This is a genomic window from Pontibacter coccineus (genome assembly GCF_030546575.1).
GTDB lineage: Bacteria > Bacteroidota > Bacteroidia > Cytophagales > Hymenobacteraceae > Pontibacter > Pontibacter coccineus.
In genome coordinates, this window is the sequence record NZ_JAUOTN010000003.1 from 403,700 (window position 1) to 461,370 (window position 57,671).

General features: G+C 53.0%; 44 protein-coding genes (1 of these 44 cut by a window edge). 22 read left to right on the forward strand and 22 right to left on the reverse strand.

Features of this window, described 5'->3' with window-relative positions:
• Positions 1–449: 449 nt before the first annotated feature.
• The 3 genes from Q4E40_RS08985 to Q4E40_RS08995 all read right to left on the reverse strand — a co-directional run bounded on the left by Q4E40_RS08985 (position 450) and on the right by Q4E40_RS08995 (position 5,921).
• Positions 450–716, reverse strand: coding sequence for a NifU family protein (locus Q4E40_RS08985; protein ID WP_188502076.1), 267 nt, complete (start codon positions 714–716; stop codon positions 450–452).
• A gap of 5 nt (positions 717–721) precedes the next feature.
• Positions 722–1,825: an Mrp/NBP35 family ATP-binding protein gene (locus tag Q4E40_RS08990; RefSeq protein WP_303411545.1), complete on the reverse strand. Its 1,104-nt coding sequence runs from the start codon at positions 1,823–1,825 to the stop codon at positions 722–724.
• Between the two features lie 154 nt (positions 1,826–1,979).
• A complete protein-coding gene (locus tag Q4E40_RS08995) occupies positions 1,980–5,921 on the reverse strand; it encodes a phosphodiester glycosidase family protein (RefSeq protein ID WP_303411546.1) in 3,942 nt (1,313 codons plus the stop codon).
• A 224-nt stretch (positions 5,922–6,145) separates the two neighbouring features.
• Between Q4E40_RS08995 and dnaG the strand changes: the two genes are divergently transcribed.
• From dnaG to Q4E40_RS09010, 3 genes are all read left to right on the forward strand, one after another.
• Positions 6,146–8,074 (forward strand): DNA primase, encoded by a 1,929-nt coding sequence (gene dnaG / locus Q4E40_RS09000; RefSeq protein ID WP_303411548.1) that lies wholly within the window; start codon positions 6,146–6,148, stop codon positions 8,072–8,074.
• Positions 8,075–8,325: 251 nt separating this feature from the next.
• Complete coding sequence (locus Q4E40_RS09005) at positions 8,326–9,567, forward strand: bifunctional 3,4-dihydroxy-2-butanone-4-phosphate synthase/GTP cyclohydrolase II (protein ID WP_303411550.1); 1,242 nt, start codon at positions 8,326–8,328, stop codon at positions 9,565–9,567.
• Positions 9,568–9,781: 214 nt separating this feature from the next.
• Positions 9,782–10,453, forward strand: a complete 672-nt coding sequence (locus tag Q4E40_RS09010; RefSeq protein ID WP_303411552.1) for a hypothetical protein — start codon at positions 9,782–9,784, stop codon at positions 10,451–10,453.
• A gap of 11 nt (positions 10,454–10,464) precedes the next feature.
• On the opposite strand, the gene Q4E40_RS09015 is transcribed toward Q4E40_RS09010, so the two are convergent.
• Positions 10,465–11,235 (reverse strand): ABC transporter permease, encoded by a 771-nt coding sequence (locus Q4E40_RS09015; protein WP_303411553.1) that lies wholly within the window; start codon positions 11,233–11,235, stop codon positions 10,465–10,467.
• 7 nt (positions 11,236–11,242) lie between these two features.
• Positions 11,243–12,133 (reverse strand): ABC transporter ATP-binding protein, encoded by an 891-nt coding sequence (locus tag Q4E40_RS09020; protein ID WP_303411555.1) that lies wholly within the window; start codon positions 12,131–12,133, stop codon positions 11,243–11,245.
• Between the two features lie 377 nt (positions 12,134–12,510).
• Between Q4E40_RS09020 and Q4E40_RS09025 the strand changes: the two genes are divergently transcribed.
• The 3 genes from Q4E40_RS09025 to Q4E40_RS09035 all read left to right on the forward strand — a co-directional run bounded on the left by Q4E40_RS09025 (position 12,511) and on the right by Q4E40_RS09035 (position 15,979).
• Positions 12,511–13,098, forward strand: a complete 588-nt coding sequence (locus Q4E40_RS09025) for a DUF3267 domain-containing protein (RefSeq protein ID WP_303411557.1) — start codon at positions 12,511–12,513, stop codon at positions 13,096–13,098.
• Between the two features lie 194 nt (positions 13,099–13,292).
• Positions 13,293–14,492, forward strand: a complete 1,200-nt coding sequence (locus tag Q4E40_RS09030; RefSeq protein ID WP_303411559.1) for a dipeptidase — start codon at positions 13,293–13,295, stop codon at positions 14,490–14,492.
• Between the two features lie 263 nt (positions 14,493–14,755).
• Positions 14,756–15,979 (forward strand): site-specific integrase, encoded by a 1,224-nt coding sequence (locus Q4E40_RS09035; RefSeq protein WP_303411561.1) that lies wholly within the window; start codon positions 14,756–14,758, stop codon positions 15,977–15,979.
• A gap of 231 nt (positions 15,980–16,210) precedes the next feature.
• Here the strand turns inward: Q4E40_RS09035 and Q4E40_RS09040 are convergent, their stop codons facing one another.
• The gene (locus tag Q4E40_RS09040) at positions 16,211–17,692 is read right to left on the reverse strand and encodes a PQQ-dependent sugar dehydrogenase (RefSeq protein ID WP_303411562.1); all 1,482 of its coding nucleotides are present in this window, start codon (positions 17,690–17,692) and stop codon (positions 16,211–16,213) included.
• Between the two features lie 191 nt (positions 17,693–17,883).
• Between Q4E40_RS09040 and Q4E40_RS09045 the strand changes: the two genes are divergently transcribed.
• On the forward strand, positions 17,884–18,606 hold the full coding sequence (locus Q4E40_RS09045) for a tetratricopeptide repeat protein (RefSeq protein ID WP_303411564.1): 723 nt from the start codon (positions 17,884–17,886) through the stop codon (positions 18,604–18,606).
• 75 nt (positions 18,607–18,681) lie between these two features.
• Here the strand turns inward: Q4E40_RS09045 and Q4E40_RS09050 are convergent, their stop codons facing one another.
• From Q4E40_RS09050 to Q4E40_RS09060, 3 genes are all read right to left on the reverse strand, one after another.
• Complete coding sequence (locus Q4E40_RS09050; protein ID WP_303411566.1) at positions 18,682–20,433, reverse strand: M14 family zinc carboxypeptidase; 1,752 nt, start codon at positions 20,431–20,433, stop codon at positions 18,682–18,684.
• A 214-nt stretch (positions 20,434–20,647) separates the two neighbouring features.
• Complete coding sequence (locus Q4E40_RS09055; RefSeq protein WP_303411568.1) at positions 20,648–21,091, reverse strand: DoxX family protein; 444 nt, start codon at positions 21,089–21,091, stop codon at positions 20,648–20,650.
• Positions 21,092–21,131: 40 nt separating this feature from the next.
• Positions 21,132–21,764 carry a mechanosensitive ion channel protein MscS gene (locus tag Q4E40_RS09060; protein WP_303411570.1) on the reverse strand — a complete coding sequence of 211 codons (633 nt, stop codon included), beginning with the start codon at positions 21,762–21,764 and terminating at the stop codon, positions 21,132–21,134.
• Between the two features lie 120 nt (positions 21,765–21,884).
• Between Q4E40_RS09060 and surE the strand changes: the two genes are divergently transcribed.
• Positions 21,885–22,658 (forward strand): 5'/3'-nucleotidase SurE, encoded by a 774-nt coding sequence (gene surE / locus Q4E40_RS09065; protein ID WP_303411572.1) that lies wholly within the window; start codon positions 21,885–21,887, stop codon positions 22,656–22,658.
• Positions 22,659–22,715: 57 nt separating this feature from the next.
• On the opposite strand, the gene Q4E40_RS09070 is transcribed toward surE, so the two are convergent.
• From Q4E40_RS09070 to Q4E40_RS09090, 5 genes are all read right to left on the reverse strand, one after another.
• Positions 22,716–23,540 (reverse strand): energy transducer TonB, encoded by an 825-nt coding sequence (locus Q4E40_RS09070; protein WP_303411574.1) that lies wholly within the window; start codon positions 23,538–23,540, stop codon positions 22,716–22,718.
• A gap of 151 nt (positions 23,541–23,691) precedes the next feature.
• A complete protein-coding gene (locus Q4E40_RS09075; protein WP_303411576.1) occupies positions 23,692–24,954 on the reverse strand; it encodes a TonB family protein in 1,263 nt (420 codons plus the stop codon).
• A 102-nt stretch (positions 24,955–25,056) separates the two neighbouring features.
• The gene (locus Q4E40_RS09080; RefSeq protein ID WP_303411578.1) at positions 25,057–26,493 is read right to left on the reverse strand and encodes a M56 family metallopeptidase; all 1,437 of its coding nucleotides are present in this window, start codon (positions 26,491–26,493) and stop codon (positions 25,057–25,059) included.
• Positions 26,477–26,869 carry a BlaI/MecI/CopY family transcriptional regulator gene (locus Q4E40_RS09085; RefSeq protein WP_303411579.1) on the reverse strand — a complete coding sequence of 131 codons (393 nt, stop codon included), beginning with the start codon at positions 26,867–26,869 and terminating at the stop codon, positions 26,477–26,479. Before Q4E40_RS09085 ends, Q4E40_RS09080 begins: the two co-directional genes overlap by 17 nt.
• A 92-nt stretch (positions 26,870–26,961) precedes the next feature.
• Positions 26,962–27,162, reverse strand: a complete 201-nt coding sequence (locus Q4E40_RS09090; protein ID WP_303411580.1) for a hypothetical protein — start codon at positions 27,160–27,162, stop codon at positions 26,962–26,964.
• Between the two features lie 158 nt (positions 27,163–27,320).
• On the opposite strand from Q4E40_RS09090, the gene Q4E40_RS09095 reads away from it, so the two are divergent.
• Both Q4E40_RS09095 and Q4E40_RS09100 read left to right on the forward strand, forming a co-directional pair.
• Positions 27,321–30,272 carry a SusC/RagA family TonB-linked outer membrane protein gene (locus tag Q4E40_RS09095; RefSeq protein WP_303411581.1) on the forward strand — a complete coding sequence of 984 codons (2,952 nt, stop codon included), beginning with the start codon at positions 27,321–27,323 and terminating at the stop codon, positions 30,270–30,272.
• Between the two features lie 18 nt (positions 30,273–30,290).
• A complete protein-coding gene (locus Q4E40_RS09100) occupies positions 30,291–31,742 on the forward strand; it encodes a RagB/SusD family nutrient uptake outer membrane protein (protein ID WP_303411582.1) in 1,452 nt (483 codons plus the stop codon).
• A gap of 513 nt (positions 31,743–32,255) precedes the next feature.
• Here Q4E40_RS09100 and Q4E40_RS09105 read toward each other — a convergent pair.
• The 3 genes from Q4E40_RS09105 to Q4E40_RS09115 form a co-directional block, all read right to left on the reverse strand.
• A complete protein-coding gene (locus tag Q4E40_RS09105) occupies positions 32,256–33,653 on the reverse strand; it encodes a RagB/SusD family nutrient uptake outer membrane protein (RefSeq protein WP_303411583.1) in 1,398 nt (465 codons plus the stop codon).
• 19 nt (positions 33,654–33,672) lie between these two features.
• Positions 33,673–36,744 carry a SusC/RagA family TonB-linked outer membrane protein gene (locus Q4E40_RS09110; RefSeq protein ID WP_303411584.1) on the reverse strand — a complete coding sequence of 1,024 codons (3,072 nt, stop codon included), beginning with the start codon at positions 36,742–36,744 and terminating at the stop codon, positions 33,673–33,675.
• A gap of 247 nt (positions 36,745–36,991) precedes the next feature.
• Positions 36,992–37,585: a histidine phosphatase family protein gene (locus Q4E40_RS09115; protein ID WP_303411585.1), complete on the reverse strand. Its 594-nt coding sequence runs from the start codon at positions 37,583–37,585 to the stop codon at positions 36,992–36,994.
• 355 nt (positions 37,586–37,940) lie between these two features.
• Here Q4E40_RS09115 and Q4E40_RS09120 point away from each other — a divergent pair, with 355 nt between their 5' ends.
• The 3 genes from Q4E40_RS09120 to Q4E40_RS09130 all read left to right on the forward strand — a co-directional run bounded on the left by Q4E40_RS09120 (position 37,941) and on the right by Q4E40_RS09130 (position 40,854).
• Positions 37,941–39,050 carry a glycosyltransferase gene (locus tag Q4E40_RS09120; protein ID WP_303411587.1) on the forward strand — a complete coding sequence of 370 codons (1,110 nt, stop codon included), beginning with the start codon at positions 37,941–37,943 and terminating at the stop codon, positions 39,048–39,050.
• Positions 39,051–39,091: 41 nt separating this feature from the next.
• Positions 39,092–40,186, forward strand: coding sequence for a CgeB family protein (locus tag Q4E40_RS09125; protein WP_303411589.1), 1,095 nt, complete (start codon positions 39,092–39,094; stop codon positions 40,184–40,186).
• A 110-nt stretch (positions 40,187–40,296) separates the two neighbouring features.
• Positions 40,297–40,854 (forward strand): NUDIX hydrolase, encoded by a 558-nt coding sequence (locus tag Q4E40_RS09130; protein ID WP_303411590.1) that lies wholly within the window; start codon positions 40,297–40,299, stop codon positions 40,852–40,854.
• On the opposite strand, the gene hisC is transcribed toward Q4E40_RS09130, so the two are convergent.
• Positions 40,851–43,004 (reverse strand): histidinol-phosphate transaminase, encoded by a 2,154-nt coding sequence (gene hisC / locus Q4E40_RS09135; RefSeq protein WP_303411592.1) that lies wholly within the window; start codon positions 43,002–43,004, stop codon positions 40,851–40,853. The genes Q4E40_RS09130 and hisC overlap by 4 nt on opposite strands.
• Positions 43,005–43,211: 207 nt before the next feature.
• On the opposite strand from hisC, the gene Q4E40_RS09140 reads away from it, so the two are divergent.
• Both Q4E40_RS09140 and Q4E40_RS09145 read left to right on the forward strand, forming a co-directional pair.
• Positions 43,212–43,664 carry a MarR family winged helix-turn-helix transcriptional regulator gene (locus Q4E40_RS09140; protein WP_303411593.1) on the forward strand — a complete coding sequence of 151 codons (453 nt, stop codon included), beginning with the start codon at positions 43,212–43,214 and terminating at the stop codon, positions 43,662–43,664.
• 77 nt (positions 43,665–43,741) lie between these two features.
• Complete coding sequence (locus tag Q4E40_RS09145) at positions 43,742–44,557, forward strand: TerB family tellurite resistance protein (RefSeq protein WP_303411594.1); 816 nt, start codon at positions 43,742–43,744, stop codon at positions 44,555–44,557.
• A gap of 61 nt (positions 44,558–44,618) precedes the next feature.
• Here the strand turns inward: Q4E40_RS09145 and Q4E40_RS09150 are convergent, their stop codons facing one another.
• On the reverse strand, positions 44,619–45,218 hold the full coding sequence (locus Q4E40_RS09150; protein WP_303411595.1) for a DsbA family oxidoreductase: 600 nt from the start codon (positions 45,216–45,218) through the stop codon (positions 44,619–44,621).
• A 127-nt stretch (positions 45,219–45,345) separates the two neighbouring features.
• On the opposite strand from Q4E40_RS09150, the gene Q4E40_RS09155 reads away from it, so the two are divergent.
• Positions 45,346–46,524 carry a serine hydrolase domain-containing protein gene (locus tag Q4E40_RS09155; RefSeq protein ID WP_303411597.1) on the forward strand — a complete coding sequence of 393 codons (1,179 nt, stop codon included), beginning with the start codon at positions 45,346–45,348 and terminating at the stop codon, positions 46,522–46,524.
• Between the two features lie 4 nt (positions 46,525–46,528).
• On the opposite strand, the gene Q4E40_RS09160 is transcribed toward Q4E40_RS09155, so the two are convergent.
• The 3 genes from Q4E40_RS09160 to Q4E40_RS09170 form a co-directional block, all read right to left on the reverse strand.
• Positions 46,529–47,386, reverse strand: a complete 858-nt coding sequence (locus tag Q4E40_RS09160; protein WP_303411599.1) for a DUF4846 domain-containing protein — start codon at positions 47,384–47,386, stop codon at positions 46,529–46,531.
• A 192-nt stretch (positions 47,387–47,578) separates the two neighbouring features.
• A complete protein-coding gene (locus Q4E40_RS09165; protein WP_425475173.1) occupies positions 47,579–50,848 on the reverse strand; it encodes an amidohydrolase family protein in 3,270 nt (1,089 codons plus the stop codon).
• Positions 50,849–51,321: 473 nt separating this feature from the next.
• Complete coding sequence (locus Q4E40_RS09170) at positions 51,322–51,864, reverse strand: hypothetical protein (protein ID WP_303411602.1); 543 nt, start codon at positions 51,862–51,864, stop codon at positions 51,322–51,324.
• A 502-nt stretch (positions 51,865–52,366) separates the two neighbouring features.
• On the opposite strand from Q4E40_RS09170, the gene Q4E40_RS09175 reads away from it, so the two are divergent.
• The 6 genes from Q4E40_RS09175 to Q4E40_RS09200 all read left to right on the forward strand — a co-directional run.
• Positions 52,367–52,648 (forward strand): ATP-dependent Clp protease adaptor ClpS, encoded by a 282-nt coding sequence (locus Q4E40_RS09175; protein ID WP_303411604.1) that lies wholly within the window; start codon positions 52,367–52,369, stop codon positions 52,646–52,648.
• 11 nt (positions 52,649–52,659) lie between these two features.
• A complete protein-coding gene (gene recR, locus Q4E40_RS09180; RefSeq protein ID WP_303411606.1) occupies positions 52,660–53,268 on the forward strand; it encodes a recombination mediator RecR in 609 nt (202 codons plus the stop codon).
• A 190-nt stretch (positions 53,269–53,458) separates the two neighbouring features.
• Positions 53,459–54,667 carry a pyridoxal phosphate-dependent aminotransferase gene (locus Q4E40_RS09185; protein WP_303411607.1) on the forward strand — a complete coding sequence of 403 codons (1,209 nt, stop codon included), beginning with the start codon at positions 53,459–53,461 and terminating at the stop codon, positions 54,665–54,667.
• Positions 54,667–55,686: a bifunctional heptose 7-phosphate kinase/heptose 1-phosphate adenyltransferase gene (locus Q4E40_RS09190; RefSeq protein ID WP_303411610.1), complete on the forward strand. Its 1,020-nt coding sequence runs from the start codon at positions 54,667–54,669 to the stop codon at positions 55,684–55,686. The genes Q4E40_RS09185 and Q4E40_RS09190 overlap by 1 nt, the downstream gene beginning before the upstream one ends.
• Positions 55,667–57,466: a TrkH family potassium uptake protein gene (locus Q4E40_RS09195; RefSeq protein ID WP_303411612.1), complete on the forward strand. Its 1,800-nt coding sequence runs from the start codon at positions 55,667–55,669 to the stop codon at positions 57,464–57,466. Before Q4E40_RS09190 ends, Q4E40_RS09195 begins: the two co-directional genes overlap by 20 nt.
• A gap of 95 nt (positions 57,467–57,561) precedes the next feature.
• Positions 57,562–57,671, forward strand: partial view of a TrkH family potassium uptake protein gene (locus Q4E40_RS09200; protein ID WP_303411614.1) — the start only. 1,690 nt of this gene lie beyond the right edge of the window; the window shows 110 of its 1,800 coding nt (coding positions 1–110); its start codon is at positions 57,562–57,564; its stop codon lies beyond the right edge, outside the window.

The window sequence follows — 57,671 nt, forward strand, 5'->3', positions numbered from 1 at the left end:
AGGTTTAGCGTAAGTGCAACTTTTTGCTGCGCATAAGGCTAGTATGTAACTGGCGTAGCAGTAGCTTTTAGGTATAGCGGCGATCGTTGAAGGTATAAGGCGGACTTTGGCCGCTTTTCCAAATGCTCTCTCGGATATCCGTGTTCGAAAGTTTTGTAGAAAAGCCTTTTAGAAAATGTAATCGTCTGTAGGGACAGGTCGCGACCTGTCCGAATCGTGCATAAGTGGCGGGACGCCACCGAATAACTCACACTCGCCGGAGGCGAGCGAGAGCTTGCCTATACCTATACCTATATCTATATCTATATCTATATCTATATCTATATCTATATCTGGTCTCCCTAACCCAATAAAAAAAGCAGGTACCGATTTCTCAGCGCCTGCTTTCTAGTATAACTCTCCCTAAGGAAATATTTTATCTTATCGAAGGAAATCCTTTGTCAAAAAAATTACCCCAATGGTATCACATTTACAGCTTCCACGGCTCTGATCTCAGGTACAGCCTTTAGCACAGACTGCTCCACACCGGCTTTAAGTGTCATGGTAGACATTGGGCAGGTGCCACAGGCGCCGAGCAACTCCAACTTAAGTGTCATGTCATCGGTTACTTCGAGCACTTTCACGTTGCCGCCGTCAGCTTCCAGGTATGGCCTGATCTGGTCGAGGGCACTCTCAATGCGAAGTAAAAAATCGTTGTCAACGTTAATGGTAGCCATTTGTCTTAGCTTTTAATTTCTACTGGTTGTGTTTTGGCGACAGTCGCGTTGCGGACAGACACCTGCTGGGCAACAGCCTGGGCCAACTCTCTGAAAACACCGGAAGCCGGAGAATCGTTCTGCAAGGCCACCGGAGTTCCCGCATCGCCGCTCTCGCGGATGCTCTGAACTAGCGGCACCTGGCCTAATACCGGCACATCAAACTTTTTGGCCAGATTCTGTCCACCTTCCTGCCCAAAGATATAATACTTATTCTCAGGAAGCTCGGCAGGCGTAAAGTAAGCCATGTTCTCCACTACACCCAACACCGGCACATTGATCTGCGGCTGGCGGAACATCTGCAGGCCTTTCTGGGCATCGGCGATGGCTACTTTTTGCGGGGTCGTCACGATCACGGCGCCTGTTACCGGAAGAGTCTGTACCATAGTCAGGTGAATGTCGGATGTTCCCGGAGGAAGGTCGAGGAGCAGGTAATCGAGTTCACCCCACTCCACGTCCGTGATGAACTGCTTCAGGGCAGAGCTCGCCATCGGGCCACGCCAGATCACCGCATGATCAGGGGGCGTCAAAAAACCAATGGACATCAGTTTCACGCCATATTTCTCTACCGGGATGATGTAGTTCTTGCCGTGGTCGCCCTGCACCATGCTCGGGCGCTGGTCTTCCACACCAAACATAGTAGGTATAGACGGCCCGAAAATATCGGCATCGATCAGGCCCACTTTAGCGCCGGACTGTGCTAGGGCAATGGCCAGGTTGCTGGTAACCGTAGACTTGCCAACGCCGCCTTTACCGGAGGCCACAGCGATAATGTTTTTCACGCCCGTAAGTACCTCGCTGCTGCCTGCGCGACCAGAAGTCACACGGGAAGTCATGTTCACGGTCACTTCCGCCTCCTTGTCTACCATGGTATGAATGGCGCGGATACAGGCATTGCGGATCAAATCTTTAAGTGGGCAGGCTGGTGTCGTCAGGATCACGGTGAAACTCACGTTCTTGCCATCCACCTGCACATCCTCTATCATGTTCAGAGTCACCAGATCCTTGCCTAGGTCCGGTTCCTCTACATAACTGAGGGCTTTGAGTATATCTTCTTTTGTAATTGCCATAGTGTTAATGCTTTTGTGAAGCCTTACAAAGATACAAACAAAAAAACTTTAAACATGATTTATGTAGCACAGTCCCGGTAGACAGGCAGGCGTCAACCTGGATGAAATAACGTTCGCTTTCGGACATCTTATGATCCCGTACAATCTTTAGTGGTTACTTATTTTTTTCCATAACTTCTTTGTCTTTTGTGGCCGCTGATTTACCAGCTTCCGGTAATGGAGCTGCTTTTTCATTCGTTTCTTTGCGAAGCACATAGCGGTAAAATCCGCCCCCTTTGTCCCAGCTGCAGAAAATGAGCGCCTCTCCGTCAGGTGATACGCCTATCCCTCTGGCTTCGGCTCCGTTCAGTTCCGGCAGGGGCAGTGTCCACATGCGCTTCCGGGCATCGTCGCGGAAGTGGAAGGAGGACGGCACCACACCGCTTGATCTGACAGCTGTAAAAATGGTATTGTCTGGTCCTATGCCAATGGCGTTGCAGCCGGCCGCTATACTGGTGATGTCTTCTTCCCGGGTATAGATGATACCATCTTTGCTGCTGTATACCTGTATATACGGACTGCCCGGGTTGGGGAAGTAAAGCGTGAGCCCATCCGGTGTCATGTTAAACTCACGGGCAAGGATGCGTTCCGGTAACTGAAGTGTGCGCACCAGTTCGAATGCGGATGGGTCAGAGGTGCTCTGCCGGAGCACAAAGTTTTTATCTTCGGCAAACAGCGAGGCCAGGTAGACTTCCCCTTTGCTGTTGGCGCGCGGAGAGGTGATGGCCCTGTTGCCTGCAGGTACCTCCCAAACCGCTATACCTTGTCCGGTAGTGGCGTCTATTTTGAGGAGGTGGCGATTCCGGCCGATCAGGATGTTGCCGTCCAGGTCTACCCCGATGCCGTTGATCGTGTTCAGGTCATAGGTTTGGCCGTCGATGGTAACCTGTTGTAGCGGCGAGAAGGAAGCATCCTGCCCGTCCTTTTGCTTTACGATCAGCTTGCCGTAATAGTCGGCCAGCCAGAGTTTACCATCCTTATCCCACTGGGCACCCATTCCGGCCCCCGTTTCATGAATTTTGCCATCGAACACATAGGTTGGCGCCGGCACCTCCACAAAGTCTTCAAGCGGCTGTTCGCTCTTCATCAGCTGGAAAGGAGTGGCTTGGCCGTAAGTGAGGTGCTTGCCGTCTGATGCAATGACCCGATGATAGAAGGTGACCGGCTGGTTAACAGCAGCATGGCCAAGAACGCTATACCAGTCCTGCTCCCTTAGTTTCAGGTGTCTGACCCTGCCGGTGCTTTTGTGCCAGACGATGTTGTGGAAGTCCTGATCAGTGGCCAGTTGGTAGGTATAGCCGATAAAGTCGCTGTCCGGGTCTTTTGCGGCGCTCCAGGCTACTTCAAAGAGCGCCTCCATGTTACGCACCGCATACACGTTGCGGGCTTGATGCGAGGTAAAGACCGGGGCAGCTGGTGCCTGGTTGGAGAGTGGGTATAGCTGGGCCCTTAGGGCGCCTGCCGGCTGTTGATCGGTATGGAGCTGCACATGCAAGGCCCCTATAGCCAGTAGTTCTGCGGTATCCTCTGTCAGGTCAAATACCCCCTTGAAACGACCATTTAGGCCATTCTTTGGTTTTGCTTTGAGCGTGTAGCGCCATTCGCCGGGTTCTGTGTTCCGTCCCTGGTATACCCCAATGGCAATCCCTTCCTTAGGCAGCTTGCCTTCCAGGTCGCGGAAGGTGCCATCAATAATGAGTTTGCCGTTTTTGATATGTGCCTGTACTGCGCCTGTGCCTTTCGTGTTGAGGGCTTCTCCTGTATGTAAAGCTGACAATATGCCTTCTGCTTTGCCCCCCGTGCGGACGTCACGGTGAACGAGGTAACCGTTCACGCCGAAAATAGCCCGTGGCAGTTTCTGCTCATCAAACAAAGCCATGTCGCGGGAGTCTCTGTGCCTGATGTCGTAAGTGGTATAGGCGATCGAGTCCTGCTCCAGGAAAATGTCCATGATCGTGACGGTGTTCATCGGTGGTTCGTCCAGGGTCAGCCAGCCGCGGGCTCCTGAACCGGCGGCTCCGGCATTGAGGAGCTCTAAGCCGCCCCGCTTGCCCGGGTAGTAGGCGTGGTGGTGACCGCTGATGTAGGTATGTACCTTGTATTGCTGCAACAGCTGGCGCAGGCGCTCGGGGTTGTTGAGCACATTGCCTTTGGAGTCACGCTCCTGGGCCACGCTGTAGAGGGGCATATGGCCGATGACGAAGCGCAGCTTGGCACTTTGGGCTTCAGGCTTCTCAAACTGATCTGCCAGCCAGGCCAGGTTTTCTTCTGTTATGTCAGGTGAGGAGGCATCCCAGGAGACGAAGAAGATGCCGTGCTGCACGAATGAATAGTAATAAGGAAAGTGCGAGCGGTCGATAAACTGCAGGCCGGGGGCGTTTTCCTGCTTTGCCCAGTAGTCTGCGGTGGCTTTACGCTCCCTGGGGTAGGAGCGGCCGCCATCGTGGTTGCCAATCGTAAAGGCAAAGGGGACATTCGCTTTTCGGAGAGGCTGCGCAATGCTTCTGTTAAAGCCTGCCCACATTTTAAGCAAAGTCTCATCGCTAGTCACGCCTTGCCCTGCCACCATGTCGCCCCCGCACACCACCAGGTCAGGCTGCCAGATGCGCGGCAGGCGCTGCAGCAGGCTGTCTACCTGCCACTCGTAGGTGTCGGCACCCAGGCCGGAGTTCAGGTCGCTGATCACGGCAATGCGCAGGTCGCCCCGCTTCGGCTGCTGCGGGAACTGCTCCAGCGCCACCAGCCTCACGGCGTCGGCCACTACTTTTCCGCCTTTGCCTTTGTTGATCAGTTCCAGGTAATCACCGGGGCCCAGTAGAAAGTCCCCGAACACATGCCACCTGCCAATGGTAGCGAGCGCTTTCTGGTCAGTGTAGAGCGTGTCTGTTTTTCCGCTGTGGTGCAGCACGTAAGGGACACGGTTGGCATTTGTATTTTCGTTCACCGTCCACCAGGCAGCCAGTTGGTACCTGCCACTGGGTATGCTGTCGAAGCTGTAAGTCGCTTTAAACGTTTCAGGGCTGATCGTGGCTTGGCGGGAAGGGGTGGCGCCATAATAGTTGGCGTGGTTGGTTTTGCTCCACAGGCCGGCCTCGGTGTAGTGGCGGCTGTCGGTATCGATGTAAATGACTTCACGGTCGACGGACCTGATCGCTTCGGACAAGACCAGGGCAGAAGCGTTTTTGCGCAGGCTGTTCCGGTCCCCGTTCGGTATATCGGTCGGTATATTCACTACTTCTTCGGCCGCTACCATAGCCGAGGAGCCGCCTCCGTCCAGGTTCAGGGCATCCTGACACCCTACCTGCTGCATCAGTTGGGCCAGTTCGGGCAGGGTGACACCGGCACTGCTGCTTTGGCGGCCGTCCACCACCATCAGCACCAGGGTATGGGCATCCGGGTATCCGATGGCGGTGCGCGGGTGGCGCACCAGATGCGAACCCCCGAAGCCTTCCTCCGCGCTGGTCACGTTGAGCTGCCCGTTTTTCAACAAGACAGGCCCTCCGCCCGTTGCCTGGTTGGCCCGCCACAGCTCGCCGCCTTTAGGTATAGCCGCTGCTGTCCCAGCTGTTTTCTGCGGTGCAGGGTACTTGTATACCTTCCCAGACTCCTTTTCGCCGTAGGTCCAGGTAATCTCAGGCTTGCCGTTGACGAGCCCGAATGCGCCCCGTGTAGGGGTTTTAGTGCTCGGTGCTATGACCTCACCATCGGAAACAAGCAGGCTGACAGAGGATGTAGCCGCAAAATAGCCCGCGTTGATGGCTAGGATGGCCTCGTGCTCCTGGTAAGCTTCTTTGGTGGTCTGGCGCCTGGTGTTGCTGCCCACAGAACGCAGCTTCAGGTTCTCATCGCGTAGATCTACGGTGGCATAAACTGCCCTCACCGGCGCGCCGTCTGCCAGTTTTCCGCTGGCCTCGTACACGCGTACAGAGGGTGGCAACAGGACGTTCAAATCCTGGCGCGGCTCCCATTGCAGTGCCGGCTGCTGTGCCTTAGCAGCTGCGGAACCTAAAAAAGAAAAGGAGACAAACAGAAGTAGGCGGGTATAGCTTTTTGTCATAGGTCAGAGATGGAATTTCAATAAGTTGAGCGAATCAATGGTAGAGGTAAATCAGGGCTAATATAGAGCAATGAGCATACAATAACGAGTGAATGCGCCTGTTAATGTTGGAACAATTTGTCCGATCAGGGTAGCTGGCTACGTGAAGCTTTATTACCGGATGCCCGCTGTCTCTTCAAACAGAATATTATCTTTGTGATTCGCTTATACCTATACCCTGTCCCATGTCCCTGATCCCGAAAGAAGTAGTTGACCAGATTTTAGCCCAGGCCGATATTGCGGAAGTGGTGGGGGATTTTGTGTCGCTCAAGAAGAAGGGGCAGAACCTGTGGGCGAACTGCCCTTTCCATCACGAGAAGTCGCCGTCTTTTTCGGTGTCGCCGGCGAAGGGTATTTACAAATGCTTCGGTTGCGGTAAGGCGGGTAACTCCGTGCAGTTTATCATGGACGTGGAGGGCACGAGCTTTCCGGAGGCGCTGAAGTACCTGGCCAAAAAGTATGGCATTGAGGTACCCGAAGACGAGCCCAATCCGGAATATGCCCGGGAGCAGAGTGAGCGCGACAGCCTCTACATCGTCTCCGATTTTGCCAGCAAACACTACCAGCACCTGCTTCAGCAGCACGAGGAAGGCGCTATCGGGCAATCCTACCTCAAAGAGCGCGGGTTGAGTAACAGTACCATCAAAAAGTTTGAGCTCGGGTATAGCCTCGATGCCTGGTCTGACCTGACCGATGCCGCCCTGAAGGCAGGGTATAAGCAGAAGTACCTGGAAGCAACAGGCCTGACCATTGCAAAGGAAGACGGCAAAAAATACGACCGCTTCCGGGGACGTGTCATGTTCCCGATCCATAATATTTCGGGACGTGTCATCGGTTTCGGTGCCCGTACGCTGAAGAGCAACGACAAAAAAAGCCCGAAGTACCTCAACTCGCCTGAGTCGGAGATCTACCACAAGAGTAATGTGCTCTACGGCATGTATCAGGCCCGGCAGGCAATCCGCATGCAGGACACTTGCTATATGGTGGAGGGGTACCTGGATGTGCTTTCGTTGCACCAGGGCGGTATCGAGAATGTGGTGGCCTCCTCGGGTACCTCGCTTACCGAAGGTCAGATCAAGCTCATCGCCCGCTATACCCAGAACATCACCGTCCTTTACGATGGTGACGCGGCAGGTATAAAAGCCTCCCTGAGAGGGATAGACCTGATCCTAGAGAACGGCCTGAACGTGAACGTGGTCACTTTCCCGGCTGGAGAAGACCCTGATTCCTACATTCACAAGGTAGGCGACGAGAAGTTCAAAGCCTATGTGGCAGAACACGCGCAGGATTTTATCTCGTTCAAGACCAGCCTGTACGCCGAAGAGTCGAAGGGCAACCCGGTGAAAAAGGCGGAGGCGATTCGTGAGATCGTTACCTCTATCGCTAAGATACCCGATCCGATCAAGCGGTCGGTTTTCTTCCAGAGCTGTAGCCTGATTTTCGACATCGATGAACAGCTGTTGATATCGGAGTATAACAAGATGCACCTGCAGGAGCGCCAGCAGAAGCAGCAGCGTTCAGGTAGTCCGGAGGATCTGGCAGAAGCGGAAGCTTATGAGGCGGAGCAGCTGGAGGCTGAAAAGCCTGCCACAGAAGCCGATAGTCTCAAACGCTATGAACGCGAAATCGTGCGCATGCTGCTGAACTACCCCGACAAGGTGCTGGTGGATGGGCAGAACACCTGCCAGTACATGCTCGAGCAGCTGGAGGATGTGGAGTTCCGCACGCCGCTCTACGCCCGCCTCATTGAAGTGGTGAAAGAGAAGTTGTTGCAGGGCGTTATACCTGCGGCAGACGATTTCATCAACTATCCGGACCAGGAGATACGAACCGAGGCAACCAACTTGCTGTCGGACCCCTACGAACTCTCTCATAACTGGGAAACCCACCAGATTTACGTGCCCCACGAGTCGGATTTGCTGCCATACGGTGCTGAACGAGCCGTGCTCCGCCTGAAATGGCGCAATGTGCAACTGCTCATGAAGGCCGAAATGGAGAAGCTCCGCCTGGTGACAGACCCCACCGAGCAGGACCGGGTACTGCAGGTCATCTTCCAGCTTAAATCCTTTGAAAAGCAGATCGGCGACTTATTGGGAATCGTGGTGAATAAGTAGTAAAAGAAAGGGTATAGATGAATTTAATTATCCCCTCAAGGGGATAGTTCCTTTTAACCAGACTCGTGGTGATTTAGTGCATTTTAGTGCTCGGACCATTCGTTGGTGTTCTATTGAATACTTCTCTTCCAGATTGTGTTCTGAAATAAGAAGGCAATGCGGTATAAACTTTTTACCTTTGCAGCGCATTTCATAGTATAGACAATCACCTTGCTGATTACCGCAGGTATAGCAGGTATAGGAAGTAACACATGGAAACTAATTCACTAGAGCCAATCAAGCTCGATTCAATAGAAGATGCGATCGAGGACATCCGCCAGGGTAAGATCATTATCGTGGTGGACGACGACGACCGCGAGAACGAGGGCGACTTTATCTGCGCGGCAGAGAAGGTAACCCCGGAGATCATCAACTTTATGGCCACGCACGGCAGAGGACTTGTCTGTGCGCCGCTGACCGAAGAACGTTGCGAGGAGTTAGGTCTTGAGTTGATGGTGGGTCGTAACACGGCCCTGCATGCCACGCCGTTTACCGTGTCGGTTGACCTGATCGGGCATGGTTGTACGACCGGTATCTCGGCCTCTGACCGCGCCAAAACGATCCAGGCGCTGGTTGATCCGAACACAGACCCGCATTCACTGGGCAAGCCAGGCCACATTTTCCCGCTCAAAGCAAAGAAAGAAGGCGTGTTGCGCCGTGCTGGCCATACGGAAGCGGCCGTTGACCTGGCGCGTCTGGCAGGACTTGCTCCAGCCGGCGTGCTGATCGAGATCATGAACGAGGACGGTACAATGGCCCGCCTGCCAGACCTGGTGAAAGTGGCGGAACGCTTCAACCTGAAACTGATCTCGATCAAAGACCTGGTAGCGTATCGCCTGAAGAAGGAAAGCCTGATTGACCGCGAGATAGCAGTAGAATTGCCAACCGATTTCGGGAATTTTGACCTTTACGCCTTTACGCAGCGCAGCAATGGTGCCAAGCACCTGGCCCTGGTTAAAGGAAGCTGGAGTGAAGAAGAGCCTGTGCTGGTGCGCGTGCACTCTTCGTGCGTGACCGGTGACATCTTCGGTTCTTGCCGCTGCGACTGCGGCCCTCAGTTGCACGAGGCCATGCGCATGGTGGAGCGTGAGGGCAGAGGCGTGATCGTGTACATGAACCAGGAAGGGCGCGGCATCGGCCTGATCAACAAACTGAAAGCCTATAAGCTACAGGAGCAGGGCCGCGATACCGTGGAGGCTAACCTGGAACTGGGCTTTGGTATGGACGACCGCGACTACGGCGTAGGCGCTCAGATCCTGCGCGACCTTGGCGTGACGAAGATGCGTCTGATCACAAACAACCCGAAAAAGCGCGTAGGCCTGATCGGCTACGGGCTGGAGGTTGTGGAGAACGTGCCGATAGAAATCGCGCCTAACCCGCACAACCAGGGCTACCTGACTACGAAGCGTGACAAGTTAGGCCACGAGATCCTTAAAAATACAGTTGTGCGCTAAGCCGCTACAGTTAAAACAGAACAGCAAGCCCGTGCCATTTGGTACGGGCTTTTTTTTGCACCGGACTTCCCGCAGCCTCCAAATATAATTTTAGTCAATGGCCTAGCCGGCCTCCGGTTTATTACGTTTAGAATTGTATATAAACTTTTGTATAACAATAGGTTAGGTGGTATGTGTTGAGGGTTGTTATTTACATTATTTAATAGTTAGGCAAATGAGAAGACTGGGGACGCAATATTTGTTTTTCACGCTATTTGTGACTTTTGCCTGTGGTAGTATTCAGGGTTGGGCGCAAGCCCAGGCGGGATTTGATACAGAGCATTGGCTCTACGGAAAAGTTGTACTGGTCAGCGGCGACAGCTTGCAGGGGGCAGTGATCTACCATCCTGCCCAGGATGTTGTACAAATAGCATCAGAAGACGGTGTCATCAATTCTTTCTCAGCCGTGAATGTCAGCCATTTTATGATCAGTGGTGTGTACAACGGGAAGCCTCAGGTCTTTCGGTCGCTGCCCTGGAACAGGGGAGGGCTCGAGAGCGATTTCAGGGTGCCGGTATTCTTCGAGCAGATCAACCAGGGAGAACTCGTGCTCATGAAACGATATGTTGGGGTAACGGCCACCAAGGCAGATCAGAAGTATGCGACGGCTTCACTGCAAACGAGTTACTTTCCCCATTTTGCCACAGAAGGCGATGAATTGCAGGAAATATTATACATGCTGCTGCCTGACGGTGAGATTGTTCAGTTACGGAAGCCCAAAAAAGACCTGCTCAGACTTTGCGGCGTGCATACCGGGAAAGTAAAGCAGTATGCTAAGTCCAACAAGCTCGACTATAACAGCTCCAAGGACCTGCACAGCATTGTAGACTACTATAATACGCTTTAAAGCCCAAGGCTTTATAGATCGCGGAGGCGCACCAGCAGGATGGAGGCCAGCACGAGCAAAGCGATGTAGAATAGTGCAGGCAGCACGGCCCATCCCGGGCTGAGCACCATTGTGGGGCTGGTGAGGCCATCTATAATCTCCTGCCCCGGCGTGGGGGTGAGGCTACCAAACACTTTCATGGGCATAAAGCGGTCGATGCTGTCGTCGATCTGGTAATGTATGATCGGCTCCACGATCTTGGACCAGGCCAGGAAAGCGATGATGGCCAGACCACTCTTGCGAATCAGGAAGGCAAAGAACATGGCCATACACATGTACCCGACAGCCTGCACAAAGAAATACGAGAGGTAATCGATCTTGCCAAAAATGGCCCCTATACTTGTGTCCTTGCTGTAGATCAACCCGAAAAGCAGGCCCATCACCAACAAAAAGATAGTCCCGGTTGCGGCAAGGCCCAGTGTCACGTAAAATTTAGCCAGCACTGCCTCGGCACGGGAGCGCCCGTCTATCACCTGCTGCCGAAGCGTACGGTAGCTGTACTCATCTGTGATCAGCACAATAACCAGTATACCTAGCAGGAGGTTAAAGAAATAGGCGATATAGGAGAAGCGCATCCACAGGTTGGGGAAATCATAAAGCGACTTGCCCAGCGACTGCCCGCTCACCATCAAACTGCTGCTAAAATAGATCAACAGCACTTGCAGCAGCACATAAGTGGCCATGATCACCCAGAAAGTCGGGTATTGCAGTATCTTTCTGAGCTCGGTTCTTATCAGGTTCATGCGGGGCTTATTTTTGGGTGAGTTCAAGAAACTGTGCCTCCAGGCTTTTGCGGCGTACCAGGAGTTGCGATAACACGATGCCCTGCGCAAACATATCACGGTTGAGGTCGGTGCTGGTATAGCCTTCGGAGAGTGTGAGGCGGATGGAATTCTTATCCTGGGCAAATTGTGTGACGTAAGGCAAACGCTCCAGCAGCTGCAGCACGGGAGCCAGCTCTTCGGCGCTGATCAGCAGCTGATCCTGTGTAGAAAGAATATCTCCCACAGCGCCATTGGCCTTGAGCTTGCCGGACTGCAGCACCGCCACGTGCGTGCATACCTTCTCTACCTCGTCGAGCAGGTGACTGGCCAGCAGGATGGTTTTGCCCTGCGCGGCGATGCGTGTGATCAGGTCGCGCACTTCGGCTATACCTTGCGGGTCGAGGCCGTTGGTGGGTTCGTCGAGCATCAGCACTTCCGGGTCGTTGAGCATGGCGGCGGCCAGGGCCAGGCGCTGTTTCATGCCTAGCGAGAAACCTTTGTAGGTGGTATGACTTCTGGTGCCAAGGCCCACCATGTCCAGCATTTTGTTGATGTGCCGGTGGTCTGCCTGCTTGGTGTCAGCTACCACCTGCAGATTCGCTTCGGCAGTCAGGTAAGGGTAAAAGTTAGGGGTCTCGAGCAGAGCGCCCACCCGCTGTTTGGTTTCTTTGCTGATAGAACGCCCGAACCACAAAAAGCTGCCATTGCTTGGCCGGATCACGTCCAGCACCATGCCCAGCGTGGTGGTTTTGCCGCTGCCGTTTGGGCCGAGCAACCCATAGATGCTGCCCGCCTCCACTTGTAGCGTCAGCCGGTCGACGGCCTGCAGGCTTCCGAATTTTTTTGAGAGTTCGTCAAGGTATAGGACTGTTGCCATAGCGGGGAGTCGTTTAGACAAATATAGCCTTTTTCTGATACTGACAAGGAAAGTGACCTGCTAAGGTATAGGAAATGTGTCGATCAGGCAGGTATAGCCTCTCCGTATCCGCCGGTTACTACTGGAATCCAGAGGATATGGAGGGGGCATACCTGTCAGGTGCGGTTATGCCATTATGCAGCACTTCGCGCGCCCAGCATGATCTGATTGAGGTAGCCCTATTCCAGCAGGTCAGCATTCAATGGCCTTGCCAGCAAACAGCGAGCGGGTCGTACGTATGCTGTTTAAAATCTATGGAAATAAATTTCAGGGTTAAAAGGGGGGAAACCAATGTGATTATTTGTCTATTTTTACTGCCTATCAGTGACGGTTAGCGTATGGAAGAAGAGAAATACAGGAAAACAGAACTGAGTATGTCCGCCGCCGAGGCCAATGTGCGGGCGCTCGTTTTCATCGTGCCGATTCTGGTCATTTACGGAGCGGCTTACTGGCTCATCTGGCCCGAACAGTTCGCTGCACAGCATCTGCGACAACTCGTGCAAACACAGCGGGACTTGCTGTTGATCTCTCCTTTGATCATGTTGCTGGTCTTTGTGCTTGGGGCAGTGGTGCACGAGCTGCTACACGGTCTCACCTGGGCTGTCTTTTGCAGAAATGGACTCAAGTCGATCAGATACGGCGTGTACTGGAAAATGCTGACGCCTTACTGCCACTGCAAAGAGATACTGCCGCTCAGGTACTATGCGATAGGCGGGATGATGCCGGGCCTGGTGATGGGACTGCTGCCGGCGATCGTAGGTATAGCCACGGGCCATTTTCTGCTCTTCCTTTTCGGCCTGTTCTTCAGCATAGCCGCAGCCGGCGATCTGCTCATCCTCTGGATGCTGCGCCACCAGCACAGTTCCGACCTCGTGCAGGACCACCCGGATAAGATCGGTTGCTATGTGCTGAGCACAAAGGTATAGCTGGCAATTTAATTCCAACCGACCTGCCTGTTCTCAGAATAACCTGGCCTTCCGTCTTATACCTATACCTGCCTCCATCCAATCTGATTTCTTCGAAAACTCTAATCTGATCACGGTGAAACGGATGCTGTAGGAAAGTCACGTCTTTTTACTATATTTAAGGTATGGCTCTTTGGTACATGAAGCATAAAACTATGAATTATAAGAAACTGCTGGGCGGAAGTCTGGCTTTGGCAACCCTGCTTTGCAGCAATCTTACGGCATCGGCACAGGATTACAAGCAATTGCACGAAAAGGCCATTGTGGTCGACACCCACAACGATGTGCTGATCTCGGTACTGGAAGGTTTGCGGCTGGAGGATGACCTGCGCGGTAAAACACACTCTGATCTGGCCCGCTTTAAGGAGGGCGGGGTGGATGTGCAGGTGTTCTCTGTCTGGAGTGACGAGACCTATGGAGATGGCAAAGGCTTTAAATTCGCCAATCTCCAGATCGACTCGCTTGAGGCCATTGTAAAGCGTAACCCCGACAAGATGATGATGGCCCGCACGCCTGCAGACATAGAACAGGCCGTCGCGCAGAATAAAATGGCTACCATGATCGGGGTAGAGGGCGGCCACATGATGGAAAGCAACCTGAAGTACCTGGAGGCCTTGCACAAGCGCGGTACTATCTACATGACCCTCACCTGGAATAACTCTACGCCCTGGGCCACTTCTGCCATGGACGAGACAAGTGGCAAATTGCCCAAGAACCGCAAGCCCGGGTTGACGAAGTTTGGCAAGCAGGTAGTGCGCAAAATGAACAAGCTGGGTATGCTGGTTGACCTCAGCCACGTAGGGGAGCGCACGTTCTGGGATGCGATGGCCACCACCACCAAACCGGTGCTGGTCTCGCACAGTTGTGTGCACCATTTCAACCCGCACTCCCGCAACCTGAAAGATGACCAGATACAGGCCATCGCCAAGAACGGCGGTGTGATCCACCTCAATTTCTTCTCCGGCTTCCTGGACCCGGAGCACGACAAGCGCATGAATGCCTTCAGGGCCAATCACAGAGCAGAGGTAGATTCGCTGCGCAAAGCAGGTGCGAACTCGATCCAGATCTCTGACTGGGCCATGGCAAACTACCCCAACGAAGCTTCACAGCTTCGTCCGCCACTTTCCCTGCTGCTCGACCACCTCGACCACATCGTGAAACTGGCAGGCGTAGACTACGTGGGCCTCGGCTCGGACTTCGACGGTATCACCTCTACGCCACAGCAGCTGGATAGTGTAGCCGATATGCCGGTAATCACCCGCGAACTGCTTGCCAGAGGGTATAGCGAAGAAGATATTAAGAAAATACTGGGCGAGAACTTCCTGCGCGTGCTGCGGGCAAACGTGGGTTCTTGAGCAGGTATATCCACTGAGTAGCTTATTAGTTAGCATAGAAGGCTCGTAAATTAGCGGTTTACGGGCCTTTTTGCTTTTAGCCCCACCTGAACTTTTCGATTTCTCTCCTTTCTGAGTTGCCTGATTCGGATACCCAGGCTTTACCTGAGTCTGGGTACTTGGGTGTTGTGTAACTGATTGAATACCATTTAGATGTATAGATATTGTACATCTTGCGGAGCATTTGATTGATTATTAACTTTAAAAATAAAAGGAGGAACGAAATGGACACCAAGATCAGTATCCTGTTTTACGGCAGGAAAGCCAAGACCACCAAGGGCAATCTCTTGCCCATTTACCTGCGCGTCACGCTGCAGGGCAGGCGGCTGGAGTTGAGTACCTACCGCTACGTCTCGCCCGAGCGTTGGTCTGTGGAGGCGGGCAAAATGAAGGGCAGCTCAGTGGAGGCCCGGAGCGTGAACGCCTACCTGGACACCCTCCGGGACAAGGCCTACGGCCACCACCGGGAACTGCTCGAGGAAGGCAGGCCCGTCACCCTGGAGGCGTTCCGGGAGAAGTGGATGGGGATAAAGGAGAAGCCGGTGATGCTGCTGGAGGTGTTTCAGATGCACAATGACCAGGTGAGTAAGCTGGTGGGCAAGGACTACGCCGCGGGCACCCTGGAGCGCTACGCCACCTCCCTGCAGCACACCCGTGACTTTATCCGCTGGAAGCACGGGGTGGAGGACATCGACGTAAGGAAGCTCTCCTACGGCTTCATCACCGACTACGAGTTCTGGTTCAAGACCGTGAGAAACTGCGCCCACAACACCACGATGAAGTACCTGGCCAACTTCAAGAAGGTCATTCACCTGTGCCTGAAGAACGGCTGGCTGGAGCGCGATCCTTTCCTGGGCTACAAGATGAGCAAGCGGGAGGTGGTGCGCGAGTGCCTCAGCCAGGCCGAGCTGCAGCGCATGGCCGAAAAGGAGTTCGCCACCGACCGGCTCGCTCAGGTGCGGGACATCTTCCTCTTCAGCTGCTACACGGGCCTAGCCTACGTGGACGTGCAGCAGCTCAGACGCTCCGAAATAGGGGAGGGCATGGACGGGGAGCGGTGGGTCTTCACCCGGCGGCAGAAGACAGAGACGCCCTCCCGGATCCCGCTCCTGCCGGTGGCCCTGGCTATTCTGGAGAGGTACCAGGATCATCCCCAGTGCCTTTACCAGGACCGGGTGCTGCCCGTGCTCAGCAACCAGAAGATGAATGCCTACCTCAAGGAGATCGCCGATCTGTGCGGCATCCAAAAGACACTCACCTTCCACATCGCCCGCCACACCTTTGCCACCACCGTCACCCTCTCCAACGGGGTGCCCATCGAGGTAGTAAGCCAAATGCTGGGGTACCGCAACCTGAAGACCACTCAGCTTTACGCCAAGACCCTGGACCAGAAAGTAAGCGAGGACATGCAGCAGCTCCGGGACAGGTTGCTATTGAAGGGGTGGTGAGTAGCCGCTCAGTGAAATCTTCTGTATGTACCGCCTCACGGGTAGGGCATATCCTCATCAGGGGACAGCCACTGCTTCTACATGGAGATTCCCACCGCTAAAGCAGATGGGATTCTTGGACTACCCGCCCCTTGTCGTTGTATAGGATACATCGGTGTCTGACTCCCAAGTATCAGGGCTTTCTATGGCATCTGCTCGTGATCACGGATGTGGACGCGCCTCATACGATACCTACTCCACAGGCACAACCCTGTAAATCGTCCCTGGACTTTCCACTGCAACGTAAATAAACCCATCCGGTCCCATCTTTACATCCCGCACACGGCCGATGTTTTTGAGGAGCTTTTCTTCGCTCACGATCTTATTGCCATCCATTTTAAGCTTGCTCAGGAATTGGAAGCGCAACGAACCAACCAGTAGGTCGCCTTCCCAGCCTTTGTAGCGGTTGCCCGTCACGAAAGCCATACCGGATGGAGCAATGGAGGGCACCCAGTACCAGAGGGGCTGCTCCATACCTTCTTTTTTGGTCAGTTCGGTCAGCACAGTGCCGTTGTAGTTGATGCCGTAGGAGATGACCGGCCAGCCGTAGTTCTTGCCTTTCTCGGCGATGTTTACCTCGTCGCCGCCTCTCGGGCCGTGCTCGTTTGTCCAGATGGCGCCGGTAGTGGGGTGGATGGTCATGCCCTGGATGTTACGGTTGCCGATGGTCCAGATAGAGGCGAAGGCACCTTTTTCGTTTGCAAAAGGGTTGTCGGCAGGTATAGCGCCGTCGTCTTTGATACGGTGTACTTTGCCTGGTGCGCGCTCGATGGTCTGGGCATTCTCGTGGTGCTGGCCGCGGTCACCTACCGATACATAGAGGAGGCCGTCGCGGCCAAACTCCAGGCGGGAGCCGTAGTGGTGACGGGTGCGGGCCCAGGGCTGCGCCTCGAAGATTACTTTCTGTTCCGTGAGTTTATTGCCGTCCAGCCTGGCGCGCAGCACCGCTGTGGTCGAGAGGGTCTGGTCTCCTTCTTTCTTGAAGGCAGAGTAGGAGAGGTAGATCAGGTCGTTCCTGGCAAAATCCGGGTGCACCTCTACATCCAGCAGACCGCCCTGGCCCTGAGCCAGTACTTCAGGTGCACCGGCAATCTTCTGTAGTTGGCGACTTCCTTTCGGCAGGCGGTAAAAAGCCCCGTTGCGGTCGGTGATCAGCATATCGCCGTTTGGCAGGAAAGCCATTCCCCACGGAATTTCCATACCTGTCGCCACCGTGTCGAGGCGGTAGCTGAGGGCTTCGGAGGTATAGACTGCAGCGGCTGTGGCTTCCTCGCTGAAATCGTACTGCTTCACGTTCTGTATACCTTCCTGAATGTAGGCCACCAGCGCCGTGATCTCCTGATCTGTGAACGCCTGTTCAAAGGCGGGCATCCCTTCCTCGGGGTAGCCATGTTTGATGGCGGCAAAAAGGTTTTCGGCGGTGTTGCCATGCTTCCATTTTCGGTCGGTGAAAGCTTCCATCTGCTCGCCGTGACAGCCGGAGCAGTAGCTGGCGTAGTTGGTGCGGGCTTTCTCCAGTTGCGCCTCGCTCAAAGCTACTTCCTGAACGGACGTTTGGGCAACAGTTTGCGTCTTATTGTCAGTTGTGCTGGTAGTATTGCCGGAGCTGGTGCAGCTCTCCAGTGTGATGAGGGCCAAACCCAGAAGCGGGAGTAGGTGCGATGTTCTTAACATAGTATTTGTGTAGTGCAGTCGTGCGACTTTATGTGATCTATACGGTTGAGTACACAAATATAGCTTTCCTGCTTTATTTCAGGTATAAAATCTGTTTGGTGAGCCGGGTCAGGTATAGAGACCGGCAACCAGGTATAGGAAAGATGGTGGCAGTAAGTTAGTTTAGCACGTCTAATTCATATCAAAATCAAATGTTTAAGAAGCTACACCTGCTCCTACTATTGCTGAATTGCACATGTGCCATTGCCACCGCGCAGATCAGTACAAAAGATGTTGCTCAGTTGCCCAATGCAGCCATTTACTCCGCTAGTCAAGATGATCTGATCAAAACACTTGCCACGAGTATCCGTTTTCCGGCACTCGCTTATCGGGCTAGTAGAGTTGGAACAGTAGTGGGTGTCATAAAATTTTCGAGAAGCGGGGATATTGTGGAGATAGGAACACTTAACAAAGCCTTTCCAGAGTTTAAAAAGGAGTTTGAACGGGTGGTCCCTCTCATCAAAGGCAAATGGACTGCAACAAACGACACAGCGCAGTTCTTCTATGCCGTGATTCCTGTTCAGTTTAGAGTAATAGGGGTAGGCTATGCCTTGAACAGTGATTTAAAGCCTGCTTATTTTCAGGAAACGATTGTGACTTCGGCATCGGGTGTATCCAGTAGAAAGGAAGCAATGGCGCTGGAACAAAAGTCTGCAGGCGTATACCAACAGATGGAAAATGACCTGGTAGTCCAAGTGAACACCTATGTAGAGCAGGAAAACTTTGAGGAGGCTATCAAAACGCTGGAAGAACTGGTGAATCTGCAACCGCTGCATATTGCCTACTATCAACCCCTGATCTCACTGCACGAGCGGGTAGGGAACGAACAGGAGGCAGCCTACTATAGAGAAGTCGTGCGATTGTTCGCAAAATAAAATCCTCACCTATACCTTAAAAAAGTGAAAGCCACCCGATGAAGGTGGCTTTCACTTTTTTATCCTGGTTCTGTTTTACAACGGCAATTTCACATCCTGCATCAGCCTGCCTACCGGGTACATGTTGTGGGTAGGCTCGTAGTGCGGGGAGTTTCTATAAACGAAGTCCAGCTGGGCGCGGGCACTCTTGGCGAACTCCGGGTCTTTCTTTTTACGCTCCTCCAGCTGCTTGCGCAGGTCCGGGTTTTTCTTCAGGATCTCAGCGGCCAGGTCTTCAAACACATAGCTCGAGAAGTACTCCTTCTGCATCAGGATACTGTCGAAGAAGTTCCAGTTGAAGTAAGAGTCCACGGCCTGCGGTTCCAGGGCTTCTACTAAAAAGCGGTTGGCCTCCTGGTTCAGGTATACCACATAGTCGCCTTTGAGGAACTGGCGCGGTATGGTGCGGGCCTCCACCTTGGTACCGGAGTGCAGATAGTGGCCCTCGTACGCACGCGGCGATGTTTTGTAGTCGGTGATGTAGTAGGTGTCGAGCGTGATTGTGGTGTCGCGCTTGAGCTGGCGCATCTCCACTTTGTTCAGCTTCAGGCGGTCAATCACCTCGCGCCATGCCTGCGGAATGATGTAGGCCACTGGCTTCTCCACCGTCACAGTCGGGGTGAAGGTGTTGTAGTAGTTGAGGTTAGTAGAATAGGGCGCTTTGCGGTCGTAATAAAGACGCTCCAGCCCGCTCACCTCGCTTGGCTTATACTTGGCAGCATAGCCCAGGAAAGGGATCTTCTCTACCTTAGTCGTGTCCAGTTGCCAGTCTAGCGCGAAGGCTTTCTGTGTAAGGGTTTCCTGTTTGGCCTTGGTGCGGAGCTGGCCTATCTCTTTGGCGTCGCGGCTCACGGTGCTGATCATGTGCTCCATCAGCTTGTAAGTGGATTTTACGCGTTGGTCAAAAGGCTTGAGCATGTGCGTCTCCGGCACAAAACCGATGGTATTATAAAGAGCGGTATAGCCAGTGGCGTAGCGCGGCGACTCCATGAAACCTACGATTCCTTTCTCCGGTGTCTCACCGATGGTATTCATGTAAGGCACCATCGGGAACTTGTCTTTCTTCATGCCTTCATAGAGCGTCGGCAGCATCTTGCCCTGCAGGTAGCCGGCCAGTGTCGGGTTCAGCTTGTTGTGCTGCGTGGCGATGAGCGTCATCACGTGCTGGTAATCGGCGCCGTTGGAGGTATGGTTGTCCATGAATACGTCCGGGTCCCAGTCGCGGTAGATGAGGTGGAAAGTCTGGGCGTTTTTGGAATCGGTCTTCAGGTAATCGCGGTTCAGGTCGAGGTTGCGGGCGTTGCCCCGGAAGCCGTAGCTCTCCGGACCTTCCTGGTTGGTGCGGGTATGGCTGTTGCGGTTCAAAGCGCCGCCGATGTTGTAGACAGGTATAATAGCCAGCACCACATTATCTAACTGCTTGCGCTTGCTTTTGTCCTGCAGGTAGTCGCGGAGCAGCAGCATGGTGGCGTCTATCCCTTCGGGTTCGCCCGGGTGTATGCCGTTCTGGATGAGCAGTACGCGCTTGTCTTTCTGCTTTACTGATTTCGGGTCAAAATCCTTGTCGGTGGAGACGATAACCAGGTGCAACAGACGGCCGGAGTCGGTATAGCCGTAAGGCACCATTTTCACTTCGTCGTAAGTCGCATCGAGCTTGCGGTACCAGTCGATGGCCTCGTCGTAAGTGGCGGTCTGGTTCTTGTTGCCTTTCTCGTAAGGCGTTTTGAGGTCGTTTTTGTCAGGTGTTCCGGTAGCCAGCAGCGCGGCTAAGAGTAGGGTCGTCAGCATGTATGGTGTTTACAATTGTTCTTGCAGAGCAATGTTAACCAATTATGCCCAGAAATGGAATCAGAAAAATGGTTGAACGTTGATTTTTGTATGCGCAAGAAGCCGTGAGTAGCTCAAGCAGCCAGCTTTCAGAAAGGGATGTCCGCAAAAGCACATAATAAGTCGCCAGCAAGGGTACAGAGGAGCCCTACTCAAGTGTCAAGTAAGGTATAGTCTATACCTGAAACGTCTTGCGGTTCTTATTCGGGAAGAGTGCTTTATCGAGGCTATACCTGCCAGGGCCAATAAAGTAGAGGGCAAAAAATAGGATGGCTGCCTCGAGGGCGTGGGAGTAACCGCCAAATCCGTCGCCGGCGTTGACATGGCGCAGGGTTGCCACCAGCATGGTGATCACCAGTAGCACCGTAACGGGCCTGAAAAACAACCCGAGCACCAGCAGCGCGCCGCCTACCGTTTCGGCAAAGGCCGCCATAAAACCCCAGAACTCCGGCATCAGGTCGATCCCCAACAGCTGCATGTTCGCTCCGATTTTGGCCCAGCGCTCGGGCCCGCCGACCATTTTGGGCCAGCCATGCAGGATGAACATAATGCCGATGCCGATGCGGAGAAGCAGCAGGCCGGTGTTTTTATAGCTGTAGCGGGTGCGGAGTAATGACATGCGAGCAATAATACGTAATCCGCTGAAATATTACAATAAACTAATATATTAAAATGCCCTGTACCAATGTATTAGCCGGTACCTGATCGGGTTTTAGCTGATGCAGGCGGCTCTGATCTAACTGACTGGAATCTAAAATAAAAGACATGCCTGATTTTTCGCTCACTGCCACAAAACCCGCCTCGCCCAGGCTGGTGTAGGCAATAGGATGATGCTGTGCCACTTCACTGTATTTTGATCCAACTCCTATACCCTGGGCCGTTCTGTAATTTGGGTCGCGTATATTGATGCGCCATACCTGGCAATCAGGCTTGCAGATTTGCTCCACGAGTATATCCTGCGGACTTTCCGAAGCGCTGATTACGTACGCCGTATACTGCTGCCCCTCGAGTTGCAGGGTGGTGTCCCGGATCTGCTGGCCTGCCGGCACTTGGCTGCGCATCTCTTCTATGGGCATTCCGATGCGCATAGCCCCCGCTCGGCCTTTGCCAAGCACCAGGTCGGCAGGGTCTATAACTGCGGGGGATGTTCTGGGCTCGGCGGCTTCAGTCAGCGGTCCGCTTTCAGTTGTCGTACTAGTAGTAGTGGCCCCTTCACCGGCTTTGTCATGGTCGGCAAGGCAGGCTGCCATACCTACCCCCAGCAAGAAGGCGTACAGGATATTCTTAAGCATATGGTGAGATTAGGGAATCATTATATTCAACTTAACCCTGTTGTGACAGCCCGGGTTGTCGTATATTAGCACGAAAACGAATTTCGTTTATTATGTCATACATCAACTAAAAATAACAAAATGGCTTTACCATTAATACTGGTTTCGAACGACGACGGCATCACAGCGCCAGGCATACGGACGCTGGTGAAAGTGGCCAAAAAGATAGGGGAGGTAGTGGTTGTGGCACCAGACGGGCCGCAGTCAGGTATGGGGCACGCGATCACGATCGGAAACACGCTGCGGCTCGATCGCTCCATCGCTTTCGACGATTTGGGGGTAGAGGCCTACGAATGCTCCGGCACCCCGGCCGACTGCGTGAAACTGGCCAAATTCCATGTACTGAAGGAACGCAAACCTGACCTGGTGGTGAGCGGCATCAACCACGGCTCCAACTCGAGCATCAGTGTGCTGTATTCAGGTACCATGTCGGCGGCTATCGAGGCGGCTATTGAAGGCCTGCCTGCTATCGGGTTTTCGCTCTGCGACTACGGGCACGAGGCGGATTTCTCACATACCGAGGAGTTTGTGGAGCTGATCATCCGGCAGGCGCTGGAGCACGGTATACCTGAGAGCACGGCCCTGAATGTGAACTTGCCGAAGAAAAGCGACGAGCCGATAAAGGGCGTGAAGGTATGCCGACAGGCCCATGCCAAATGGCAGGAGGAGTTTGACGAGCGCCTCGACCCGCGCAACCGCCACTATTTCTGGATGACGGGCAGCTTCGTGAACTTCGATAAAGGCGAGGATACCGACGAGTGGGCGCTGGTAAATAACTACGTATCGGTAGTGCCCTGCCAGTTCGATATGACCGCCTACCACGCCATGGCGACATTGAATGAGTGGGATTTGTAAGGTATAGATCAGCTTAAAACCAAACGGGCTGACCATGTAGAGGTCAGCCCGTTTGGTTTAGCTCCCAACAGGGGTAACAGTTACTTTTGATTGTTGTGTTTTTTTGATCGGATAGTTGATTGGCAAGGTATACCTAACCCGAACCTTATATTCAAATTGTTGCCCTGGGGTCCACTTGCCAGAAGTACTCAAAAGGGCATCAGCTATTTTCTTGTCGGTAGCAGCATGCTGTGATTTTATCACCTCTACGTCGCTTATGGAGCCATCTCTGTTAACAACAAATGTGAAGACGCTTAACCCCTTTTGGTTCCGTGATGACGGAACAGCTTCTCTTAAAAAGTGCAGTAACTCGTCCTCACCTCCCTGGTAGGTCGGCATTTGGTCTACTTTTGTAAAGGGAACGTCACTCTGCAGCGCCTGCACTTCCTTTTCGGGTAATTGTCTCTTGTTTTCCTGCTTTAGTTGTTTCTGCTCACTCCCTTCAAATCGGATGGGCAGGGTAAACCTGACGGCTACCAACTTACCGTTCTGCCTGCCCGGCACCCATTTCCCGCTCATGCTTTCGATCACACGCACAGACTCTTTTTCCAGTTCCGGGTGCAGGCCTTTCAAGATCGCCACATCAGACACACTGCTATCAGGGTTCACGACAAAAGACGCAACCAGCAAACCGCCGTGAAGGCCTTCGGCATAGCGGAGATTCTGCCCGATATACTGCATCATACCCGCTTCACCGCCCTCAAACACCGGCATTTGTTCTACAAAGGTATAGACGTCCTGTCTTTCGGATTTCTGAGTTTGACCAATTGCAAGAGATGGGCTGAGTAGGCTAATTGTAAATGCCAGCGTCAGGCCGGTAAAGAATTGTAACGGTGTTTTCATGAAATGAATAAGGTGAAGCATTCAGCCCCGAGGCTTAAACAAAAGCTAAATGTAGAAATTATTCTGCTCACTCTAAAAGCTGTAAATAGGAAAACCCCTGGACTGCACAGCGCAGCACCAGGGGGCAACCTAACAAGTCTGTGTTTCTAGCTTATTTATACTTTGTCACCACCACGTCGGCGCTTTTCAGGTCTTCCGCCGATGGCTTGTTTGCACTTCCTTCGATCACAAACAGAATTTTGATTGTCCGTGATACAGGTACAGGCTGGCCGTCTACCTTGCCGGGGTTCCACTTACCTTGTGTTTTCCGAATCGTGCCGGAGATGGCATCATGCAGCTCTTTACCCATACCTATAGTAAACATGCTGATAACTTTTCCATCCTCCTTAATGACCAGGTGCACGTCCACGCTTCCCTCGAAAGTGGCATTAGCCGGGTAACGCAGGTTTTTGGCCAGGTAGCGTTCGAAAGAGCCTTCTTTAAAGGTTGGTTTCACATCCACTTCATCGATCCTATAAGAGGATTTGGTATACTTGGTCATGCTCGGTACGCCCATCTTTTCGCTGCTACGGCCCGATTCTGAGCCCAGAAACTGTACCGGCAGCACCACTTCGGCACCGGTCGGCTGGCCGCTTTTAAGAGCTGGCTCCCATTGGCCGGAGGTTGCTTTCACGGCCGCCATCGCCGACTCTGACAGCTTAGCCAGCAGGGTTTTGTTCTGCAATTGGAACGTGGAGGCGTCCATGTAGTCGAGTTCGGAGCCTGGGCCCACGGTTTTCTTCAGTTTGGTGCCCTCCAGTCGCACGTTCGATACCTGCCCCTCGCGGTCCACGTAGAACTTCACCACCACACGGGCGTTCAGGTTCTCGTTTTTGGCTTCGGCAGGCAAGGCCAGGTGGGCCTTCATCGCCTGGAACATCGCCTCATTGCCGCCCTTAAATGCAGGCATGCGGTTGGCTACGCTGGCTGCGGCTGCGCGGTCAGATTCTTTCAGGGCAAACCGGATCGGCAAGGTATAGCGTACCCGCACGACTTCACCATTCTGCCGGCCCGGGTTCCACTGGCCGCTCATCATGTTAACGACCCGCATCGCTTCTTCATCGGTTTCTTTGCTAAGCGACTTGACAGCTTTTACATCGCTGATTTTGCCATCAGTCTCCACCACGAAGCTCAACACGGCCAGGCCTTCAAGTCCGTTACTTTTAGCGATAGCCGGATACTGGATGTTGGTGCCGAGGAACTTCATCATTTCAGATTCGCCACCTTTAAACACTGGCATTTGCTCTACATAAGCGTAGGGTTCGTTTGCAGATTTTTTGCTTTGCGCAAGCGCCTCCGTCTGCAGTCCGAAACTGAGTGAGAGGGCCAGCAGGGGAGCTGCTAGCAAGGTTTTGAGTGTGTTCTTGTTTTTCATGAGATGTAAGTTTTATGGTTTTGTTTTAGAAAAGAAAAGGCAATAGGTATCCCGTCCCGGTTTTAAGGCCGGGTGAGGCAGGTATAAAAAAGGGTGAAAATGTTATTTTATGGCGAAGCGCACAGGCAAGGTATAGCGCACCGGTACAACTACTCCGTTTTGTCTGCCAGGAGACCACTGGCCCTGCATTTTTTCCACTACCCGCAAAGCCTCTTTGTCGAGCGATTCATGCAGCGTTTTAAGGATGGTGATATCCTGCAAGCCACCGTTTTTGTCTACGACAAAGCTCAACACGACCAGGCCTTCCACGCCTACCTCCTGTGCATCTTTCGGATAGCGTATGTTGCGGCCCATGAATTTCATCATCTCCGCCTCGCCGCCATTGAATTGGGGCATCTGCTCTACATAGGTATAAGGTTTCTCAGCGTCGGATTCACCTTCTGAGGGCGGGATTGTAACAGAGGGTTTCACCATCTTCCAATCCTCCTTTACCACATTACTTGATTTGGTAGTTGTAGTTGCTGTCGGCTCCTGGCCTATACCTGTGTCTTCATCTTTCTGGACCCCAACAGGTATACCTGTTTTACGGGCGGGAGCGGTGATAAGGATTTCTGACAGCGAAGCCGGCTCTTCCATGAGGGGGGTGATGTCGGCGCTCACCTTATTGGCCGAGAAAGCAACCAGCAGCACGAGGATGACAGGTAGCGCCAGGAGCAGGCGCGTTTTGCTGGCAGGCTTGCCATGCAGTTGCAACATGCGCAGGCGGCGGAAAACCTGTGGTTTCTGGAAATAGCTGCCCACCGGTATACCCGCCATATAGAGTGCTTCTTTGGCCAGCAATGAGCTGTACTCCTGCGGCTGGCAGTTGGCCAGCACCTCGGCATCAGCCTGAAATTCGTGCACGTTGCGCAGTTCTTCCTTCATGAGCCATACCAGCGGGTTAAACCACAGCACAGCGGTCAGCACTTCATAGTAAAGCACGTCGTAGGTATGGCGCAGGCGCACATGGGCCATTTCGTGCGAAAGAACCTGCTGCTGTTCCTGTGCAGACAAGTGCTTCATATCTCCCAGAAACACATAGTGCAGAAAAGCAAAGGAAGGAAATTGCCCTTCGGTCTGAAGCACGGTTGCCCCGGCGCCTGAACCAGGAATTGGTCTGGCGGCAGAAGCCAGCGAGCGAATACGGAATACCTGCAGGAATAGCCTGGCCAGCAACACAAATCCGATCACACTATATAGTACAAGGAGCCACTGGCCAGTCGTGAAAAGCGGCGCTGTGGCGGTAGCGGCTGAACCGGAGGCCGTCACCTGTACTTCCTGCAGTTGAATGGCAGGTATAAGGTCAGTAGCAGGTAGCACCGTTTGAAAAGGCAGCGGCAGCTCCAGCAGCGGGATGGCCAGGGCCAGAACAGGAGCCAGCAGCAGGTATAGCCGGTTGTAGAGCAGTCCGGGCTGGTTGTGCAGCACCACTCTGTAAAACAGGTAGAGCACCAGCAGGGCCAGGGCCGATTGCAGCAGGTAATTAACAGTTGTTTCCATCTTGTGGGTCCTCCTCTTTAAGGTCGTCTTTTACATGGCGCATCAGTTGGTCCAACTCCTTCACATCCAGGTTGTTGTCCTTGGCGAAGAACGAGACGAGCTTTTCGAAAGAGCCCCCGAAATAGCCGCTCATAAAATTCTTCAAAAAGAAGCTCTTATACTTGTCTTCCGCCACGAGCGGAAAGTACTCGTGCGACTTACCAAAGGCGTTGTAGCCAACAAAGCCTTTCTTCTCCAGAATACGCACAATTGTGGAAACGGTGTTGTAGGCAGGCTTTGGCTCCGGCATCTCCTCTAAGATGTCCTTCACAAATCCTTTTTCCAGTTTCCAAAGGATCTGCATGATCTCTTCTTCGGCTTTGGTAAGTTCTTTCATAAAGCTATGGGTTGCTTGGTAGGATAAATATATAACTAATTACTTAGTTTACAAACTAAATGTTTAGTTTTTCTTGAAAAATATATTCCTCTTTAATGTATAAGTAGGTATAGCTCAAGACCTCTGGCTGAAATGGAATCAGGAATGATAGTGCCACCATAGGCAAAAAAGAGGCGACTTTCTAGGCCAACTACATAAAATTCAGACAATGCTAGTGTTTTATAAGTGGCTGAATATCTGATTTTTAAAATAAATTCTAAAGCACGTGTACTTTTTTGCTCTAAGAGTTTCAAGATTATGATTGAAAAAGTGCCTCGAGTGTCTAAATTGCGTAATGATGCAGTGCTATATAGAGATGTATATACGATTTGTGTACTCACTCTATTTGAAGCGACATCGAACCGAACTAACAACCTTATTTTTCTAATTATCTAACTTAAATTCAAATTCTATGAGAAAATTTGTACTTATGGTATTTGCTCTGGTGCTTTGCCTGGTGGAACAGGTAGCAGCGCAGGGCAGAACTATATCAGGTACTGTGACCGAGCAGCCAGCTGGCACGGCGTTACCTGGTGTGTCCGTCATCTTGAAGGGTACGACAACGGGTGTCAGCACTGGTGTTGATGGTGGTTACTCCATCACTATACCGGCTAATGTGGCTCCCGAGTCAGCCACTTTGATCTTCCGCCAGATCGGTATGACAACACAAGAGATTGTGATCGGTAACAAAACCAGCATCAATGTGTCGATGAGCGTAGATACGCGTCAGCTTTCTGAAGTTGTGGTAACTGGTTATACCACACAGACACAGCGTGAAGTGGCCGGTTCAGTTTCTACCGTAAAAGCTGAGGAGATCCGCCATGTGCCATTGGCATCTTTCGACCAGGCATTGCAGGGTAGAGCGCCAGGCATACTGGTGCAGGCCAACTCTGGTCAGCCGGGTGCAGCAGCTAACGTAGTGATCCGTGGTAAAGGCTCACTACGCGGTACAAACGACCCGCTTTACATCATGGACGGTGTGCAGATCTCGCCTACCGACTTTGCTACCCTGAACCCTGCTGACTTCGAAAGCCTCACCATTCTGAAAGACGCCTCAGCTACTTCTATCTATGGTTCCAGAGGTGCAAACGGTGTAGTAGTAATCACTACCCGCAAAGGTATTGCCGGTAAAACCCGCATCAACTACGACGTGCAGTATGGTTTCTCAAAAGCTCCTGAGAACAGACTGGAAGTAATGAACACTGAGCAGAAACTGCAGTACGAGCTGCAGCGAGGCAACCCTTACGACTGGACTGATGAGGACCTGGCACGATTAAGAAAGGTTAACACAGTTTGGGAGGATGTGTTCTTCAAAACCGGTACTACTAAGAATCATACCCTGAGTGCATCAGGCGGTAGCGAAAAAACTACTTACTACCTATCAGGCTCTCTTTTCGACCAGACAGGTACCGTGCCAAACACAGGGCTTGAACGTTATACTGGTAGAGCAAACATCGAATCTAGTGCCGGTAACTTCAACTATGGCTTGAACTCGACCTTTGGCTACTCTGAATTTACCAACACCAGCGAAGCCAACACTGGTATTGCGACGCCGCTGAACGCGATCCGTTGGTCCAACCCATACGAAACGGTGTATGACGAGGATGGAAACTACACACAGATGGTGTCTGGTCAGCCAAACGCGATGCAGGAACTTTTGGAGAACAAAAACCTGCGTCAGCAGATGAAAGCAGTAGGTAACATATTTGTAGGCTATAAGGCGCCATTCCTGGAAGGCCTTACCCTGAGAACAAGCTGGGGTGGTGACTATACAGGTAACGAGGCAACTGCATTTGTCAACCCAAATACCTATTCCGGTCAATTCTCTACGGGTGGTTCCGGTAGTTTCGGACGTGGTTACAACCGTAACTTTACCTACACGGGCACTACTTCTGCTACCTATAGCACATCGTTCAGCGCAGATCACACCCTGTCAGTTGGTCTCTTCAACGAGGTCGTGAATACGAAATACAGTGCTTTCAGCTTCACAGGTTACGGCCTGGGCGGCGCCTTCCAGAACGAAGCAGGTATCACACCGGGTAACGCTACCAATGGTTATATCCCGGCTGTAGGTGGTGCAGGAACTGAGAACGCGCTTCTTTCTTACTTCACCAACATCAACTACGGTTTCAAGGACAGATATTTCCTGACGCTGGGCGCCCGTCGCGACGGTTCTTCCCGTTTCGGTGCTAACAAACGCTATGCAAACTTCGGCTCTATCGGTTTCAGCTGGATATTGTCTGACGAAGCTTTCTTCGAAGGCCTAACTGGCGTGTTTAACGATGTGAAGTTTAAGATCAGCTACGGTTCTGCCGGTAACCAGGCTCTTACTGATGACTTCAGATCAAGAGAGCTGTTTGCCCGTTCAGTTTACGCCGGCATCAGCGGTCTGAGCCAGGCACAGTTGGCTAACCCTGACCTGCAGTGGGAAAGAAAAACTACCTTCAACACGGGTCTTGAGTTCGCGACTCTGAATGGCAGGTTGCAGGCTACAGCCGAATTCTACAATTCTGTGACCAGCGATCTGTTCCTGAGCCGTCAACTTTCCAGAACAACTGGTTTTACCAACCTGCTGTCTAACGTAGGTGAGCTACGCAACCGCGGTGTTGAACTTGCCCTGAACGGCGACATTATCTCTACGGCCGACTTTACCTGGAGTGCCAATGTGAGCGCAACTTACAACCAAAACGAAGTCCTGAGCCTGGTAGGAGACGAAGAAGAGATGATCGAGGGCCTCTACATCCAGCGAGTGGGCGAGCCAATGAACTCACTCTACGTGGTACGCTATGCCGGTGTAAACCCGGACAACGGTAATTCTCAGTACTTCACAAAAACAGGTGAGATAACGGAGGTATACGACCCTAACGACCGCGTAGTGGTAGGTTCTGTTGAGACGCCCTGGTTCGGTGGTTTCGGTACCAGCCTGCGTTACAAAGGCCTTGAGCTGAGCACGTTCTTCAGCTTCGTAACAGGCAACAAACTGTATAACAACGACCGCGCTAACGTAGAGCACCCGCAGTACCTGTGGGACAACCTGTCTACATCCATGCTGAACGAGTGGACGCCTGATAACAGAATTACAGATATACCAAGACCAGGCAACCCATTCCGTTCAAGTACTACCCGCTTCGTAGAGGATGGCGACTTCCTGCGCCTTCGTAACATCAACCTGTCTTACGAGCTGCCACAGAGCATCTACGGAGGAATAGGTATCAGCAGCATCAGACTGTTCGCTCAGGGCCAGAACCTGAAAACATGGACAGACTTCAAAGGGTTTGACCCGGAGGTTTCCACAGGTTCATTGGTGGGTGCGCAGTACCCAGCCCTTCGCACTGTTACATTTGGTCTGAACGTTGGTTTTTAATAATTTAAATTACAGAAAATGAGAATCAAACATCTATTTATAGGCCTAGGTTTAAGCTGCTCGGTTGCACTCTCTTCCTGCGAAGAAGTGATCGAAGTGGAGCCTGAGTTCCAAAGAGACGCAGACTTCCTGTTCACAAACCTGGATGACTACGAGTTCGCCCTGACTGGCGCTTATGCGCGCTTCCGTAACGTTGCCTACTATGGCAGCGGTGCCCAAACAACTGGTACCTGGTCTCAGTTGCCTGACATGATGAGCGACAACCTGGTGCAGACATCAGAAGACCTTGCCAACTGGTCAAACCAGTCTAACTGGGTATACACCAGCGACGAGGACGATGTAGCGCAAGCCTGGCTTGCAGCTTATTCTGTAATCACGCAGGCCAACATCGTGCTGCGCAACATCGACAACTTTTCCACCGAAAACCCAGGCCGCGTAAACCGTCTGAAAGGACAGGCTTTGGCGATCAGAGCAATGGCACACTTTGACCTGCTGCGCTACTGGGCTGTAAGCTACGACCGTAGCTCTACCGAGCTGGGCGTTACTTACGTTGAATCTGTTAATCCAGAGGCAAAACCAGCCAGGGAAACTGTTCAGGAAAATTACAACAAGATTTTCAGAGACCTGCAGGAAGCTGAAACACTGCTTGGCAACGTAGACAAAGCGATCAACGGATCTAACCGTGCTTTCATTGATCAGGTGGTGGTAAAAGCGATCCTGGCCCGTGTGAACCTGTATGCTAAGAACTACGATGCAGCCGAAACCTATGCTACACAAGTGATCGACGCACGTCCGCTTGCTACAAGAGCACAGTTCCCAGGAGTGTGGACTGACGCTTCAAAGGCAGGTGTGATCTGGGCTGTAAACTTCAACGCCGGTGAGGGTTCTGCTTCCAGTGGTACTTTCAACGGTCCATCTAACCGTAACCGTTTCAGACCATCTGCAGAGCTGTTGGAGAAGTATACTCCGAGCGACGTTCGTACCACAGCTTACTTCGGTACCAGAAACCTTTCTGGTAACCCAAGAACGGTGATGACGAAGTTCCTCAGCCGCGGTGCTGCGTCCGACAACCTGGTGGACTGGAAAGTATTCAGAACTGCTGAGATGTACCTGATCCGTGCTGAAGCCAGGGCCATGAAGGCCACTCCTGACCTGATTGGTGCTGTTGCCGACCTGCACGCATTGCGCGCTGCGCGTATCGAAGGATACAATCCGCTGCTGAACACGCCGGTTGGTGTGCAGGCAACCATGGATGCAATCGCATTGGAGCGTCGTAAGGAGTTGATCGGTGAGGGACACCGTTTCTTCGACCTGAAGCGTACCACGCGTACCATTACGCGTGTAGACTGCGGTACTACTGCTACCAATTGCACGTTGGCGTCAACCGCTCGTGAGTGGGCATGGCCAATTCCACAGGGTGAGATTGATGCTAACCCGACACTGGAAAATCAGCAAACAACTGGTTACTAATATTCCGAAGGGACTTTATCCCTGAGACATTAGTTATTACGAATGTAAGAGTAGTTTCAAACGTGCATGAGCACGATTTGGACGCGGTAAAGCGGTATCAGGGACTCCTGGTACCGCTTTCCTTTTCTATAGTAGCTTCATCGAAAGTAGCTTCATCGAAGCAATTGCCCTTGTTTCTTTAGCCTTATAAGGTACAGCAGGAAAGCTCCAACTTGCTTTAAAGCAACCCATAATGGCGCTATCAAGAGACTGAAGGCGTGAACAGGGGCTGGTTCAGCCGCACGTTCAGCTCCTGAGCCGGGAAGAAAGGAGGATCGATAGCCCAACTTGAAATACCGAGCCAGCCCACCGAATCCTTTCTGCTGGCGGCTGCCTACCTGGAAGTACATGCATAAAGCCTTCTTTTCTAAAGTGATCTGCTACTATGATCACTGATGAAAAGAAGGCTTTTGCTTTTATCCTAAACTTAAAATTCCAGATGACTCACGTTTGATCTGGGAATATTATTGCTGCTTAATAACCAGGATTCTGTGTCAGTTCAGGGTTGACCTCAATCTGCTGCAGCGGGATAGGCCATAGGTTACGGAAGGCTTCATTATCGCAGAAGTCCAGTTCCTGGCACGTCAGGTTGTAGCGTTTCAAGTCCATAAAACGGAAGCCTTCTCCGACAAACTCCAGTCTTCTTTGATGTAGGATTTCATTCAGTGCTTGTCGGTTCGTAAGCACCGTGACCGGTCTGAGTCCCGCCCTTGTTCTGATCTGGTTAATGTCAGCTATGACAGTTGGCAGGGCAGGCAGCAACAAAGCCGCCTGGTTGAGATTGGTGGCTGGTCCGGTAAGCTGCCTAACGCGTGCCTCTGCACGGATCAGGTACATCTCCGCCAGGCGGATAACGGGTACATTATCCGCATTCTCAGCCACATCCTCGTATTTCAGCAACCTGTTTCTATTGTTCTCGAAGGCTGTCGTCTGGGCGAAGCGAACGTCTCCTTCTCCCGCAGAGAACTGGAGCGTATCAAACAAGGGCTGGCGCAGGTAAAATTTCTGACCACCCGTTCTGGGGTCTGAGGCGGTGCCGAGGCCGTTCGGGTCGAATGGCGTGTAGTTCAGCTCGAAGATCGATTCCGCATTTCCTTCCCGCACGAAAAGGTCGCTGTAGTTCTGCAGCAGCTCGTAAGGGCCTTCGTCGATCACTCTGCTGGCCTTTGCTTCGGCCTGCGCATAATCGCCTGCATTGCCACGCTGCAGGTATACGCGGGCTAGCAGGGCAGATGCCGCGAAGGAAGAGGCACGATAAGGGGCATTGCTGATGGGTTCATCACCTATGTTCTCTTCTGCAAATTGCAAGTCGCTGATGATCGCGTCGTATACCTCCGCCTCTGAAGAGCGTGGAAGAAACGCGATCTCCTCAATGGTGGTGGTGGGTGAGGTGATGACCGGAACTCCCCCAAAGACCTTTAGCAGGTCAAAGTGGGCGAGCGCCCTGACAAACCGCATTTCCCCGATGTACATATTCCTTACTTCGGGCTCCAGGTCAGTTAATGCCTCCGCTCCCCGAATCACAATGTTAGCCCGGTTGATCGTTGTGTAGATGGCGGTCCATGTGCTGGCAATCTGCAGGTTTGAAGCGAATATGTCCCGGGTCGACACCTCCACGTCTGTAGTGAACGTGCCCCGGTGTGCCATGTTATCGGCGTACACATCTTGGTAAAGGAGGTACCTGAGTCCGTAGTAATCGGAGGCCTGCATCGCGCTGTAGGTACCCAAGGCAGCCCGGTTCAGGCTGACCTCATCGGTAATCGATTCCTCTACGTCCACAGCATCAGTGGGCTCTATGTCCAGTGTATCCTCACAACTCGAGAAAATACCAAGACCGAAAGCGAGCATCAGTATGAATGAATATCTTTTCATGATCATTAAATTCTATTGATTAAAATCCAAGATTAAATCCGAAGGTGATCGTGCGGGACTGTGGGAAAGTATAGAAGTCCACGCCAAGGGTTATGTTGGAAGTACCTGCAAAGTTTACTTCGGGATCAAATCCTGGGTAATCTGTAAAGGTGAAGAGGTTCTGTGCCTGCGCGAATACCCGCAGACTTCTGAGGCCCAGACGCTCGGTGAACTGGCTTGGCAAATTGTAGCCCAGCATCACATTCTTGAAGCGCAGGTATGAGCCATCGTAGATAAAGCGGGACGAGTTGCTTCGGTTGTTGTTGTTCGGGTCATCCACGGTCGCTCTCGGAACGTCCGTCACATCCCCTTCCTGCTGCCATCGATCCCTGACAACACCGAGCATGTTATCATCCAGAAAGTCATTACCCAGGTGCTGCTGGTACTGGTGCGCCGGGTTAGCGATGTCGTTGCCTTTAGAGAACTGCAGGAACACGTTCAGGTCTAATCCTTTGTAACGGAATATGTTGGTAAGGCCCCCGACATACTTTGGCTGTGCATCCCCAATTATGGTCAGGTCATCGTCTGTGACAAAGCCGTCGTTGTTGATGTCGCGGAAGTTAACGTCGCCCGCCTGTGCGCCCTGCGCCTGACGTTCGGCCGGAACGGCATCCTGTGTGCTGTACACACCATCAGAGATAAAGCCGTAGAAAGTACCGATCGGCTCGCCTTCGCGCAGCACAAGCGAGTTGCCCCCGAAACCATAGAAGATGTCCTGTCCCTGGTACAGCTCTGTCACTTTGTTTCTGTTGAAGGAAATGTTGAAGTCGGTCGTCCAATTGAAGCCATCTCCGGCACCTGCAATATTCACCGTGTTCAGCGCAATTTCAAAGCCCTTGTTCTCGACTGAACCGATGTTGGAAGCATAGCTGGAAAATCCGGTCTGGGTTGGAATAGGACGGTTGAACAGCAGGTCATCTGTTTTCTTGATGTAATAATCCAGTGCCAGGTTCACGCGGTTGTTCAGGAAGCCAACATCAGCCCCTACGTTGAACTGACGGGTTTCTTCCCACTTCAGATCAGGGTTCGGAATTTGTGTTTGCGCTATACCTGGTCTGTCTATGTAACTTGCCCCTCCTGCCACCAAGCCTAAAAACGCGAAGTTGCCAATCTCCTGGTTACCCGTAATGCCATAGGAAGCACGCAGTTTTAACTCACTCAGCGCCCCCACACCGGACATGAAGTCTTCTTCTATGATTCGCCAACCTGCAGATATGGATGGGAAGTAACCGTAACGCTGGCCCTCTGCAAAGCGGGAAGAGCCGTCAGCTCGGAAGTTAACACCGAGCAGGTACCTTTCTCTGAAAGAGTAGTTCACCCTGCCGAAGAATGAAACAAGGGCAGTTTCGACAAATGTGTTGGAGCCCTGATTCACGCGAACAGCACTGCCCACGTAACGGAACCGTTCATCCGGAAAGCCCAGGCCAGTCACAAAGGCGCTGCGTAACGTATTATGTTCGTTGGCCGCACCGATCACGGCAGAAACATTGTGCACCTCACCCAGCAGTTTGTTGTAAGAAAGGGTCGATTCTAGCAGCCTTTTGGTAACCGTAGTGGTAGCATTGGTGGCTTCGCCTTCGGTGGCCGTTGCAAACGAGCCGGGGTAGGTGGTGGCCGTAAAGCGCCGCTCGTCAATATTCAGTACGTCCATACCTCCTTTCACCTGGAGTTCCAGTCCCGGCACAAAGGCGTACCGGGCAAAGGCATTGCCGATAGCGCGCAGGTTAATGGTCTCATCATCGTTCTCGGTGCCTTCTGCCACCGGGTTTGTGTAAAAGTAGTTCGGCTGCGTATAGCTGCCGTCTTCATAATAAACCGGCCAGATAGGAGAGGCCGCCAGCGAGTTGGCAAACGGGCCGTAAAGCGTGTTGTCACTCACGATACGCTGGTTGTCAGAACGGCTGAGCTGTATGCTGGTGCCTACTGAGAATTTGTCGTTTGCCTGGTGGTCCAGGTTAAGACGGGTGGAGTAGCGTTCGTAGCGGCTACCGATGATAACGCCTTCCTGGTCAAAATATGAGCCGGATAGGTAGTAGCGGGTTTTGGGGTCACCGCCGCTCATCGAGATCTCGTAGTTCTGGATGCCGGCCGTTCTTGTTACCTCATCAATCCAGTCTGTATCGGTTGGTTCAAAATCCACTCCTCCATAATACCAGTCCAGCCAGTCTGTGAAGGTTTCGTCGGGGAACAGATACCCATCATTCTTATAAGCCTCCAGCATGATTTCCTGGTAATCATTGGCTCTTAAAAAGTCCGGCTTGTTCCACATTTTCTGAAAGCCTGTATAAGCATTCAGGTTAATCTGAGTTTTCTGGGTGGAGCCTCGTTTTGTTGTGATCAGGACGACACCATTGGCAGCTCTTGAGCCGTAAATAGCGGCGGCAGAGGCATCTTTCAGAATGTCGATCGACTCGATGTCGTTCGGGTTAAGGTCAGCTATCGCATTCACGGACTGTCCGCCGTAGCCCAATTGGGAGTAGTCGCCTGTTGTTAGCGGAACGCCATCCACTACATAGAGGGGCTGGTTGCTGGCTGAGATGGAGGAAGAACCACGCACCCGCACACTAATACCGCCGCCCGGCGTGCCTGAGTTCTGAGAGATCTGAACACCCGCGGCTCGTCCCTGCATAGCCTGGTCAACACCCAGCACCGGTAGGTTTTGCAGTTCTTCGGAGGTTACCTTGGCAGTAGCACCCGTTACCTCACGGCGCTCCTGCGTACCGTACCCCACCACCACTACTTCGCTCAACTGCCGCTCATCAGCAGCCAGCTGCACATCAATAGTAGAACGTCCGCTGACAGGTATTTCCTGACGCTGCATACCGATAAAGCTGAATACCAGTGTAGCGTTAGGTTGTACGGTCAGGGTGTATTCGCCATCGACTCCTGTAGTGACACCATTGGAAGTGCCCCGTTCCAGCACGGTAACACCCGGTAGCGCAGAGCCGTCAGTGGCAGCGGTGACCCTACCGGATACAGTTTGAGTCTGAGCCCAGACACTCCCTACAAGTGCGAGGACTAAAAAGAAGCTCAATAGTATACTCTTCTTCATATTAATTGAATTTAATTTATACCTAAGAACGTTTTTGAGAATAGATAGTAAAGAAATCGAAGAAATAATTTACTTATTTTATAAAAAATAGTAAACTATATTAAAATAAGTATATTGATTACAAAGCAAGAATCAGTACCTCCCTAAAATGTTGCTAACAGATTAGACTTTGTGATAAGGGAAAACATAGTATATAGGAAAGCGAATTCTCAGATACCCACCACTCAAATTCCCGCTGCTGGTGATTTTATTTTTTCTCCAGCATCGTCACACTCAAAAAGCCACTGCCCTCCCGGATGACCGACTTCCAGCCCAGGTCCTGGAGGTACCAGCGTATAAAGTTGTTGAGCAACCCATGCGCCACCAATACCACGGGCTGCTTATGTTCTGCTTGCAGCGCCAGGAAGGAGGCCGCTTCCTGGGCCCGCTGTTTTGCCTGCCTGAAGGTTTCGATTCCCTGGCTGTTGAGCCCCAGCATCCAAAGCACCCTGGCACTCACCAGCCAGAGCCGGATGGGAAGCCGTAGCAGGGGCAGGGAGAAGATCCGGCGCTCAAACTCCCGGAACTCATGCCGCACGACCAGCTCCACCTTCTCCCCGAAAATCTGGCGGGCTGTGAGCTGTGACCTAATCAGGGTGCTGCAGTATACCTGGCGGATCTCCTGGTAGGGGATGGCCTCATGCTCCATGACAAACTGCTCCACCTCTGCCGCGTCGTAGTCGCTGATGTAACTGCTTGCAGCTGCCTTGCTAAAGTAACCCTTTTTAGACACCACCGGCCGCGCATGGCGGATCAGGAAGATACGCCCTCTGGTAAGACTGGTCTCTGGTGCTCCTTTCAAGTTAAGGCTCGCGTGGTTCAAACATCTTATACGCAAGGCGTAAACGTGCGATGCCTGGGCACCATTTGGCGGCTAAGAATCATGCATGGTTTTAGAGGACAGGGCAGTACAGGATGCACGCCTGATAAAAAAACGCAAAAAACCGAAGTTCACATTAACGGAATCCGGCTTGCACGCGTATTAGAGTGCACTGCCGGTAGACGCTGGCAGGCCGGCCATTGGCCCATCCTTAAACCTGGCTGGCACGCATACCAATTTCTATACCTGTCTCCAAAGCCGTTCTGCAACCGGACGGACAAGGTATACTGGCCCGAACCAAAACATGATGTAACACATATCTACACCAGAAAAGATAATGAAGACACCCCTTTACCCATCGACGATCCTGATGACTGCCGATACGGTTGGCAGCGTATGGACGTACGCACTGGAGCTAACAAGAGCCGTAGCAGCCCATGGCACCACCGTGGCGCTGGCGACCATGGGAGAGCCCATGAGCGATGAGCAGCGCGCGCAGGCCGAAAGCATCTCCAACCTAACGGTATATGAAAGCGAGTACAAACTGGAGTGGATGGACGCTCCGTGGGAGGACGTGGAGAAAGCCGGAGAGTGGCTGTTGCAGTTGCGCGACCAGGTGCAGCCCGACCTAATCCACCTCAACCACATGAGCTTCGGCAGCCTGGACTGGGGCAAGCCCGTGCTGGCAGTCATTCACTCTTGTGTGCTGTCGTGGTGGCGTGCCGTGAAGCAGGAGGAAGCCCCAAAAAAATGGAACAGGTATAGCGAAATGGTGCGCAAAGGGCTGCAGGCCGCTGATGTGGTGGTAGCCCCGACACAGGCCATGATGCATCAGGCAGGCGAGCTGTACGGTCCCTTCAAACACAGTGCCGTGGTCTACAACGGGCGCGGACAGCAGTACTTCCAGTTCGGGCGCAAAGAGCCATTCGTGTTCAGCCTGGGCAGGGTGTGGGACGAAGCCAAGAACATCTCGATGCTGGCGCACATTGCCTCGGACCTGCAGTGGCCGGTTTACATAGCCGGTGAGGGCAAACACCCGGAAACGGGGGAGGCCATGGAACTGGACAACGTTTACTTCCTGGGTCAGCTGACCAACAAAGAGGTGACCGACTGGCTGTCCCGGGCGTCCATTTATGCGCTGCCTGCCAAGTACGAGCCTTTTGGGCTGACGGTGCTGGAGGCTGCCATGTCGGGTTGCGCGCTGGTAGTGGGCAAGACCGAAAGCATGGCCGAGGTATGGGGCAACGCCGCCCGCTACGTAGACCCGGCCAGTGCCGACGAACTGCGCGATGCGATCGAGAATCTGATAGAAGACGAGTTTTGCCGCAACATCATGGCTTGCCGTGCCGTGAAGCGCTCGCATGGATACACCGCCGACCAGATGGCCCAGGACTACAGTTACCTGTACGGGCAGCTGGTGGAGGCACCGGTTTCGGTTACGAAATGAAAACCTAGCTTATCTTTACCAAAAATTTGTCAGACGAGGGCATGAACATCGTTATACTTGGCCTATCTATTACCATTTCCTGGGGCAATGGCCATGCCACCACTTACCGTAACCTGGTGCGGGCACTGCACACCAATGCACACCGGGTCTTGTTTCTGGAAAGAAAGCCTACGCAGCGCACCGCCCCCGATCTGGGAGAGCCGGACTTCTGCGAGATCGGCACGTACGCATCGCTGGACGAACTGCAGCAGTACACGGAGCAGGTGCGTGAGGCCGATATGGTGATTGTGGGATCCAGCCTGGCGGAAGGAAACGCCATCGGCAAATGGGTGATCGAGACGGCAAGGGGCATCAAAGCCTTTTACGATCTGGATGCGCCTGCTACCCTCACCGAACTGGAAGGCCAGGGGCCAGCCTACCTGAGTGCCAGCCTCATTCCTGCCTTCGACCTATACCTGTCCTGCACGGGCGGTCCGGCGCTGGAGCTGTTTGAGCACAAGTATGGCGCCCGCATGGCACGACCCCTGTATTTTTCGGTTGACCCAACACTTTACCACCAGGAGTACCGCGAGATCAAATGGGACCTGGGCTACCTGGGCGCTTATTCAGAAGACCGGCAGTCGACTTTGCAGAAGTTGATGGTGGATGCCGCCGCACAGTGGCCCACCGGGCGTTTTGCAGTGGCCGGCACGAAGTACCCTGAAGACATGGGCTGGCCCGGCAACATCACCATGCTCCACCACCTGACTCCGGCGGAGCACCGCGACTTCTTCAACAGCCAGCGTTTTGCCCTGAGCATCGCCCGCGCCGGCACCAGCAGGTTTGGCTATACCCCGAGCATGCGACTTTTTGAAGCGGCCGCCTGCTGCACGCCTGTTATTTCTGACTATTGGGAAGGTATAGAGACCCTGTTTGAGCTTGAGTCTGAGATTCTGATCACCAAGAGCGCCACCGAGACGCTCCGTTACCTCCGCGAGATCTGTACTTCTGAGCGGAAGGCCATCGGCATGCGGGCTCGTCGCAAAGTGATGGCGCACCACACCGCCGCACACCGCGCCCACGAGCTGGAAACCTACGTCGGGGAGCTCATGACCCTGGACACGTCAAATGAAGAACAGCTGGAAACGATAAACTGATATAAACTGGTTTAATTGAAATGAGCCATACCTGATATGCTGTGAGGCAGGTATGGCTCCTTTTTGTGCGGCAGCCAGCCAGACTGCTCCGCGCTGATATTTTAAAAACAATGACTAAAAAAGGAATAGAGCGCTGGAAGACACTCAAGTCGGAGGTAGTATTTGATCACAAGTGGTATACCTTGCGACGCGACCACGTGGAGCTGCCCAACGGCCACCAGATGGACGATTACTTCGTGAGCGTGCGGCCTGATGTGGTGCTCACGTTTCCAATAACGGAAGATGGTCATGTGCTCTTTGTTCGGCAATACAAACACGCTGCCAGCGATATCTTCATAGAATTGCCGGGCGGTGTGATCGACGCGCACGAAACCTACCCAAAAGAAGCGGCCCGTCGTGAACTGCTGGAAGAAACCGGCTATACCTCCGACGACGTAGAACTGCTCCTGGAAGTGATCGACAACCCCACAAAGGATACCAACAAGATCTACTTCTTCCTGGTGCGCCATGCGCGCGAAGTCGCCGCCCAGGACCTGGACGAGAGCGAACACATTGAAGTGCTAAAAGTGCCCCTCCAAGAGGTCGGGCAGATGGTGCTCAACGGACAGATACACGTGTCGGGTTCGGTGGCACTTTGTCTGCTCGCCCTCCGCAAACTGGGGCTTTAGTCAGCTACCTGCCAAGCGGTAGCCGCGATGATGTTGGTACCTTTCCAGTGCAAGGTATAGCCAGCGGTTTGTGCAACAAGGCTGAACTGCGGATGCAGGTCTAGCTCCTCCTGGATTCGAGTTGCTGTCACCTGAACCGGAGCAGGCTTAAAACCATTTCGTGTGAGGCGGTGCTGCCAGGCGTCCAACCGTTCGTGGCGCTCAACCCGGTCATTTCCCTCAAAGGCTACCACATTGAGGATCTCCCTGCCAAAAAACTCCTGCTCGATCACGCGGCGCTCCGGCATATCGGCTGGCAACAGCGTGTCCAGCACATCAAACACGGTGTGGTAGTGGCGCAGTGACTCCCGCAGGCGGGGCAGAAAATCAAGTCGGTTGTGCTCCGAGTCTGGTTCGGTGAGGGTGAGCAACTGCGGCTGCAACTCCCGGATCTGCTCCAGCGCCCGGTCGCGCTGGTCAGGTATAGCCACCAGTTCGTCGGCGAGGTGGTGCAGGGTGAGCGCGGCATTCACGATCAAGGTATGGGAGGGGTCGATCTCCAGTGACTGCAGGTCAAAGTCTTCGAGGCAGGTGGCGACATAGGTATAGCTGAACGCGAGGCCCAAACGCTCGGCGTGCGCTGCCAAACGCGAGCCCGTAGCCCGGAGCTTGTACGCCGGGTCCTCATTGCTGCTGTCCGGTATATCAATGCCCGTGAGATGCAGGCTGGGGCGCTCACCGGGCAGGGCTGCCAGCAACTCCATCAAATGAAACCACTGCAAACCGCTGCCTATACCCAGATCGAGCAGGTATACCGATGACTTCCCGGCAATGGCTGGCATGATGGAGTGATTGGCAAAGCGGTGCCCAAACGTGACCAGCGGTGTGGCCGTCACCAGCACGTTAAAGGCCGCGATCATGTCCATCTCCCCGAAATTAGAAGCATAGAGATTACCTGAGTCCTTCGTTATACCTTGCTGGCATCGCATAACTAGGGCGCGTGCGAAAGCCTGCGCAATGCGGCCTTCTGCATCTGTCTGCTCAGCTGCTCTGTTCAGCAAATCGTGTGCGCCGGCTGTCGCTTCTTCCGGCTGATCCTGTACTTGATAGCCTAGGTCAAGCACTTGTGCCAGCAGGGGCTGTGTGGCGTAAACGCGGGCGGGGTGTAATAATTCTTGTAGCATTTGCAGCAGGTATAACTGGTGTTCGTCCGGGCCTATGGTCAGGCGCAAGGTATGGTGGTCGGCGCGGCGCACCAAAATGTTGTTGGCGAGTAGGTAACTGTGTATGTCATCGGCGCTGTAGCCGCCGGCGTCGAGCAGCAGGAAATTGCCCTGCGAAGGCCAGATCTGCACACCCATTTTATGCAGGGCCTGTTCCAGTTTGCTTTTTCCAACCTGCGTGGCTCGCAGTGTCATCTGCAGGAACTGTTCGTCCTCCAGGGCTGCCAGGGCAGCAACCTGGGCCAGCTGGTTGACATTGTAGGGTTGTTTTACTTCCAGCACCTGCTCGATCAGGTGGCGCTGTGCGATCATGTACCCGATGCGAACAGAGGCGAGTCCGTAGGCTTTGGAGAAGGTGCGCAACACAACCAGGTTGGGATAACGCGACAGCAGAGCCACCGCATCCGCACAATCGGGAGCGGTAACATACTCGATGTACGCCTCGTCGACCACCACCGTAACGTGAGCCGGCAGCAAGTCCAGTACCTGCTCCAATTCAGTGCTTGTCAGGTAAGTGCCGGTCGGATTGTTGGGGTTGCAGATAAAGCAAAGCCGGGTAGTAGGCCGCAACTGACGTTTTAAAGCCGCCACATCGATCCGATAGCTACTGGTCAGTGGAATCTCGGTGCAGGGGACCCGCAAGGCGTGGGCTTCGTGGCAGTACAGCGGGTATGAGGGCGTAAAAGTCAGTATCTCTCCGTCCTTGTCGTAACCGCAAAAGCGACGCACCAGCAGCGAAATCAGCTCTGCTGACCCGCTTCCCACCACAATCTCGTCGGTCTGTACCCCTAACTTGCTGGCTAAAGCACGTCGCAGCTCGGTCGCGTCGGGGGTGGGGTAACCGTGCACGCTGCTGAGGGCTTGTTGCATGGCGGCAAGTACCTGCGGCGATGATCCGAACAGGTTTTCGTTGGTGGCAGCTTGATAAGGGGGGCGTTTAGTTTCCATAGGCAGATGATGAAGCGCGCTGGTGTTTATTGCAATATAGCACTTAAGGAATGTATATTATATTTTAAATGTGGGTAAAGCATAAAAAAATAAGAACAAAATTAAATTTATGAAAAGTGCTCCAAGCGAGGAGTAACTAAATGTCTGAAAATGTTGTATATACAATTATTGCAATCGTTATTGCATTCTAATACTAGATTTTTTCACATGAAGTTAGAAGATGAGTTGAAGATGCCAAAGTTCAGGAACCCTTACCAGAAGGCTTCCCTGAACCTGATGTTTACGGGTGAGTGGATGATGGCACGTGTCGACAGCCTGCTCAAGCCCTACGACATTTCGTCGCAGCAATTCAATGTGCTGCGCATCCTCAGAGGACAGCAGGGGAAACCCATCAACCTGTTTACGATACAGGAACGGATGCTCAACCGTATGAGCAATGCCACCCGATTGGTGGAGAAACTGCGTTTGAAGGGACTGGTGACCCGCGAGCTTTGCGAACAGAACAGACGCAAGGTAGAAATCTCCATCACTGAAAAAGGCATCGACCTGCTCGATAGTCTGGATCCGCTGATGAAGCAGTTGGAGGAGGACACGTTCAAGAACCTGTCTGCTGAAGAGGCCCAGCACCTGAGCGACACGCTGGATCGGGTAAGAGACTAAGAGGGACAGGATGTTCCGGGTCGCTTAACTTCTGACAAGCCCTGCCGTTTAAATGTCAGTAAGAAGACTAAAAAGCTATGGAACAAGAACAAACCACATTATTGAAAGATTATACCATGGAGGAAAAGGGCGCCTATTTAGCGGCCCTGGCTTCTGTGGCCTCTGCCGATGGACACGCCTCTGAGGAGGAACTGGAGTTTTTGAGGGTATTGTGCGAAGCTGCTGAGATGTCTGAGAATGTAGAACAGGAAGTGCTGTCTATTGCCCAGAATCCCTCCCAGATCAGCATGCAGCGTGTGTTGGACGTGCTTAAGAAGAGCCAGCTCCGCTTTCCTTTCATCACCGATATCATCAGTTTTGCCAAAGCCGATGGCGAGTACACACAGGATGAGCAAAAACGCATTCAGGGAATGGCCAACTACCTGGGGGTAGACCAGAAGCAGTACAGTTTGCTGGAGCAGTTTGTGGACAAAGCCGATGAGGCGCAAAAGCAGGGGGAAGATCCGAGTTCGCAGGCCTTTATGAGCAAGAACGGCTTTGGCGACATGTTCAAGAATGTCGGCATTTCGCCGCAGATGGTGCAGGGTATACTCGGTATTGCCGCGCCGATTGTGCTGGCCCGCCTGATGAGTGGCGGCAAGCGCCGTGGCGGAGGTATGATGGGCGGCATGGGCGGTGGTCTTTTGGGCGGATTGCTTGGCGGCATGATGACAGGCCGCGGTGGCCTAATGGGAGGTGGCCGACGTTCTACCAGCGGACTGGGCTCGATGGCCTCAGTGCTGGGGGGGCTGAACGGCCGTAGCCGCTACGGCGGCATGGGCTCCGGTGGATTAGGCGGCTTGTTAGGCGGTCTGCTTGGCGGCGGTAAACGGGGTGGTGGAACCAGTTGGTAGGTATAGCATAAGTAGAAGTAAATCTACAGGCATGTCAGGAAATAGGCAGGAACTGGAGGCGCTATGCTTCCAGCTCCTGTTTTATAAGCCGCCGCATGTCTTCTTCTCGCAGGAGCCCCCGCACCATTTTGTTGCCGATGATAAAAGTAGGAACAGCCTGTATGCCCAACTCCTGAGTAGCATGGCGTAGCGCCTGCTGATGTGCTTCCTTATACCTGCGAGTCTCCAGCGCCTGCCGGAACTCCCGTTCATCTAAACCAACCTCACCTGCCAGTTTTGTCAGCACGTCCACATCCCCGATGTCCTGTTCTTCCTGAAAGAAGGCGGTGAACATGCGATGGGTATACGCTTCTCCTTTCCCGTGTTCTTTGGCATACTGATAGCCTTCAAAAGACAGGTGAGTGCAAGGTTGTGGCGACACGTTTGGTAATATGATATGTATACCTAACTGGTTGCCCATCGGGTACACCGAGTTTTCCCAGGTGGTTTGCAGGTAGTCGTCTTCTGGCCGAAGGGTGAGTGTAGGCTCTGGCCGCAGTTCAAAGGGCATCCACTCTACCTGTGCCTGCTCTTCCATACCTTCCAATGCCTTTTTCAGCACCTGCTCTCCAAAAAAGCAGTAGGGGCAAACATAATCGGAGTATACCTTTATTTGTAACATAGCTTCCTTCTTTATTGGTGATAGTTTACCCGCTGTCAGGTTGTTTTGCTCTAAGGCTGCCTAACTTTGAAAAGGATAAAGCTGAATTGTGTAGATTTATCACCTGAATCGCCTTACACCTGATACCATGCTGAAAAGAAGAATATTATACCTGGCACTGGCTTTTAGCACATTCGCCTGCCAGCAACAGCCGCAGCAAATCACTGCCAGCACGCAACAAGCCAAAGACAAGGTATACTACCCCGGCAAAGGCGATAGCTGGGAAAAGAAGCAGCCAGAACAGCTAGGCATGGACGCAGCGCTACTACAGGAGGCAGTAGACTGGGCTAAGCTGCAAGAGACCACCCAGATGTCTAGGGACTTCTCCACACAGGAGGAAATCTTCGGCAAAATGCTCGGTCCTATACCTGACGACCGGGCCAGCACCAACGGCATCATCCTGAAGAACGGCTACATTGTGGCGGAGTGGGGCGAGACCGATCGTGTAGACCCAACTTACAGCGTAGCCAAAAGCGTGCTCTCCACTATTTTAGGTATCACGATCGACCGCGGCCTGATCAAAGACATCAACGACCCGGTTGCAACTTATGTGCAGGACGGTGGCTATGATTCAGCGCAAAACCGCAAAGTAACTTGGGAGCACCATGCGCGGCAAACCAGTGAATGGGAGGGCGAGCTTTGGGGCAAAAAGTATGACTTCGTGGGAAAAGAGGAGTACGGCCGTGGCGAACGCAAGCCGCGTGAATTGCAGGAGCCGGGCACCTATTACGAATACAACGACGTACGCATCAACCGCTTTGCTTTGTCGCTGCTGCGCCTTTGGAAGAAGCCCTTGCCGGAAGTTTTCAAAGATGAGGTGATGGACCCGATCAATGCTTCGAACACCTGGCAATATGTACCTTACCGCAACTCTTACGTGGAAATTGACGGCAAGCGTATGCCATCGGTGAGCGGCGGTACCCGCTGGGGCGGCGGCCTCTGGATCAGCGGCCGTGACGAGGCCCGCTTCGGCTACCTCTTCCTGCGCAATGGCCGCTGGAAGGATAAGCAGATCGTGTCGGAAGAGTGGGTGAAAGAAGCAACGACCTCCCGCGGAAGCGTTGGTCCCGACTATGGCTACCTGTGGTGGCTCAACACCGAAGGCAAAGCCTGGCCGAGTGCTCCCACTACCAGCTATGCTGCTTTAGGAGCCGGACAGAACACGATCTGGGTAGATCCGGAGCATGATATCGTGATCGTGTGGCGCTGGCATAATGGGAACCCGGATGAGTTGATCAAACGGGTGCTGGCAGCGGTGAAGGAGTAGAAGCTTAAAACCGTTTCAGGTGACTTTTCTGGAAAGTCCATTCCGGGGTGATAAGCGGACCTTTAAAGTTAGTGCTGTACCAGGGGCTTATACCTGGGTTCATCGGGTTCTTCAAAATCTGGATTTCCTGAGCGGGCATGTAGCTTTGGGCCAGCAAGTACAGCTTTTCCCCTGTCTGCTCAAGCACAGCTACGTCCATCACGATCACGGCATGGCCAGGGCTTCCGCCTTTGATGAACACATCGCCAACCTGCAGGTCATCCATCGAAACCGCTTTCATTTCTCTTTCCAACGACAGCGTGCCGGCATAGGTAAATACGACTTGCAAGTAATCCATGAAAGATGCATACGACGTGGCAGGTGCCGCCTTCTTCACCCAGGAGCAATTATTCCCCTTCACATTCACCCGATAGCCTTGCCGCCACTTGCTGTAATCAGCCCTGAAACCACTGGTGAAGTTGAAGTGAATAGCATCGTATTTTTCCTGCCCATACAAATACTCCGCCCGCAAGCGCATTACGGCGTCGGCGCATTGCTGCAGATCGCGGTTGCCTACATCAATAGCGAGCACGGCATCATAAATACCCTCGTTGGCTTTTAAGGCACCGTTGTAGTAGTGCACCTGAGCGCCGTGCGGTTTTAATTTGAAGTGTTGGAGATAAGCGCCAAAGCTGTTTTGGGGCTGCACTGCTCTTTTGTAACCTGTCGGTGGGGAGAACCTCTCTGCTATGGTCTTCCCAGCAGGGTTAATCAGCACTTCGGTTTCGGCTATACCTGCTGGCATATCAGCCGCAACCTGTTCTGCTTTGGAACCGCAGGCCGTGATCACAATAAAGAGGAGGCTGTAGAGGTATAGCGGCATAGATGAAAGGGTTTTATTTTATAACTAAATTAATAGTTATTACATGAAACGCAAGTATTTTGTTGATAGTCAGTTGCTTTTTGCCCAAACGAGCCACTTAGAAGCCCGAAAAAGATGCGCTGAGCCCGCAAAAACAAAACGCCCCGGCTCAGACGAGTCGGGGCGTTTTAGTATCAGGTATACCTGAATATCTTAATGACGACAAGTACAGTTCTCACCGGCTATACCTTCAGTGCGGGTATCGGTACCTTCGTGCCAGTCAAAGGACGAAGCGTACTTGTTGTTTTCCCACCAGAATTTACCCGGCTTGCGTTCGTAGTTGCCTGTTTCGTTTAGGGTAGCGGCATCAAACAGACGGCCATTTACCATGGTGTAGCGCACGTGCTCTGAGTTCTGGATGTTCTCCAGCGGGTTCTGGTCCAGCACGATCAGGTCGGCCAGTTTGCCCGTCTCCAGGGAGCCGATGTCCTTGCTCATTCCCAGGTACTCGGCACCGTTCAGGGTGGCGGCACGGAGGGCTTCCATGTTCGTCATGCCGCCTTGCTGCAGCATCCACAGTTCCCAGTGCGCGCCCAGGCCTTGCAACTGTCCATGGGCACCGAGGTTCACTTTCACGCCGGCATCAGTCAGGGCCTTGCAGGCTTCAGAGGTTTTGAAGTAACCGTTCTTGTATTCCTCGTCAGGTACCTGCATCACAAAGCGCGAGCGCCCGTCAATTACCGAACGTGGCGTGAACTTCAACAGGCGGTCCTTCTCCCATACCTTGGTGTTCTGGTACCAGTAGTACTCGCCGCTGGTGGCGCCGTAGTTCACGATCAGGGTAGGAGTGTAGCCGGTTTTAGAGGCTTTCCATACCTCCACCACGTCTTTGTAGAGCGGGTGAACCGGAATATTGTGCTCGATGCCGGAGTGGCCGTCCAGGATCATGCTCATGTTGTGGAAGAAGGTCGAGCCGCCTTCCGGTACCACGGTCATGTCGAGTTCGCGGGCTGCCTGAATAATCTGCTGGCGCTGCTCACGGCGTGGCTGGTTGTAGCTCTTCACCGAGAAACCACCGGCGGCCTGAATACGGCGCAGGTGCGAACGGGCATCGTCGAGGCTGTTGACCACGGCTTTGAAGTTGCCATCAGCACCGTACAGAATCGTGCCTGTTGAGAAAATGCGCGGACCAACCATATGGCCTGCCTTCACGGCTTCGGACTGACTGAAAACCATCTCGGTAGTAGAAGACGGGTCGTGCGTGGTGGTTACACCGTAAGCCAAATTGGCCAGATAAGACCACTGCTGCTTCGGGCTCATGCCGTTGCGGAACGTGCCCAGGTGCGCGTGCACGTCAACGATGCCCGGCATGATGGTTTTGCCGCTGGCATCGATCACTTTGGCGTCTTTCGGCACAGCGATTCCTTTGCCCACCGACACTATGCGGTTGCCGTCTACTACAATCGTACCGCCTTCAATCACTTCATCGCCCTTCATCGTGATGATGCGTGCGTTGGTGAAGGCTACTTTGCCTTGTGGTTTATCAGTTTTGAACTCCAGCCCGATCTTTATACCTGTGGTATCGATGGCAGGCAGTTTCTCCGGCGCACCTTCCAGGAAAGCGAAGCGGTTCTTCAGGTCGTTGGAGAAGTACTCGTCACCCAGTACCCAGTTCACTTTCTTGCTGTCGCCTGACCAGTGCACGCTCGTGCCGGCGTCTTTGGTGAAGCGTGCCACTGGCAATGCCTTGGTCTCAGCGCTCAGTTCCATACCTGCTCCATTGGCCGAGAATGGCACTACGTAACCGTTGAACAGCTCCACAAACGCCAGCCACTTGTTGTCCGGGCTTGGGTAGAACTGGTCGGTGTAAGTAGAGGTATAGTGCGTGCGCTCCTCCTTGCCGTTCAGGTCCACGCTCTTGAAGGTATACTTACCACCACCGCCAGACGTGAAGAAAATACGGTCAGACGAAGCATTGAACAGCGGGTTGAAGCCATTTTTCATAACCAACGTCGGGTTTTTGCCTTCTGCTGTCATGTAGTATGTGCCGCGCTCGTTGCCATGCGCATAGCCCATGTGGTTGTTGCCACCATCTTTGCTGTACAAAATAAGCTTGCCGTTTGGCGAGAAAGAGGCGTTGGTATAAAAGCCTTTCTCTGAAGTCAGCTTGGTTGGCTTGGCGTTCTTCTTGCGGATGTCCACTTTCACCAAGGCACCCAGGTTTTCATCGTCCCAGGTAGAGAACACGAGAGTTTTGCCGTCAGGCGAGAAAGTCGGGTAGAATTCGAAGTCTTTGCCATTGGTCACGCGCACCGGCTTACCATTTGGCAATTCCTTCTTGTAAATATGACCGGCCGCGTTAAACACCAGCAGCTTGCCGTCAGGTGAGGTCACAGCATGGCGAATGGCCTTGGCAGTAAACTGGTCCGGCGATACACCTGCTTTGCTGAAGTCGTGGCGAACTGCTTCGGCAATGTGGTGTGTGGCCGTCGCTTCGAAGGGGATGTTGGTTACTTTCTGGCTGGCTACGTCAATCTTGTTGATCTTACCGCCTGCCCAGAATACGATGCTTTTGTTATCAGGTGTCCAGGAGAAGTATGGGTATACGCCGAAAATGGCCCAGGCTTCCTGTTGGTCGTGGTTCAGTTGGTCGTAGATCGGCCATTGCTCACCTGTCTTCAGGTCGTGGATGAAAAGTACCGATTTGGTGCGCACACGACGCACGAAAGCCAGTTGCTTGCCATCGCGGGAGATAACCGGACGAACCGAGCCACCATTTCCGGTCACCACGTTCTCGATCTCTCCTGTGTTGCGGTCCACGCGACGGATCACGTAGATCTGGCTATTCGGGTCTTTGTTGTACTCAAACGTAGTGCCGCCGCTCATGTCTTCAGAGTAGTACACATACTTGCCGTCCGGCGAAACTACCGGTTCGCCGGCATCCTGCTGGTCGTTTTTGCGCTTGGTTAGCTGTACGCCGCTACCACCTGATCTGTGGTACATCCACATCTCACCTGCACCCAGCGAACGGGAGGCTGTAAAGTGTTTGCGGGCGATCAGGTACTCGCCATCGGGCGTCCAAACGGCGTTGTTCAGCAAACGGAAGTTCTCTTTGGTGATCTGTTTGGCATCAGAGCCGTCGCGCTTCATCACCCAGATGTTGTCGCCACCACCGGCGTCAGAAGTAAACGAAATGAACTTGCCATCGGGGCTGAAACGCGGCTGCACCTCGTAAGCACGGCCGCTGCGCAGCAACTTAGCCTTACCGCCAGACATTGGCATAATGTAGATGTCGCCGAGCATGTCGAAAACGATCTCCTTGCCGTCCGGACTCACGTCCAGGCTCATCCAGGTGCCTTCGTCGGTTGTTACGGTGATTTCTTTCTGCGGTCCGCGGGCTTCCTCCACGTTCCACTTGTTGTCTTTTTTGTCCTGCGCCGTGGCTGTGCCCAATGGTAAGGCAAGCGCCGCCGCCAGGAACATACTCCAATAGGTATGCTTCTTCATGACAGGGTGTAAGTCGATTAGATTAGGTTTGATTCTCAAATTTAACGATTTGAGGGGAGAAATCAGAAAAGGTTTAATAGAGTGTGCAGGAATGATGATAGCGGAGGGGAGCCTAAGTGGAATGAACAGTGGTTTTGTAGGGACAGGTCGTGACCTGTCCCTACAATGGCTGTGGTATGAACTATACCTTGTCAGCAGCTATACCTGTCATTCTGGAAGAGTCTTGGTGGAAGGGAGGAAACACAAAGCTACCAGGCATCATACCTTCTTCCTCACGGTTAGTATTCAGTAGACGCTTATTTCCTGCTATACCTTAAAGGTGTAAGTTGTGCCCTGCAGGCACGGGGATAAGGGTATCCCCAGCAGGTGGTTTTCGGATGTGGACATCCGGAAAAGCAAAGTTTTCAGGAAGGTGTAGATTGGAGAGGTGTTAAATTGATTCCTATACCTTACTCCACCTCAAACTCCCGCGGCAAATCAAAGCTCAGTGGCTTGTTGCGGCTGTGGATCTGCTCCAGGAAATTGTCAAGCTCATCTTTATACTCCAGGTGGTAGTCCTCGTGCAGGTACTTGCGGATGAGCTGGATGGTGCGCTGCAGGAGGCGGGCGGTGGCGGTATAAAAGGCTTTGTAGTAACTGTCGAACTGGCCGGTGAAGTTGTCGAATATCAAGCGCAGCAGGTATAGGTGCAGGTCGGTTTCGAGTTTCACATCCTTGGTAATACGCTTAAAACGGGCAATCTCCTTGGCCGACTTGCGCAGCGACTTGGTCAAAGCCCGACCCAGGTAGCGGCCGGTGGTGTCCATCATCAATTCGCGTATCTTTTCGGCGGTTTGCTCATAGGCCTCCTCCGGCGTGAGTTCGCCCAGTTCAATGGCCAGCAAATCGTACAGTTCCCCGTCACGGCGGGCAGCTTTGAGGATGATGGCTTCCTTTTCTTTGTCGCTCAGCTGCTTGACAGCTTTTTTAAAACCAGTGGAGACGGTTGGCATAGGTGATTCAGGCAAAATATGATAAAGCCAGAACGGTGGCAGTTTGCTATGGTTGCAACCACAACGGCTATACCTGTAAAACTAGGCAAAATTGACGTGCTGTTCAAGATGACGCTTGGCTAAGTGCTTTATAAAATTGTATCCTTTAGGGCAGGGTTGTTTCATCCTATGGCAACACACGCAACACGCACGGTCATTCTGAAAAGAAACTTGGTGGAAATAGAGGGCCCCTACCCCCGGGAGGTTAAGCTTATGCGGCTTGCCCACAAGATCCTTTCAGGATGACAAAGAAGATAATGAGGCGGACCTGCCCTCGAAGTGCGAATTCCATGCATCATAATTCTACCGTTATCTCCTCAAATTATCTGCCACTATAGGAATTATGCCCGGCTCCGGATTGTTTAAACCTATACCTTTTTTCAATTGATTGGAGCTTGCCGGGAGGCTGTTTTTATAGCAATTTCCGCTTCCGTAGCTCCATAAAAATTCGTAATTTTGCACCATGAATATTGAGACTCAGATTTTACATCAGGATGAGGTGGCCCTGCTCGAAGAGAGCACCGATCTGCGCAACTTGATTGTGTATAACGACGACGTGAATACATTTGACCACGTGATCGCCACGCTGATCAAGGTGTGCGGCCACTCGGCGGAACAGGCGGAGCAATGCACGCTGCTGATCCACTATAAAGGCAAATGCACCGTGAAGGTAGGGTCTTTCGAGGAGCTGGCGGGTATGTGCACCGCCCTCCACGACAAAGACCTTTCAGCCAACATCGAGTAGCGGGAGGTTGAATGGAATTTCCGTCTAAACTGATTGAGAACGCCGTCGAGGAGCTGGCCAAGCTTCCGGGCGTAGGGCGCAAAACTGCCCTGCGGTTGGCGCTGCACCTGCTCAAAGAAGAGTCTGAAGAGACGTTTCTGCTGGCCGAGGCGCTCGTGAAAATGCGTACCGAGGTGAAGCACTGCAAGGAATGCCATAACATTTCCGATACTGAGGTATGCGGTATCTGCCTGAACCCCCTGCGCGACCGCAGCCTGCTGTGCGTGGTAAGCGATATCCGCGACGTAATTGCGATCGAAAACACCTCGCAGTTCAAAGGTCTGTACCATGTGTTGGGTGGTGTGATTTCGCCGATCGAAGGCGTTGGCCCGTCGGACCTGCACATCGATTCGCTGCTGGAGCGCTTGCCAAACTCCGAAGTAAAAGAGATTCTGCTGGCCATCAGCCCTACCATGGAAGGTGACACCACCGCCTTTTACCTGACCCGCAAGCTCCGCGACCACCAGGTAAGAATCACTACCATCGCTCGTGGCGTTCCGGTAGGGGGCGAGCTGGAGTATACCGACGAAATCACCCTGGGACGCAGCATTGTAGAGCGTACGTCGTACGGGAAGAATTAGAACTCAAGATTAATAATAGCTGGAAAGGGACATGCGTAACGCATGTCCCTTTTTTTGTTCCCTGGGAAAGGGAGGTATAGGTATAGTGCAGCGTCCCGGCTTGCGCCATACCTATCGCGCCATATTACCTTCCCACTTCAATGGAAATCTCTTGCATTATATTAACTTTGGAGCTTAATTCAGAAGAACCATGCAGAACGTAGCATCACACATACTTTCAGACAGAATCATGGCGCTCTCGGAGTCGCAGACCATCGCGATGGCCAAAAAAGGCCGTGAACTGGCAGCTCAGGGATTCGATATCATCAACCTGAGCTTCGGGGAGCCGGACTTCCAGACGCCACAGTACATCAAAGACGCCGCCAAGCAGGCCATTGACGAGGGCTTTACCTTCTATACCCCGGTGCCGGGTTTCCCGGCGCTGCGCCAGGCCATTGCCGACAAATTCAAGCGCGACAATAACCTGGATTATGCACCGGAAAACATCGTGGTATCGACCGGGGCCAAGCAATCCATCGCTAATGCCGTGATGTGCCTGGTGAATCCTGGAGACGAGGTGATCGTATTTTCGCCTTACTGGGTGTCGTATGAGGAGATCGTGAAGTTGGCGGAAGGCACCCCGGTGCCGCTGCAGGGCCGTCTGGAGAATGATTTTAAAGTAACGCCGGAGCAACTGGAGAGCGCCATTACCTCCAACACCAAGTTAGTGATGTACTCTTCGCCCTGCAACCCAACCGGTTCGGTGTTCGACGAGCAGGAGTTGCTGGCGCTGGCCAAAGTGCTGGAGAAGCATCCGCAGGTATACGTCATCGCCGACGAGATCTACGAGTACATCAACTTTGGGGGTAAGCACGCCAGCATGGCCAGCTTCGACTTCATCAAAGACCGCGTGATCACTGTGAACGGCTTTTCGAAAGGCTATGCCATGACCGGCTGGCGTGTGGGCTATATTGCCGCGCACAAAGACATTGCCGCTGCCTGCGATAAAATGCAGAGCCAGATCACGTCCGGCACCTGTTCCATTGCCCAGAAAGCGGCCCATGCGGCACTGCTCGGGGGAAATGAATCGGCTCTGGAAATGCGTGATGCCTACCGCCGTCGACGTGACCTCGTGCTGGAGATCATGCAAGGTATACCCGGCTTCAAGACCAATGTGCCCAACGGCGCCTTTTATATATTCCCGGATGTGAGCCATTATTTTGGCAAAAGCTACAACGGACAGATCATCAGCAGCGCGCTGGACCTGAGTCTATACCTGCTCACCGACGCCCATGTGGCCCTGGTGAGTGGCGAGGCCTTCGGTGCGCCGCAGTGCATCCGTTTCTCTTACGCCACATCCGACGATAAACTAATTGAGGCGCTCCGCCGCATCAAGGAGAGCCTCGCCAAATTGCAATAATGAATCAGCATACCAATTTAGAAGATATATTCAGTGCGTTTGACCGCCTGACCGTGCTTATTGTGGGCGATGTGATGATCGACTCATACCTGTGGGGCAAGTCAACGCGCATCTCGCCGGAAGCACCGGTGCCGATCGTGAACGTGGTGAAGCGCGAGAAGCGCCTGGGCGGGGCTGCCAACGTGGCCCTGAACGTGCAGGCCATGGGCGCAACGCCGCTGCTCTGCTCCGTGATCGGTGACGATCCGGATGGCGGTGATTTCCTGCGCCTGATGGAAGAGCGCAAGCTCTCCACCGAAGGCATCGTACAGAGCCCGGAGCGCGTGACCACGATCAAGCACCGCATTATAGCCGGTGGTCAGCAACTGCTGCGCGTGGACGCTGAGATCGAGCACAACCTGGCCGACTACGAGGAGCGCCATCTGGAGGAGCATTACCTGAAACTGCTCGATCGGGCCGATGTGATCGTGTTTGAGGATTACGACAAAGGCGTGTTCTCGGAGCAAAACATTGCCCGCTTCATCGAACTGGCCAACGAGCGCGGTATACCTTCCGTGGTGGACCCAAAGAAGAAAAATTTCCTGAGCTACAAAGGCTGCACGCTTTTCAAACCCAACCTGAAAGAACTCAAAGAAGGTTTGAAAGTAGACTTCCCGGACGAGAACCTGCCTGCTTTTGAAGAAGCCGTTGCGCAGCTGCAAACCAAGCTAACGACCAGGCAAGTGCTGGTAACGCTGTCGGAGCGCGGCGTGTTTGTGGCCGATGGCGAAGAGAAGACGTATATACCCGCCCACCGCCGCTCTATTTCCGATGTGTCCGGTGCAGGCGATACCGTGATCAGCATTGCGGCGCTTTGTATGGCGCTGAAAACATCGCTGCCTTTTATGGCCGGCCTGAGCAATCTGGGCGGCGGGCTGGTGTGCGAACAGGTAGGCGTGGTGCCTGTCGACAGAAACCGCTTGTTCCAGGAGGCAAACGTGAACAGGCTGTACGAAATCCATGAACACCGAACAGCTTAACAGGCTTCTATACGGCAGTAAACTGTGGGCATACATGCTGATGCGCCGCACGACCTATGTGCTCACCATCGTGGCGATAGGACTGCTGCTGTATGCGCACGGTGTTGTAACAGACCCCAAAACCCTTCAGCTTATCTATTACGCCATCGATGCCATACTTGGCGTCTTTGTCCTGATCTACCTGTTGCGAATACTGTATGGCTTTGAGCGGTTAAAATTCCTGCAGCGGACCTGGTTCGAAGGAATGATGATGGCCCTCATTCTGATCAACCATGTAAGCACCTACCTGTTCAACATTCCTGTCATCTACAATGTTTTTGAGGGGCTGGGGATGCCGCTTTCTGTAGAGGTATACCGGCTTCTGGTGTCGCTCTACATGCTGATGCTGCTGGTAGTGGAGTTGCTCGAGACCCGGGTGCACCTGAAAACCCTGCAGGTAAAACCGGCTGTTATATTCCTGATGAGTTTTCTTTTGCTCATTGCCATCGGCACCGCCATGTTCATGTTCCCCAAGATGACCAACGACCCGGATGGCATGCGTTTCATCGATGCCCTGTTTATGGCCACCAGTGCCTCATGCATCACCGGGCTGGCAGTCGTGGATCCGGGCACCTACTTTACTTTTGCGGGGCAGGTAGTGCTGTTGGGGCTGGTGCAGCTGGGCGGTTTGGGCGTAATGACCTTTGCCACCTTCTTTGCCACGCTGATGCGGCAAGGCATCGGTATAAAGCAGCACGTGGCCATGTTCGAGATCATGGAAAGCGAATCCATCTCGTTCACAAAAGGGCTGTTGCGCAAACTGATCTTGATGACGCTCTCCATTGAGGCGATAGGGGCTATGATCATTTTTGCGACCTGGAGCAACGAAGTGGAGTTTGTAGGGCTGGGGAGCAAGATATTCTTTTCCGTATTTCATGCTGTGTCGGCCTTTTGCAATGCGGGCCTCTCCCTGTTTCCCGAAGGCCTTTACAGCAATCCGCTGCAAAACGCCTATGTCATGCACCTGACCATTGCGGCAATGGTTATCCTGGGCGGCATCGGTTTCCCGACCATGCTGGATGTGTTTTCACCGGATGCCATGCGTACCCGGATGGCGATGCCCTGGCGCAACTGGAAAATGATGACACGCGTGACAGTGTATACCTCGGCCGCCCTGCTGGCCTTTGGCACCGTTACCTTTTTTCTGCTGGAGTACTTCAACACGCTGTCGCACCTGAACTTTGCGGAGGCGCTCATTACGTCCTTTTTCCAGTCAGCCACCACCCGCTCCTCTGGGTTCCACACAGTGGATATGTCAGCCATTTCGGTGCCGGCCCTGCTGATCATGATGATGCTGATGTTCATCGGGGCCTCGCCGGGTTCGATGGGCGGCGGTATCAAGACGACGACCTTCATGGTGATCATCCTTTCGGTGTGGACAACGATCGTGGGTAAGCGTAACATCGAGATCGGGAAAAGAACCATCCCACACTCGGTTTCTTACAAGGCTTTTGCGGTGTTCACCTTTGCGGTAGGCTTCAACATCATCTTTCTGATCATCCTCTCTATTTCGGATTCACAATTCGATATCCTTCGTCTGGCGTTTGAGCAGGTATCGGCTTTTGGTACGGTAGGGCTGAGTACTGGTATCACGGCCGGCCTCTCAGATGTAGGCAAAACGATCATCATCATGTCGATGTACATTGGCAGGGTAGGCACACTCACGCTGGCGCTCGCTATCAGTACACGGGTTCCTTCCAATGCCTATAAATATCCGGATACACATCTTTCGATCGGTTAAGGAATGGTTACTACGTATGAAGGAGCAAATATGAGAGTGGAGTACCCTACACAACAGGCAGCAGTGGCAGATATTACTGAAAGCTACACAAGTATATGAATACAGAAAGGCTCAACAGGGCGCTATATGGTAGCAAGCTAAAGGCGTATGCCATTATGCGCCGAACGACTTACCTGCTCACACTGGTTTCGGTGGGTTTGCTGGT

Coding starts and splice junctions, on each gene's coding strand:
- Q4E40_RS09125 (WP_303411589.1), top strand. CDS start 39,092: ATGAACATCGTTATACTTGGCCTATCTATTACCATTTCCTGGGGCAAT.
- Q4E40_RS09110 (WP_303411584.1), bottom strand. CDS start 36,744: ATGAAGAAGAGTATACTATTGAGCTTCTTTTTAGTCCTCGCACTTGTA.
- Q4E40_RS09100 (WP_303411582.1), top strand. CDS start 30,291: ATGAGAATCAAACATCTATTTATAGGCCTAGGTTTAAGCTGCTCGGTT.
- Q4E40_RS09145 (WP_303411594.1), top strand. CDS start 43,742: ATGGAACAAGAACAAACCACATTATTGAAAGATTATACCATGGAGGAA.
- Q4E40_RS09015 (WP_303411553.1), bottom strand. CDS start 11,235: ATGAACCTGATAAGAACCGAGCTCAGAAAGATACTGCAATACCCGACT.
- Q4E40_RS09075 (WP_303411576.1), bottom strand. CDS start 24,954: ATGAAAAACAAGAACACACTCAAAACCTTGCTAGCAGCTCCCCTGCTG.
- Q4E40_RS09170 (WP_303411602.1), bottom strand. CDS start 51,864: ATGCCAACCGTCTCCACTGGTTTTAAAAAAGCTGTCAAGCAGCTGAGC.
- Q4E40_RS09165 (WP_425475173.1), bottom strand. CDS start 50,848: ATGTTCCTGGCGGCGGCGCTTGCCTTACCATTGGGCACAGCCACGGCG.
- Q4E40_RS09155 (WP_303411597.1), top strand. CDS start 45,346: ATGCTGAAAAGAAGAATATTATACCTGGCACTGGCTTTTAGCACATTC.
- Q4E40_RS09160 (WP_303411599.1), bottom strand. CDS start 47,386: ATGCCGCTATACCTCTACAGCCTCCTCTTTATTGTGATCACGGCCTGC.
- Q4E40_RS09130 (WP_303411590.1), top strand. CDS start 40,297: ATGACTAAAAAAGGAATAGAGCGCTGGAAGACACTCAAGTCGGAGGTA.
- Q4E40_RS08995 (WP_303411546.1), bottom strand. CDS start 5,921: ATGACAAAAAGCTATACCCGCCTACTTCTGTTTGTCTCCTTTTCTTTT.
- Q4E40_RS09195 (WP_303411612.1), top strand. CDS start 55,667: ATGAACACCGAACAGCTTAACAGGCTTCTATACGGCAGTAAACTGTGG.
- Q4E40_RS09140 (WP_303411593.1), top strand. CDS start 43,212: ATGAAGTTAGAAGATGAGTTGAAGATGCCAAAGTTCAGGAACCCTTAC.
- Q4E40_RS09045 (WP_303411564.1), top strand. CDS start 17,884: ATGTTTAAGAAGCTACACCTGCTCCTACTATTGCTGAATTGCACATGT.
- Q4E40_RS09150 (WP_303411595.1), bottom strand. CDS start 45,218: ATGTTACAAATAAAGGTATACTCCGATTATGTTTGCCCCTACTGCTTT.
- surE (WP_303411572.1), top strand. CDS start 21,885: ATGGCTTTACCATTAATACTGGTTTCGAACGACGACGGCATCACAGCG.
- hisC (WP_303411592.1), bottom strand. CDS start 43,004: ATGGAAACTAAACGCCCCCCTTATCAAGCTGCCACCAACGAAAACCTG.
- dnaG (WP_303411548.1), top strand. CDS start 6,146: ATGTCCCTGATCCCGAAAGAAGTAGTTGACCAGATTTTAGCCCAGGCC.
- Q4E40_RS09005 (WP_303411550.1), top strand. CDS start 8,326: ATGGAAACTAATTCACTAGAGCCAATCAAGCTCGATTCAATAGAAGAT.
- Q4E40_RS09040 (WP_303411562.1), bottom strand. CDS start 17,692: ATGTTAAGAACATCGCACCTACTCCCGCTTCTGGGTTTGGCCCTCATC.
- Q4E40_RS09095 (WP_303411581.1), top strand. CDS start 27,321: ATGAGAAAATTTGTACTTATGGTATTTGCTCTGGTGCTTTGCCTGGTG.
- Q4E40_RS09060 (WP_303411570.1), bottom strand. CDS start 21,764: ATGCTTAAGAATATCCTGTACGCCTTCTTGCTGGGGGTAGGTATGGCA.
- recR (WP_303411606.1), top strand. CDS start 52,660: ATGGAATTTCCGTCTAAACTGATTGAGAACGCCGTCGAGGAGCTGGCC.
- Q4E40_RS09020 (WP_303411555.1), bottom strand. CDS start 12,133: ATGGCAACAGTCCTATACCTTGACGAACTCTCAAAAAAATTCGGAAGC.
- Q4E40_RS09080 (WP_303411578.1), bottom strand. CDS start 26,493: ATGGAAACAACTGTTAATTACCTGCTGCAATCGGCCCTGGCCCTGCTG.
- Q4E40_RS09175 (WP_303411604.1), top strand. CDS start 52,367: ATGAATATTGAGACTCAGATTTTACATCAGGATGAGGTGGCCCTGCTC.
- Q4E40_RS09050 (WP_303411566.1), bottom strand. CDS start 20,433: ATGCTGACGACCCTACTCTTAGCCGCGCTGCTGGCTACCGGAACACCT.
- Q4E40_RS09070 (WP_303411574.1), bottom strand. CDS start 23,540: ATGAAAACACCGTTACAATTCTTTACCGGCCTGACGCTGGCATTTACA.
- Q4E40_RS09185 (WP_303411607.1), top strand. CDS start 53,459: ATGCAGAACGTAGCATCACACATACTTTCAGACAGAATCATGGCGCTC.
- Q4E40_RS09085 (WP_303411579.1), bottom strand. CDS start 26,869: ATGAAAGAACTTACCAAAGCCGAAGAAGAGATCATGCAGATCCTTTGG.
- Q4E40_RS09030 (WP_303411559.1), top strand. CDS start 13,293: ATGAATTATAAGAAACTGCTGGGCGGAAGTCTGGCTTTGGCAACCCTG.
- Q4E40_RS09105 (WP_303411583.1), bottom strand. CDS start 33,653: ATGAAAAGATATTCATTCATACTGATGCTCGCTTTCGGTCTTGGTATT.
- Q4E40_RS09035 (WP_303411561.1), top strand. CDS start 14,756: ATGGACACCAAGATCAGTATCCTGTTTTACGGCAGGAAAGCCAAGACC.
- Q4E40_RS09055 (WP_303411568.1), bottom strand. CDS start 21,091: ATGTCATTACTCCGCACCCGCTACAGCTATAAAAACACCGGCCTGCTG.
- Q4E40_RS09190 (WP_303411610.1), top strand. CDS start 54,667: ATGAATCAGCATACCAATTTAGAAGATATATTCAGTGCGTTTGACCGC.
- Q4E40_RS08985 (WP_188502076.1), bottom strand. CDS start 716: ATGGCTACCATTAACGTTGACAACGATTTTTTACTTCGCATTGAGAGT.
- Q4E40_RS09025 (WP_303411557.1), top strand. CDS start 12,511: ATGGAAGAAGAGAAATACAGGAAAACAGAACTGAGTATGTCCGCCGCC.
- Q4E40_RS08990 (WP_303411545.1), bottom strand. CDS start 1,825: ATGGCAATTACAAAAGAAGATATACTCAAAGCCCTCAGTTATGTAGAG.
- Q4E40_RS09120 (WP_303411587.1), top strand. CDS start 37,941: ATGAAGACACCCCTTTACCCATCGACGATCCTGATGACTGCCGATACG.
- Q4E40_RS09010 (WP_303411552.1), top strand. CDS start 9,782: ATGAGAAGACTGGGGACGCAATATTTGTTTTTCACGCTATTTGTGACT.